The 57671-nt window shown below is 37.3% G+C and carries 40 protein-coding genes and 1 pseudogene (1 of these 41 running past the window's edge); 4 read left to right on the top strand and 37 right to left on the bottom strand.

Annotated elements, in window-relative coordinates:
• From CSW08_RS13960 to CSW08_RS13950, 3 genes are all read right to left on the bottom strand, one after another.
• Positions 1–711 carry the 5' portion of a DUF4831 family protein gene (locus CSW08_RS13960; protein ID WP_106660488.1) on the bottom strand. Its footprint begins 666 nt before the window's first position, so the window shows 711 of its 1377 coding nt (coding positions 1–711); it begins with the start codon at positions 709–711; its stop codon lies beyond the left edge, outside the window.
• Between the two features lie 370 nt (positions 712–1081).
• Positions 1082–2095, bottom strand: coding sequence for an endonuclease/exonuclease/phosphatase family protein (locus CSW08_RS13955; protein WP_106660487.1), 1014 nt, complete (start codon positions 2093–2095; stop codon positions 1082–1084).
• An 846-nt stretch (positions 2096–2941) separates the two neighbouring features.
• Positions 2942–3472 (bottom strand): hypothetical protein, encoded by a 531-nt coding sequence (locus tag CSW08_RS13950; RefSeq protein ID WP_106660486.1) that lies wholly within the window; start codon positions 3470–3472, stop codon positions 2942–2944.
• Positions 3473–3517: 45 nt separating this feature from the next.
• Here CSW08_RS13950 and CSW08_RS13945 point away from each other — a divergent pair, with 45 nt between their 5' ends.
• Together CSW08_RS13945 and CSW08_RS13940 are read left to right on the top strand one after the other, a co-directional pair.
• Entirely contained in the window at positions 3518–3730 is a 213-nt protein-coding gene (locus CSW08_RS13945) for a hypothetical protein (RefSeq protein ID WP_106660485.1), read from the top strand.
• 18 nt (positions 3731–3748) lie between these two features.
• Positions 3749–6118 carry a P-loop ATPase, Sll1717 family gene (locus tag CSW08_RS13940; RefSeq protein WP_106660484.1) on the top strand — a complete coding sequence of 790 codons (2370 nt, stop codon included), beginning with the start codon at positions 3749–3751 and terminating at the stop codon, positions 6116–6118.
• Between the two features lie 162 nt (positions 6119–6280).
• Here the strand turns inward: CSW08_RS13940 and CSW08_RS13935 are convergent, their stop codons facing one another.
• The 3 genes from CSW08_RS13935 to dinB all read right to left on the bottom strand — a co-directional run bounded on the left by CSW08_RS13935 (position 6281) and on the right by dinB (position 11189).
• Complete coding sequence (locus CSW08_RS13935; protein ID WP_157831497.1) at positions 6281–6841, bottom strand: hypothetical protein; 561 nt, start codon at positions 6839–6841, stop codon at positions 6281–6283.
• A 176-nt stretch (positions 6842–7017) separates the two neighbouring features.
• Complete coding sequence (locus CSW08_RS13930) at positions 7018–9975, bottom strand: DNA polymerase III subunit alpha (RefSeq protein ID WP_106660482.1); 2958 nt, start codon at positions 9973–9975, stop codon at positions 7018–7020.
• Entirely contained in the window at positions 9975–11189 is a 1215-nt protein-coding gene (dinB, locus tag CSW08_RS13925; protein WP_106660481.1) for a DNA polymerase IV, read from the bottom strand. The genes CSW08_RS13930 and dinB overlap by 1 nt, the downstream gene beginning before the upstream one ends.
• Positions 11190–11241: 52 nt before the next feature.
• Between dinB and CSW08_RS13920 the strand changes: the two genes are divergently transcribed.
• Both CSW08_RS13920 and CSW08_RS13915 read left to right on the top strand, forming a co-directional pair.
• On the top strand, positions 11242–12012 hold the full coding sequence (locus tag CSW08_RS13920; RefSeq protein WP_106660480.1) for an XRE family transcriptional regulator: 771 nt from the start codon (positions 11242–11244) through the stop codon (positions 12010–12012).
• Positions 12009–13388: an exonuclease domain-containing protein gene (locus CSW08_RS13915; protein WP_106660479.1), complete on the top strand. Its 1380-nt coding sequence runs from the start codon at positions 12009–12011 to the stop codon at positions 13386–13388. Before CSW08_RS13920 ends, CSW08_RS13915 begins: the two co-directional genes overlap by 4 nt.
• Positions 13389–13432: 44 nt before the next feature.
• On the opposite strand, the gene CSW08_RS13910 is transcribed toward CSW08_RS13915, so the two are convergent.
• From CSW08_RS13910 to CSW08_RS13760, 31 genes and pseudogenes are all read right to left on the bottom strand, one after another.
• Positions 13433–14878, bottom strand: coding sequence for a glyceraldehyde-3-phosphate dehydrogenase (locus CSW08_RS13910; protein ID WP_106660478.1), 1446 nt, complete (start codon positions 14876–14878; stop codon positions 13433–13435).
• Between the two features lie 71 nt (positions 14879–14949).
• Positions 14950–16467: an aminotransferase class V-fold PLP-dependent enzyme gene (locus tag CSW08_RS13905; protein WP_106660477.1), complete on the bottom strand. Its 1518-nt coding sequence runs from the start codon at positions 16465–16467 to the stop codon at positions 14950–14952.
• Positions 16468–16650: 183 nt separating this feature from the next.
• Positions 16651–18078 (bottom strand): type IV secretory system conjugative DNA transfer family protein, encoded by a 1428-nt coding sequence (locus CSW08_RS13900; RefSeq protein ID WP_106660476.1) that lies wholly within the window; start codon positions 18076–18078, stop codon positions 16651–16653.
• Between the two features lie 2 nt (positions 18079–18080).
• Positions 18081–19115 (bottom strand): MobB family relaxase, encoded by a 1035-nt coding sequence (mobB, locus tag CSW08_RS13895; protein ID WP_106660475.1) that lies wholly within the window; start codon positions 19113–19115, stop codon positions 18081–18083.
• Positions 19078–19662, bottom strand: a complete 585-nt coding sequence (locus tag CSW08_RS13890; RefSeq protein ID WP_106660474.1) for a BfmA/BtgA family mobilization protein — start codon at positions 19660–19662, stop codon at positions 19078–19080. The genes mobB and CSW08_RS13890 overlap by 38 nt, the downstream gene beginning before the upstream one ends.
• Before the next feature lie 955 nt (positions 19663–20617).
• Positions 20618–20815, bottom strand: coding sequence for a hypothetical protein (locus tag CSW08_RS13885; protein ID WP_106660473.1), 198 nt, complete (start codon positions 20813–20815; stop codon positions 20618–20620).
• Between the two features lie 114 nt (positions 20816–20929).
• Positions 20930–21310 (bottom strand): DUF6876 family protein, encoded by a 381-nt coding sequence (locus tag CSW08_RS13880; RefSeq protein WP_106660612.1) that lies wholly within the window; start codon positions 21308–21310, stop codon positions 20930–20932.
• Between the two features lie 78 nt (positions 21311–21388).
• Complete coding sequence (locus CSW08_RS13875; protein WP_106660472.1) at positions 21389–21727, bottom strand: single-stranded DNA-binding protein; 339 nt, start codon at positions 21725–21727, stop codon at positions 21389–21391.
• Between the two features lie 1404 nt (positions 21728–23131).
• The gene (locus tag CSW08_RS13865; RefSeq protein WP_157831496.1) at positions 23132–23380 is read right to left on the bottom strand and encodes a hypothetical protein; all 249 of its coding nucleotides are present in this window, start codon (positions 23378–23380) and stop codon (positions 23132–23134) included.
• A 13-nt stretch (positions 23381–23393) separates the two neighbouring features.
• On the bottom strand, positions 23394–23723 hold the full coding sequence (locus CSW08_RS13860; protein WP_106660469.1) for a hypothetical protein: 330 nt from the start codon (positions 23721–23723) through the stop codon (positions 23394–23396).
• Positions 23724–23742: 19 nt separating this feature from the next.
• On the bottom strand, positions 23743–25671 hold the full coding sequence (gene nagB, locus CSW08_RS13855) for a glucosamine-6-phosphate deaminase (protein ID WP_106660468.1): 1929 nt from the start codon (positions 25669–25671) through the stop codon (positions 23743–23745).
• 11 nt (positions 25672–25682) lie between these two features.
• A complete protein-coding gene (locus tag CSW08_RS13850) occupies positions 25683–26672 on the bottom strand; it encodes a Gfo/Idh/MocA family protein (RefSeq protein WP_106660467.1) in 990 nt (329 codons plus the stop codon).
• A 63-nt stretch (positions 26673–26735) separates the two neighbouring features.
• Positions 26736–28064, bottom strand: a complete 1329-nt coding sequence (locus CSW08_RS13845; RefSeq protein WP_106660466.1) for a sugar MFS transporter — start codon at positions 28062–28064, stop codon at positions 26736–26738.
• A 186-nt stretch (positions 28065–28250) separates the two neighbouring features.
• Positions 28251–30119 carry a hypothetical protein gene (locus tag CSW08_RS13840; protein WP_157831495.1) on the bottom strand — a complete coding sequence of 623 codons (1869 nt, stop codon included), beginning with the start codon at positions 30117–30119 and terminating at the stop codon, positions 28251–28253.
• Positions 30120–30279: 160 nt separating this feature from the next.
• Positions 30280–30449, bottom strand: a pseudogene (locus CSW08_RS18400) (GMC family oxidoreductase); the annotation flags it as partial.
• A gap of 8 nt (positions 30450–30457) precedes the next feature.
• The gene (locus CSW08_RS13835; RefSeq protein ID WP_106660464.1) at positions 30458–31060 is read right to left on the bottom strand and encodes a 3-keto-disaccharide hydrolase; all 603 of its coding nucleotides are present in this window, start codon (positions 31058–31060) and stop codon (positions 30458–30460) included.
• Positions 31061–31127: 67 nt separating this feature from the next.
• A complete protein-coding gene (locus tag CSW08_RS13830) occupies positions 31128–31331 on the bottom strand; it encodes a hypothetical protein (protein ID WP_106660463.1) in 204 nt (67 codons plus the stop codon).
• Between the two features lie 63 nt (positions 31332–31394).
• A complete protein-coding gene (locus tag CSW08_RS13825) occupies positions 31395–32579 on the bottom strand; it encodes a Gfo/Idh/MocA family protein (protein ID WP_106660462.1) in 1185 nt (394 codons plus the stop codon).
• A 222-nt stretch (positions 32580–32801) separates the two neighbouring features.
• Positions 32802–34118, bottom strand: a complete 1317-nt coding sequence (locus CSW08_RS13820) for an alpha-L-fucosidase (RefSeq protein WP_106660461.1) — start codon at positions 34116–34118, stop codon at positions 32802–32804.
• A 334-nt stretch (positions 34119–34452) separates the two neighbouring features.
• The gene (locus tag CSW08_RS13815) at positions 34453–36753 is read right to left on the bottom strand and encodes a GH92 family glycosyl hydrolase (protein WP_203226903.1); all 2301 of its coding nucleotides are present in this window, start codon (positions 36751–36753) and stop codon (positions 34453–34455) included.
• A gap of 7 nt (positions 36754–36760) precedes the next feature.
• Positions 36761–38101, bottom strand: coding sequence for a Gfo/Idh/MocA family protein (locus tag CSW08_RS13810; protein ID WP_106660459.1), 1341 nt, complete (start codon positions 38099–38101; stop codon positions 36761–36763).
• Positions 38102–38111: 10 nt separating this feature from the next.
• Entirely contained in the window at positions 38112–39482 is a 1371-nt protein-coding gene (locus CSW08_RS13805) for a 3-keto-disaccharide hydrolase (protein WP_238987273.1), read from the bottom strand.
• Between the two features lie 144 nt (positions 39483–39626).
• On the bottom strand, positions 39627–40946 hold the full coding sequence (locus tag CSW08_RS13800; protein WP_203226902.1) for a sialate O-acetylesterase: 1320 nt from the start codon (positions 40944–40946) through the stop codon (positions 39627–39629).
• A gap of 96 nt (positions 40947–41042) precedes the next feature.
• Complete coding sequence (locus tag CSW08_RS13795; RefSeq protein WP_106660458.1) at positions 41043–43436, bottom strand: glycoside hydrolase family 3 N-terminal domain-containing protein; 2394 nt, start codon at positions 43434–43436, stop codon at positions 41043–41045.
• 135 nt (positions 43437–43571) lie between these two features.
• On the bottom strand, positions 43572–45536 hold the full coding sequence (locus CSW08_RS13790) for a beta-N-acetylhexosaminidase (RefSeq protein ID WP_262496563.1): 1965 nt from the start codon (positions 45534–45536) through the stop codon (positions 43572–43574).
• Between the two features lie 57 nt (positions 45537–45593).
• Positions 45594–46700 (bottom strand): glycoside hydrolase family protein, encoded by a 1107-nt coding sequence (locus tag CSW08_RS13785; RefSeq protein ID WP_106660456.1) that lies wholly within the window; start codon positions 46698–46700, stop codon positions 45594–45596.
• A 185-nt stretch (positions 46701–46885) separates the two neighbouring features.
• Positions 46886–49225, bottom strand: a complete 2340-nt coding sequence (locus tag CSW08_RS13780; RefSeq protein ID WP_203226901.1) for a glycoside hydrolase family 95 protein — start codon at positions 49223–49225, stop codon at positions 46886–46888.
• A gap of 319 nt (positions 49226–49544) precedes the next feature.
• Complete coding sequence (locus CSW08_RS13775) at positions 49545–51002, bottom strand: glycoside hydrolase family protein (RefSeq protein WP_157831494.1); 1458 nt, start codon at positions 51000–51002, stop codon at positions 49545–49547.
• 292 nt (positions 51003–51294) lie between these two features.
• On the bottom strand, positions 51295–52941 hold the full coding sequence (locus CSW08_RS13770; RefSeq protein WP_106660453.1) for a RagB/SusD family nutrient uptake outer membrane protein: 1647 nt from the start codon (positions 52939–52941) through the stop codon (positions 51295–51297).
• Between the two features lie 32 nt (positions 52942–52973).
• Positions 52974–56276 carry a SusC/RagA family TonB-linked outer membrane protein gene (locus CSW08_RS13765; RefSeq protein ID WP_106660452.1) on the bottom strand — a complete coding sequence of 1101 codons (3303 nt, stop codon included), beginning with the start codon at positions 56274–56276 and terminating at the stop codon, positions 52974–52976.
• Positions 56277–56427: 151 nt separating this feature from the next.
• Positions 56428–57671, bottom strand: a 1244-nt coding sequence (locus tag CSW08_RS13760; RefSeq protein WP_106660150.1) for a FecR family protein, incomplete at its 5' end; no start/stop codon positions are given.

The raw sequence follows: 57671 nt of genomic DNA, 5'->3' as shown, positions 1-57671 counted from the left end.
TAATTTATCAAGTTCTGAAACCTGATATTTTATTACTTCTAAACTAGATGCATATCGCGAAGAAGATATAAGTGCTTCTCTTTTGTCAATTAATTGTATTAATTTAATAAGGCTTGACGAGGCACCTAGTTTATCCCTACTCGCAATAATTGAACCAGCAATAGAGCCAATAGTTTTTATCCCAGAAGTAATAACATTAATCGTTTTATTTTCTACAGAGACTTCAGCTCCTTTAATGAGCCCTTGTTCTGATAAACTAAAAGTCATATTACTATTCTTGTTCCATTTCTTTCTTGGGTTGATTAGATAAACTTCATTTAAATCAGGGATGGCTTTGGTTGTTATACTATAATCAGCAATTTTATAAGACCTATCTGTTTTATATATTTCAAAGCCAATATCTTGAAGTGCCCTTCTACATGCTGCATCACATTTGTCAGTGCTAGTAGGGGCCTTTAACATCGTCTTTGTAACACTAACGTCTATTATAAGGATCGTCTTTGGAAGGGCATAAAAAACACCGTCTCTAGTTACTTTTTCCGGCTTAGCAATATCCACTTTCTGAATTTTAATTGACTGCGCATACGAAAAAGTCATTGAATTTAACCACAATATATGAAACAATATAATTGTCATACTTTTCTTTTTCCGAATAAGATTTAATCCGATATATTCCATTCTTTTTTCAATTAGATAAATTTCTTTTTTCATAGACACTATATTTAAAATTATAATAAGTTTATATTCGCAGTTAATTAATACTTAAAAAAAATCCATTGGATGACCTCAGTAGTTTTAATTCTATGTAAAAAAACATTTTACCAGTAATTCAAAAACCAAAGTCAATAAACTAGTTAGGTTATGTTTTTCTAAACTTATTTTAATTCAGAAATCAATTGGTAATCATTAGATAGTTTGAAGTAAGGTAAATATATAAAAATTAACAGGAAATCTATTACTTTGAATTAAAAATAATCAAATGGTAACAAATTTAACTATTTGATAACAAATTGAATACCATATTTTTCAAATCTAAAAAAAGTGAATCTTCCTAACATTCATAAGTTCATTGGTTGAAATTTTAGTTATATACTTTGCTTATCAAAACAGAAACTGGCTTATGGTCACTGGTATGCGCATATTTGGGATTACTGGCGTTGATAAGATCATGGATTTCATGTTCCACGTAACCTGCATGGCTTTCAATGATGATGGGCAAGGAGCCATCTACCAAACTTTGTGTAAACAGAATATGGTCAAGTAGGATGTGTGGATCCCTATCCGGGTCTATAAAATCCTGAAAACGCACGGACCATCGTAAATGATTCTCAAAATCAAATAATGCATGGTTCAGAAACCGTTCCGCTTCAAAGACATCCCCTTGCAGGTTTGACAACAGATCAAAAAAGATATATTGACTTTCAAAGAATTCCTTCCCGGGCCCATCGTTTAAATCTCCTAAGACTATAATCGCAGGATTTGGTACTTGCCCGAATTTAGTATTGATGTATGCTCTCACATTAGCGACTTCAGTGGTCATTTTAATACGAGCCTTAATGGCATCCTTAATGAAGGTATTGCGCTTTTCACCACCGGCATCCCAACTGCTTTGGCCACTTTGCACAAACTTACTTTTGGTGTGGAGCCCTATGAACTCCAATCGGGTTTGCTGCCACTCTAGAATCAAGACTTGGGGATGCCTATAGTGCTTGTGCTGGGTGGTCTCGAAATCACCCCAATAATTAACGTCCCAGCTGGCACTTGAAAATTCATCATAGACTTGGGTAGGCAAAAGGGATGCACTATCCTTTAACTCGGATTTCACCAAAAACCAAATCCACTGCCTTCCCTGAATTTTATAATCATTACCAATCGCTTTTACCGCCACATATTTACCTTCCAGAACATCCAAGCAAAATGCATCGATTTTGGTTTCTCCCTTAAGACCCTCCAACATGCACAGCACATCGGCATCCATGTCGAGGATTTCCTTTTTAATGGCATCTATTCGCTTTTGTTTTTTACTGTCTATGCTGTCAAAAAGCTTATCCAGCCATTCCACGTTCCATGTCGTTACTTTGAGTGTATTTCCCATGACTTTATTACATTTTATGATAATAAAAATTGATATATTCGATTAAGTGGTTGGTTCTATATCCGGGAATATATGTTTCCAAAATACTGAAAAGGTAGTAGGGTATCAGAAACTTGAAAAAGTCCGGTAGCGGTATATTCTTGACACTAATGGATTCAGAACATGATGATTTTCTTAGGGTTTTGCAATAGAACAACCTTAACCCTTTGTCTTCTGGAAAAGCATCTTCATGTAAATTATAATAAAAGTTGTCAAGACTATGTTTTTCGAGCATTAAGACTATAGCGAAATCACGTCCTGATATTTGTTTAGGTTGATTGAACATACTAACAAAGCAAATTTTGGTCAAAAACCATTAAAAGTTTGATAATGTCATAGCTTTAGGGAGTGCTTTCTCACTTAAGAGAGAATCTAAATATAATAAAAAAATTAACATATTGTAATATTTTTATTATTATCGTTTGGTTATCTTTTTTACAAAACCATATTTTAGGACCCTACAAGATTTCAGTTTCAAATTTAATACGCACTTGATTTGTGTGTCTACCTTGATGTCACTTTTCAAACAACGTTCCAATATCCCGATAAATCCCTTCATGGTGCCATCTTAACTCATCATCTGAATATATCCAGTTGCTCTCAGGCAGGGTCCTTTTAATCTCCTGCAATCTAAACTGCACAATGCATTTTTTTAGTTGAAATGTTAAAAAGGTCTCGTATAACGACAAGTGGCCGAGTTATGGATGCGGATTTGTTGGCTAACAATTTTGTTTGTTATAGAAACTAATTTAGTTCTTTTCTCTGAAACCCGCCATGTGCGTTATACGTCTTTGTTGGAATAGTTTTTTATTTTTTCTTATAAATATCTGTAAATTTATAATTATTGCTTGGACTCCATAAAATCATTAAATGAGCTCCTTCTCTTTGTTCCACTCCCTCCATTATTAAATTTCCTGAAGAGGTTAGTCCAATTTCATATTTCCGAATTTCATAATCTCCAAAAATCCAAGGAATTCCGTGTGATCTAAAGTTCTTGTTTTTTAAAAGTAAAAAACCATCCTTTTGTAATTTATATTTCACAATTTTGGATTCGATTTCTTGTTGGTTTTTTATAAATGAAAATCGAATTTCTTTACTATTTAGAACTTCTATTTTTATGTCAGAAATTGTATCTTTTAGTTTTGTTGATGTCAACCTTCCAGAAAGAGTGAGGTGTTTATGTTTTTCAGAATTTTCAGCAAAATTGCTATATATTCCATTTATTTCCGCAATATTTTTTTCCGTTAATTGTTGGAAGTTTTCAGACTCAATTTTTGGAAATGATGCACAATTTATTAATAGAAGATAAATTCCAATTATTGTCAATTTTTTTATCATTTCGTTTAATAGTTACACTGTTTTTAAATTATAGCCAACGTGTTCATGAATGGAACTTTGCGTGTTTGGGAGCGAGGATTTTCCGAAGGACACGAGCCTAGCGAACTGGCGCAAGCAAAATCGGAAGCCAGCAAACAAGCAACCAACTTTGTGTTAGCTAAAACTAGCAATTTTTTATACACGGCTTTGTTGGCAGTAGTATTTTCTTTACGCTACTATAATATTGAAGTAAATTGGTTCATTTTTTTGTACTTTTAAAAGCTAAATTATTTATTTATGTCTGAAAGAGGATTTTTCGCTTATGGTAGTCAATATTCATCCTGTGGTGAATGCATTGAAGAAGCTATTCAACAAATTAATAGCACAGGTGAAGTTGTTATAAGTTCATGGGTAAGTTTGAGAAATTCAGGTCGTTTTATTATCAATGAAGTATTAGATGAAATTGATAGATGCGATTTTTTCTGCTGTGATTTAACAGGTCTAAATGATAATGTATTGTTTGAATTAGGTTACGCATTAGCAAGGAAAAAACCAGTTTTCATAATTAATGATGTTTCATATGAAGATTCTAATAAAAAGTATAAAGAATTAAATTTATTAACTACACTTGGATATACAAAATACTCTAAAACACATGATATTGTAGATGGCTTCTTTAGAGAAAAACCATATGATCCTATGGGTAATATTTGGTCAGATTTAACAAAGACAATTACGCGTGAAAAAGATGCTAAAGCTATTTTAGTTTTAAATAGCCAGACAGAAACAAATTATAATCTTGAAATTATAAATCAAGTAGATTACTTTAAACTACCAAAAATTGTAGATGACGCAAGTGAAAATGTTAATTTGCCTTTAAGCTGGTACATACAGAAGTTGTTTTCTGTACCTGCTGTTTTAATACAATTTTCTTCCCAAACAAGGTCTGGCTATGAATTGCATAATTCAAAGTGTGCATTAATAGCAGGAATGTCTGTTGGTTTAGGTTTAGAGGTTCAATTGATGGCCGAAAAACCGTATAATTCACCATTAGACTTTCGAGATTTATTAAAGAAATTTAATAATAGAGCTGAATGCGCAGAAATTGTTAAGGACTATTTGACTAATCTACAGAAAGAAATTGCTTCGCTTTTAATTAATGAAAGAGATAGAATTGATAGTAGAAAAAAATTAAGTGAACTTCAAAATTTGGATTTTGGTGAAGCAATTGCTGAACATGAAAGTAATAAACTTTATCAATATTATGTAGATACTTCTCACAGACAACAATTAATTAAAAATGAATATAATATTGTTGTTGGTAGAAAAGGTACAGGAAAGACGGCGACTTTATATTATTTGTTTGAAGATTTGATACAAGATAAAAGAAACAATGTAGTGTTAATAAAGCCAATAAACTTTGAAGTTGATGGTTTGGTTTCTTTAATGGAAGAATCTAATAGTGAATTTGAAAAAGGTTTTTTGGTAGAAACTGTTTGGAAATTTTTAATTTATTCACAAATCGCAAAATCTTTATATGATAAGATTCAAGTGAAGCCTTTGTTTGCTCTTACAGATTTTGAACATAAATACATTGAATTTATTGAATCTAATAAAAGTGTCTTTTTAACTGATTTTTCTACTAGATTGGAGGAACAAATAAAGAAATTAAAAGATAATGAAATCAGTAAAATAGGAGCAGGAAATAATAATGAATTTAGGATGAAAGTTTCAGAAATAATGCATGATGGTATCATAAATGAAATGAAAGATTTTTTCGGAACTTTGATACCAAAAAATCATAAATTAATTGTTTTAATTGATAACCTTGATAAATCATGGAAAAAAGATAAAAGATTAAACATATTGAGTAAATATATTTTAGGTTTATTAGGTGTTTCTGGTAGGATTTTTAAAGAGCTTTCATTTATAAAGTCTATACAGACTAGTATATCTTTTCATCTTACAATATTTTTAAGAAGTGACATTTTTAAACATATTCAATCAATAGCACGTGAACCAGACAAAATGGAAGTTACAAGGTTAATGTGGGAAGATTCAGAAATATTATTTAGAATAATTGAAGAAAGATTTGTAGAATTGAGTAATAACAAATACGAGAGTTCTGAGCTTTTTTCTAGATTTTTTGTGCCTGAGGTTAACGGAATTTCAACAAAGCAGTTTATTGCTAATTCTATTTTTCCAAGACCACGAGATCTAATATATTTTTGTAAAAGCTGTAAAGATACCGCAGTTTCTAGAGGTCATGAAGTAATTACTGAGGATGATGTTTTATCAGCATATAAAGATTATTCAAGTTGGATTTTTAAGTCTTTACTTGTAGAAAATAATATTTCAATTAAGCGAATGGAGGATTTTCTATTTGAAATGGTAGGAGGAAATAATATTATTGATGAAAAAATTATAAATGAGTATATGGTTAATTCAGAGATTCCAATTATTGATGATCGCGATTTAGAAAAATTTATCGATAATTTGGTTGATTTAACAATATTAGGTAGGGAAGTTCGAGTAAATGAGTTTGAATTTGAATATGATGTTGAAAAATTTAAAAAATTAAAAGCAATGTCAAAAAAGTTGAATTCAAAACGGTATAAGATTCACAATGCATTACTTCCATTTTTAGAATGTGAAGTAATTCTTTAATTTGTAGTTATTGAGCTATTACTGGCAACGTGTTCGTGTATGGAAAGTTGCGTGTTTGTGGGCGAGGATTTTCCGAAGGAAAATCGGAAGCCAGCAAACATGCAACCAACTTTGTATTAGCTAAAACTAGCAATTTTTTATACACGGTGTTGTAAAACGTTTTTAATTATCAATTTCTAGTTTTTCTATAATGTCATTAAACTCTTTTTCTATATCAAAATTAGCTAAAGTTCCATGTGGTGGCGGAATGTTTTTATATTCTGTTGGTGTCAATGTATAAACTTCAATTTCATCAATTCCGTTTTTTGAAAGTAAAGGTTCTAGCGAATTAAATAGTAAATCATTGAACTTCTTGTCGTAAATTCCTTTATCAAGTCTTGATGAGTAGCTGTATTTTTGTCCGTTAACTTTCTTTATGTCCAAAGTGTCTATGTCAAGAGCAAAAAAGAGAATTTTTTCGTCTGTTTTATTTAGAAATTCCGTTGTGATTGAGTCTTTAATTTTGCTTATTGATTTTAATAGTGAATTGTTAAATTCAAATTCAGAGTCCGAATAGGTTAGTTTTTTGAATTTTGAGCTAGGGTCAGAAAAAGTGAGATTGGTAATTGATTCATAAATAATCTCATTTCTTTGATAATTCCGATATCCTTTATAACCCAAATATGATAATCCAATTATCACAATTAGTAAAGCAAAATATCGTATGTATTTTCTGTTTCTCAAAATGTTTTACAACAATAGGATATAGACAATTGTCTATATCCACACTATGTCACTAAGATAGTAAATCTTACGAATTGTAGTTATTTCACCACAATCAATTTTATTAATTTTTTAAATACGTAATATATAATCAGAATTATTGGTAATCCAATTTGACTTTAAAAGGTTCTTTTAAACTATTGACTTCTAGGATCTTGTTTTAAGGAAACTTTTTTAGACCAGATAATATCCAAACTACAAAAATCAAACTCTTCGGTAATCTTTCCATAACAGGCATAAACTCCCATGCCGTGAATGGGATAGATGTCGACGACTTTTGTAAAATGAACAGTATCAAAATAATTTCCTTGCTGATCAACAAAGGTGCAAAACCTTAATAGCTTACCATTAGACGCCTTATGGAATCTGGTATTTACTAAAACGCCATATAGCAATACATTTTGATTAATGTATTTATGCATGTCACTTGCCCTTAAGTTTTCTTGAAAGGTTTCATCCACTAAATCAAAGTAGCCACATAATGGAAACCCAAGCAGTTCTATCTGGTCATAAGCCTCCTCAATATATGTTGTAGTTAATGAGGGTAAATTGAACTGCCTATGTTTGGGCTTAAATAATCGTGCCTGTGCTGTACCCTGTTTGCTTAGGTTCAATTTAAAAATAGCTTCCCAAAGCAACTCAGTTTTTGACCGTTGTGTAAACCTAAAAGCATCTATTCGGATCAATATGGTGATCTGTTCGATGCTAATAACAACCCTATCAATAAAATCATCCAAAGATTTAAACGCGCCATTAAAATTCCGATCTGTTAGGAATCGCTTGATGGTCAGGGATTCCAAACTTTTCAAATAACCAAACCCTAAATAAATGTCTGTGCATTTTAGTATGTTTTCGTACTCACTATGGTTGATACACGGCGGGTGTACGATACCACCACACATTTTGGCTTCATGTATATAATGTTCTGCACTGTAAAACCCACCACCATTATTTAAGACAGCCACCATAAATTCCAATGGGAAATAGCATTTTAGGTATAAACTTTGGTAACTCTCAACGGCATAGGATGCCGAATGCCCCTTGGCAAACGCATAACCAGCAAAACTTTTTATTTGGTTCCAAACCTCAAAAGTTAAGTCATCAGCATAACCTTTCTCTTTACAGTTTTTAATGAATTTTTCTTCAACAGCCATAAACTCCTCCCTCGACCGAAACTTACCGCTCATACCTCGGCGCAACACATCGGCTTCACCCAATGTCAATCCCGCAAATTGATTGGCCACTTTAAGCACATCTTCTTGATATACCATGATCCCATAGGTTTCGGGCATGATTTCCAAAAGTATGGGGTTGGCATCCTTTCGTTTTTCAGGATTGCGCTGTCTGATAATGAATTCCTTTTTCATACCAGAATCAGATACGCCTGGCCTTATAATGGAACTAGCAGCCACTAATCCCAAATAATCCTGTGTTTGAAGCTTTTGCATCAATCCACGCATAGCAGGGGATTCCACATAATATGCACCAATGGCTTTTCCTCTTTTCAATAAATCATTTATTTTGGGGTCTTTTTTGAAGGTCTCAACTTGTGTAATATCTATCGGGGGCAATTCCGGTCTGTTATATTGAATGATTTCGATGGCTTCCTTGATTTTTGCCAAGCCCCTCTGGCCTAGAATATCAAACTTAAACACCCCCACATCTTCTGCAATGATCATATCAAATTGAATGGTTGGGAAACCCTTTGGCGGCAAATCTGTGGCGGAATAGTAATGAATGGGCTTATCCAAAATCAGCACACCACAGGAATGAACACTCAAATGGTTTGGAAAGCCCCGAATGAGCTGACCATATTTTAAAACCAACGTAGACATCTCGTCCAAACTTTCTGGTGTGTAATGACCATCACTCAACTTATCAATTTCTTCTTTTGGCAATCCAAACACCTTGCCCAATTCCCTCACCACACCTCTGTATTTAAAGGTGTTATAGGTTGCCAACAACGCCACATGTTTAAATCTATTAAAAATGTATTGGGTGATATCCTCTCTATCTTTCCAAGAAAAATCAATATCAAAATCCGGTGGCGATGCCCGAAATGGATTTATAAAACGCTCAAAATACAAATCCAGTTCAATTGGGTCAACATCCGTGATACCAATGATGTACGCAACAATACTGTTAGCGCCACTACCACGTCCCACATGGATGTATCCCTTCCGTTTGGAATAGGAAATAATATCATGATTAATCAAAAAATAGGACACAAAGTCCATTGTCCGAATAGTGCTTAACTCGGTCTGTAAACGCTCTTTAACCTTGTCGTTTAGATCGGCATATCTGTTATGTAAATTATCTTCACAGAGTTTTACGAGCAATTCATAATCAGCTTCTGGGGATTCTAAATACACCTTTTGGTTTTGTGTTACCCTGTCCTTTCCAAAGCTAAAATCAATGGAACACAGATTTAATATGTTTTGAGTATTGGCAATTATTTGTGGATACTGAACGTAGGCTTTTTCTAAATCTTCAAGCGATAACATCTTATCCGTTATTTTACATTCTTCCGATATTTGAAGCTTACTCAATAAGGTGTTATTATCAATGGCTCTCAATAAACGGTGAGCATTAAAGTCTTTTTTGTTCCTAATGGTTACTTGTTGTTGGATAACCAACTTTTCCGTATAAGATTTATAAACTGAAAAAGGCAACTTTTTTAGTTCCTCTACTGAAACACCAATAAACTCATAATCCTTAAATTGTTTCTTTTCGTTTTGTAGCACCTTTTCAAAAGGATAAATAACAAGTACATCCTTAAAGTTGGGAGCGTCATTAGGAATGATTTTCTTTTGATGTGAATGTTCGGATAAAAACACGTTCAACTCATGGAAACCATCATTATTTTTTGCAATGCCCACAAATTGCTGTGAAGCACCATTCCTAAAGTCAATGCCGATAATGGGTTTTATATGAAATTCTTTGGCTTTCCGAATGAAATTCAAACAAGCAGACGTATTGTTGATATCGGTCAGTGCCAATGTTGAAATATTGTTTTTTATAGCAAGCTCAAGGAGGTCTACCTCTGAAAATGTTCCAAAGCGCAGGGAATAATAGGTATGGCAATTGAGATACATTATTGTTTTCTATGTGCCAAAATAATTGGCGGTTCCCCATTAAACGGGTTATGGAAACGCCCTATGGTTTTTGCACCCATTGATGATGCTTTTTGAATACTTAATTCACCATAGCGACTGCGTATGGTATCCATTGCATTGTAAAGGCTTAGCATTTCCTCGGTATCATCAAATAAATTAATTTGATAGTTTCCAGTCACTAAATCACTAAACTTAACACCAACCAACCGGATCAATAATCGCCGTTGGTACAGATTATCAAATAGCTCCAATATTTTAGGAATCAACACATGGTCGGCACTTGTGTAAGGGATTTTCAGTTGTTTGGAATAGGTATTGAAATCTGAATATCTAATTTTCACACTGATACAAGATGCCAGTTTATCACCCCTACGTAATTGATAAGCCAAGTTTTCCGCCATCGCAAAAACTGTGGTACGCAATTTAACCATGTCTGTGGTATCCTTACTAAAGGTGCGTTCCGTTGAAATGGATTTTCGTTCATGGAAGGGTATGAGCGGGGGATCATCCAAACCATTGGCACGTTTCCAAATAGTCCTGCCATAGACACCTAAAACGCTGGTCATCATTTCCACAGGCATTTGTTGCACTACGCTCACTTTATCAATCCCTAAATTTCTTAGGATTTGATAGGTTTTATCACCAACAGAAGGGATTTTTCTAATCGACAATGGGGCTAAAAACGATTTTTCAAAACCCGGATCTATACGTAATTGGTTATTAGGTTTTGCTTCGCCAGTAGCCACTTTAGAAACAATCTTGTTGGACGATAGACCAAACGAAATGGGTAGACCTGTCTCTTTAATTATTTTTGCTCGCATTTCAGAGGCATATTTATAGCTCCCAAAAAATTTATCCATGCCACTTAAATCAGCATAAAATTCATCGACACTGGCTTTTTCAAAAATGGGCACGTTTTCCTTGATGATGTCGGTGACTTGTTGTGAATACTTAGTGTATATGGATGCATTGCCACGAATAACGACCGCTTCTGGACACAAGCGTTTTGCCAATCGCATGGGCATCCCAGAATGAACGCCAAAACGCCGTGTTTCATAGCTACAGGCAGCAACAACACCTCGGTCACCAGTACCACCAACCAATAACGGACGCTTTTGTAAGCGACTGTCAATCAATCGTTCACAAGACACAAAAAAGGTATCCAAATCAAGGTGTAATATGTTTTTGCTCATGTAGCAAAATTAGCTACATTATATAGCAATTATTGCTTATATTTGTAGCATTATGAAAATGATTTCAAAAAACCTTCGACATTTACGTCATTTAAAAGGGCTCACACAAGAGACCCTTGCTGATGATCTTCAGGTAACACGTTCACGTATCAGCTCCTACGAAGAAGAACGTTCAGCGCCCACTATTGAGATGTTGATTAAAATCTCTGATTATTTTAAATTACCCATTGATATTTTGTTGAGAAATGACCTTACAAAAGCAACGGACTCCTCTTTTATAGACATTGGAAACCAACGCATATTGTTTCCGATCACTGTGGACAATGACAATAATAACTTAATTGAGGTCGTTCCCATAAAAGCCTCCGCAGGCTATTTGGCTGGCTACGATGACCCCGAATATATAGAACAATTGGAAAAAATAAAACTACCATTTTTGCCAACAGGCAAACACAGAGCGTTTCCCATAAAGGGAGATTCCATGTTGCCCATGAAAAGTGGTTCCTATGTGGTGGGTCGGTTTGTGGAAGATAGAAGCGATATAAAAAGTGGCAAAACCTATGTCCTTATTACCCTGAATGATGGGATGGTTTATAAACGGGTCATCAATAATATTGAATTGAATAATTCACTGCTATTGATATCAGACAATAAAGTATACCACGACTACAGCATCCCCATTGATGAAGTCCTAGAATTATGGGAATTCACATGTAGTATCAATACCCAAGAATACAGTGAACAGGAACTAAAAATAAGCAGCATCATCCATATGTTTAATGATTTGGGGGTTGAATTGAAAGCTTTAGAGAAACTGCAATAATGTACACGATTGTTGATATTGAGACTACGGGGCAAGGCAATAAAATCACTGAGATATCCATTTTCAAATATGATGGCAGCAGGGTTATTGATGAATTCACGTCCTTAGTAAACCCTGAAAGTTACATACCCGATTACATCACAGCTCTCACAGGCATTGATAATCTCATGGTGGCCAATTCACCCACTTTTTCAGAAATAGCACAAAACATTATAGCAATTACACAGGGTACTATATTTGTAGCCCACAGTGTGAATTTTGATTACAATGTGATCCGTAATGAGTTCAAAGCCATAGGGATTGATTTCACCAGAAGGAAACTGTGTACCGTACGACTCTCCCGAAAATTGATTCCGGGACACACCTCCTATAGCTTAGGCAAAATTTGCCATGCCCTTGATATAGACATCAACGGCAGACATAGGGCAAGAGGGGATGCGGAAGCCACGGTCATCCTTTTTGAAAGGTTATTACACACCGAAGATTCTGAAACCGTATTCAATGACTTTCTTAAAAAATCCTCTAAGGAAGCTACCTTACCACCACATTTACCGAGTGCTGTATTTAACGCCATCCCAAACGAAGCAGGTATTTACTATTTTAAGAATAAAAAAGGGAAAGTCATTTATGTGGGCAAGGCAAAGGATTTAAAGAAACGGGTATTGGGCCATTTTTACATTAAATCGGAAAAGGAACTTAATCTTTGCAGAGAAACGGCACACATCGATTTTGAATTATCAGGTAGTGAGCTTATCGCACTGCTTATGGAAGATACAGCCATAAAACACTACTTTCCCGAGTATAATCAAGCATCCAAAAGAACACCAAAAGCCTATGCTATTTTTAGGTTTGAGGATAGACATGGTATCATACATTTAGCATATAATACATTAAAGGCATCACCCAACCCATTACTTACTTTTTATAACATTACGGATTGCAGGCAATTTTTGGAACGTCTTTGCATCCAATTTGAATTATGCCCCAAGTATTGCCATTTGCAAGAAGGTGTCGCCCAATGTTCCCATTATTTCATTACATCCTGTAAAGGTATTTGTGTTGAAAATGAACCTGTCGATGACTACAATATCCGAGTTCAAAATGCCATAAAACATACTATTGAAAACTCTAGGGATGTTATCATCAAGGAAAAAGGAAGACATCCAGAAGAAGAAGCTTTTGTCCTCATTAAAAACAGTGTTTATTTAGGTTATGGATTTATTGATAGCTCTGAACAAATTACAACCCATGAAGCTTTAGAGGCTTATTTAGTACCTCAAAAGAATAATGTGGATGTGCAGAAGATTTTGCGGAGCTATTTGTTTAACAGTTCCCATAAACCAACTATTGTTGATTTTTACCCAAACCCGTTCTAATATTTCGATAGATCCATTCAAAATTCAATTGAGAGACAACCACGTTAATAATACGTAAAGCGTCTCACTTTGGCAATATATTTCGCCAGTCTTATTACTTGGTGGCTATAACCATATTCATTATCGTACCACACGTACAAAATAGCATGTTTTCCATCTTTCCTTACTATGGTAGCCTTACTGTCATATATGGAAGGAGCGGAACAACCTACGATATCACTGGATACCAGCTCATCACTCAATTCATATTTTATCTGTTCCACAAGAGCGCCATCCAATGCCGCTTTCTTTATGGTAGCATTCATGGTCTCCAAAGTGGTTGCCTTTTTTAGCTCTAAGTTCAAAATGGCCAGTGAGCCATTTGGTACGGGCACGCGGATGGCATTGGAGGTTAATTTTCCCGTTAGGCTTGGCAACACTTTTGAGGCTGCCTCGCCAGCTCCTGTTTCGGTAATCACCATATTTAAGGCTGCAGCCCGACCCCTACGGTATTTGGAATGAAAATTATCAACCAAATTCTGGTCATTGGTATAGGCATGAATTGTTTCCACATGGCCATTTTCGATACCATAGACATCTTCCACAACCTTTAAAATAGGCGTTATGGCATTAGTGGTACAAGAAGCAGCCGAAAAGACATTGATTTTATTTACGTCATTCCCAAGATGGTTAATACCGTAAACGATATTGGGAATGCCCTTCCCTGGTGCCGTCAACACTACTTTATCGACTCCAATGGCATTGAAATGCCTTTCCAAGGTCTCTTTATCCCGAAACACCCCCGTATTATCTATCACCAAGGCCTTTTCTATACCATACTTGGTATAATCGATATCCTCTGGAGACTTGGACGTAATCATCTGTACGGTCGTGCCGTTAATGATGAGGGCTTTGTTTTTTGTATCAGCGATCACGGTTCCCATAAACTGTCCATGGATGGAATCATTTCGCAACAATGCAGCCCTTTTTTCTAAAATATTGGCATCTAGGGCATCACGGGTCACAATGGCACGAAGCCGTAATTGGGTACCCCCTCCGATATTAGCCATAAGGATCCGAGCCACCAAACGACCGATCCGACCAAAACCATACAGTACCACATCCCTCGGTTTGATAGGTTCCATTGGGTTACCTGTCCCAAATTTGTCAATTAAAAACCCTAGAGGATTACTTGCCTTGGTGTTTTCCAAATTAAATTCATACGCTAGTTTGCCTATGTCCAGTTTAGCCGGTGGCAACCCATAGACAACAATCGCTTTGGCTATTTCCAATGAATCATAAATGGACAGTGGTTTTTCCAGAAATTTTTTGGCATACTCGTGCAAACCTAAAATCTGACTGGAATTTTTGTCCATCAACTGGTTTCTGAAAAAGACCAGTTCCACGGATTTATCATAATAAAGATCATTAACGATTTTGATGAATTCAATGGTAGCCTTCATTCTGTTGGTATGTACCAATAATTGTTTTTCGTACGGATGCGTATTCATTCTTATTTTGATTAATATTCAGATGTTCCTTCAATGGGTATAGGTTGCTTTACAAAATTATGCGACCCGCCTTATACTAAATCAAACCAAGTTTTGGTGATATGTTCCTGCTCATGGTCTGGTTTCAAATTTATATAATCATTTTTGAGGGTATCATACACATAGTCCTTACCCCAAACCACATGATTGGCTGCTACAGCCTCTATGGCATCACAGATGGCATCTATTTCAAGGTTTGTCATGGTTGGGTGGATGGACATCCGCACCCAACCCGGTCTATCGATCAAGCATCCGTCCATAATCTTTTTCTCGATGGCCTTGGACAAAGGCTCATCTAGCCGTAACAGGTAATGTCCATAAGTACCGGCACAGGAGCAACCTCCCCTAGTTTGGATGCCAAAACGATCGTTCAATAGTTTTACGATAAGGTTATAATGGCACCCCATGACATGGAAAGAGAAGATTCCCAGGCGCTCGGTATGTTCCCCTGCCAAAATGTGGAGATTTGGTATGTTTTTGAGTCTATCGAACACCTTGGAATTGATGTCTTTTTCCCGTTTGAGTATGTTATTCACCCCCATTTGTTCCTTGAGCCGTATGGACAGTGCGATCCGTATGGCCTGTAAAAACCCTGGTGTACCGCCATCCTCCCGGGTTTCAATATCATCTATATAGTCGCGACCGCCCCAAGGATTGGTATAGGACACGGTGCCACCACCTGGAATATCGGGCACCAGATTCCTGTAAAGTTTTTTATTAAAGATAAGGACACCTGAAGTGCCAGGACCACCCAAAAATTTGTGTGGGGAAAACGTGATAGCATCCAAATAGGCCTCTGGATCTTCAGGGTGCATATCTATAGCCACATAAGGTGCCGAACAGGCAAAGTCCACAAAGCAAAGGGCATGGTGGGCATGGGCAATTTTGGCCACTTGGTGGTAATCCGTTTTTATGCCCGTTACATTGGAGCACGCCGTAATGGCCACTATCTTTAATGGATGGGATTTATGGGATTCCAATAGGGTGTCGAGGGATTTCATCCCGATCAGTCCATCCTCAGCATGGGGTATGATCTTTACAATGGCAATGGTTTCCAGCCAGGATGTATGGTTGGAATGGTGTTCCATATGCGATATGAATACCATTGGTTTTAAATGATCCGGGATTTGGGTGAAGGGCATGAGCTGCTCCGATATCTTTAGACCCAAAAGCCGTTGTAATTTATTAATGGCACCGGTCATCCCCGTCCCTACCGTTAACAGTACATCATCATGGTTTGCATGGACATGGGTTTTGATTATTGCTCTTGCGCAATGGTAGGCTTGGGTCATGGACGCTCCAGTTATAGAGGTTTCCGTATGGGTATTGGCCACAAAAGGACCGATGGTATCCATTAGTTTTTCCTCTATGGGTCTATACAGCCTACCACTCGCTGTCCAGTCCGCATAAATAATCCTTTTTTTACCATAGGGAGATATGAATTCTTGATCAATCCCGATAATTTGATCCCTGAACTGCTTAAAATAAGCTTCCAAATCAGATAGTTCCGTATTGGATTCCACGATGTTCTCTATACTATTGCTGCCCATATACTTTTACTACTGTATATCCATTCTTTGGTTTGTATTAGGTAAAACTATTTTATAGCTATTAAGAATTTTATTTTTCAAAAATAATCAAAATAGAACGATAAAATTATCAAATATTTAAAAAAAATACAATATCACTAGCTAAAATGTAATTCAACATGATTTAACTTTAGAAAAGACCCTTTAAAATAACCCCTTAATATCCCGATAAATCCCTTCATGATGCCATCTCAACTCATCATCGGTATACATCCAGTTGCTCTCGGGTCTGGTCTTTTCTATTTTTTGCAATCTAAACTGAACCTTCCGATCCTTACCATCCGCAAAAGCCACAAACTCACCTTGCCTCAATCTAAAGAATATCCCGGCACGTCTTTTTGACACTTCCTTCTCTCCTTTGGTAATGCGACTTTCCAAAGTCAAGCCACTGCTCCTACTGATGCTTTTGGTGGGTATTTTAATGATTTCAAAAAACTGTTCATAGTATTTTGCGGTATCCGGGTCATTGACCTTTCCAAAAAACTGATAGGACAGATTACTTAAAATAGCCTTACTGGCCTTGTCACCATAGAGCATATCATTCTGGATTTTATCCTGCATCACATACATGGTAGCAATATCATAACTTCTGAGCGTTGCCGGAATGCGGTGCATGTTGGGCAGTTTTATGGTCGGTGCCTCTTCCATAAGCACAAAGGCAGATTGTTGGTTTCTAAAACTCATTTGTTTGATGACGGTATGCATGATGGTGGCTATGATGGGCGCATAAGCCGATTCGTATTTTGGATTATTGACAATGGAGATGACCGACGGATTATCAATGCTATTAATATTCAAGGGAACACTATCTACCGATAGCACCATGAATAGCTTTTGGGAGCTAATTTTCTTAAAGGCATTGGCCAGGGTACTTTTAACCCCGGCGGTCTGCTTTTCGGATTCGATGCCATTAATAAAGGCACTCGCCATACTTTTTGCGGTCAGATTGGAACTTAGGAATGCCACCAACTTTTTGGTGGACATGCTCTGGAAAGTGGCAATGACATGGGGCAATGTGCAGTAATTGGGATAGTCGGTCCTAAGTTTCCATATCAGCCCAGCCAACAGACCTTCCACGGCATCGTTAAAAAATCGTGACGTGGCGTTGTTCTGTTCCCCTTGTTCCAATAAATTTTCCACAAGTACCCGTGACAGCTCGTTGACGCTCTCCTCATTGGGCAAATAGCGTGGTGCAATGGGATTGACCTTGTGGTGGATGCTATCAAATGCGATGGTATAAAATTTCACCTGTGTGTTGTCCTTGAATAAGGGATAGGCGATTTCAGTCAGTTCAAAATCCTTATAGTCATGGATGATACCACAGAAATGATGCCTGCTTAAGTGTTGCAAGAGGTTATAGACCACACTTTCCGTTTTTCCACTGCCAGCCGATCCTATGATGGAAACGCCCCGTTTCAGGTTATCCAGTTTTAAGCTCCCATTTTTAAGCTTAAAATGCACCTGGTACTTTTTATGGATGGTGTTTTGATCCTGCATCAAAACCACATACAAGAGCATCCCCACGAAAAGCATGCCCATGAATACATACACTATGTTAAAACCACTGACCATAATTATATCCCTATGGAACCCGATTCGATGGCCTTGCCAAGACCATGCTTGATTTGCTTGATGGCTTTGAGTACCAATTGCACCTTATTCGTTGGAATGTTCATAAGCGGTGAGTGCAGTCCAGATTTACCTAGTAGTTTCAGGGCGACAGCCTTTTCATTGGTCGGCAGTCCAAGAATGTTGATATAATACTGTTTGGGTTGTTTGACCAAAGTCTTTCTGGCTTGATAGGTTTCCACATAATTACGCTTATAGGCAAATAATGTATCGAAGGTGGTTTCAGAGTTTTTAATGAAGGTGTCCCTGTCGAAGCCACGCTTTACGGTTTTGCCGTTCATCACCACTTCAGAGGCCTTGTATTTGCTTCCCGGGGACAAGCTATATTGGTTGGATTGGTCCTTTCGACTGACGATGATATGGATATGCGATTGAGATCCCTCCTTGGCCATGCCCTGAGTAATCATGTTGCCATTCAATTGATAGGGTGCTTCCAGTTTCAGTTGCTTGATCTGTTGCTCCTTCGTTTGGATGTCCCCTACCAATGTGCCATTTTTGATCTGTTGTATCTCATGGCGCAACGCCACAATTTTTCCATGGTAAGGCGCGTTTTCCCGAATGGCCTTATCCGTGCCCTTATAGATGCGTTCATGTTCAATCTTGGCATAGTATTTAATATCATCCACATTGATTGGCCTGCCTTGGATGTCCCGATTAAAAGATTCCGCATAGACTTTCATGACGTCACGCGTATATTGCTTTAAAGCCTCTGAATGGTTGCTTAGGTGATTCAGCTCCTGTTGGCTTGGGTTTAGGGTGATGGAATAGAATTTGGGCTCGGTTTTTTTAAGCTTGGCGGTATTGTTATCAATATCCCGAATGACTTCCTTACTGGAAATTTGGTCGCCATGTTGGTTAAAAAAAGGCTCTAGGTCCTCCATGGATTTGTCTTCATTTTCCTTTTCGAGATAGGCAACAAAATCCGCAACGCTCTGATTAAAGTTATCGCCCAGTTTCTGTGGGGTTATGGTGATGTACATGTTCTAATTTTTGTTTTAAGATTTCAAGGGATTCCTTGGTGATGTTCAAGCGGTAATGCCCGATTCCGAAATTATTCCGAACGAACTTAACCTTTTTAAGCAGTCCCTTGGTCTCCTGTTTTAAGTCATTATAGGCCTCCTGTGTTTTGTAATAGGCATTTTTATAATGGTCGCGTTCCTCATTGTCGGTAAGCAGCTTGGGCATTCCAAAATCAAAAACCTCATCATCATCCTTCTCCATTTGGGACATCTGTTCAAATAGGGTTTGCAAAATGGCCGTGGTCGGTTTGTGGTGCATTTTCTCAATGTTCTTTATTATGGCAATGACGGCATTGGAGCGTTTTATGATTTGTCCCTTTAAGGAGGCAATGGTCTCGCCAAGATGATCTTCGGGTGATACGCCATTATTCTCAAAAAATTCTACCATAAGGCGCAGGGCCATGGACTGCGATTTTGCAATGCTTTTGCAGTAGTTCCTGAATTTTTTGGCTACGGATGTTTTGATTTTGATGGTCTCAAACCGCTCCCTTTCATATCCCTGGTCCATTTTTTAGTAAAAAATTTGTTGATTTTATTGGGCTGCGGTGCTTTTTTAGTAAAAAACCCCTTTGCCCCTTATATTTCCAATCCCTTCAATCCCTTTGTTTATAAGGGATTGCGTGAAAAATCGATTCATGTAACGCCGCGTAGCGTGTTACCCTCTTGCTTTTCCTTTTTGTCCCGTCAGGGACAAAAATGTATCACACGACCTGTCTTAAAAAGCTGGTCGCCCTTGTTCTGTATACCATTGGATTGTACGGGCTATGGGAACGTCAAATCAAAATCGGATGCCGTACAAAAAATGCTTCCATGTAACCAAATAAATATATTGACAATATTGCCAACATGAAAACGTGTGTTGTTGCCAAATGGACTGGTTTGGCATCAAATTGTATGGAAATGCTATTTCGGGGATTTCAGAGCGTCAGATACTCTCGGAATGACAAAAAAAAAGACTCTTTTTCAAGAGCCTTTTTAAGTTGGGGTTCCAAGGGTCAAGTTTCGGATATTGATTGTTCCTTCGAGTATTCATACCTGAAAATCCATAGGTTGATCACCAGTGAGAAGGATTTTTCCACGCCCGGTTTTTTGGTAACACTTTTGTTTTGGTGCTTTCCTGCCTGGATTTCGAGTAATTTTTTTACCGTTGTTTTCATAGGACATGGTTTTATGTTATTAATTATTTGTCGGCGCCTCCGTCCTTCCCAAAAATTTCAGCTCAAAAGGAAACGGAATAAAAAGTGAGGCACGAACGGCTTTATGCCGTAGTCTTTTGATGGGAATATTTTTGAAGGACTATCTTGCGGTCAAATAAGTGATGGGTTTTCCTCGGGCTATGGATGTAGTTTACAAAAAGTCAAGTCCCTATTGATTTTTTCGGGGTTCGATCCTCCGAAAAAATCACGATTCGCCAAAAAAAAAGACCCTTTGCTGGCAAGGGTCTTTCTAGGTGTCCGTAGTGTTCAGATATTGAAAATATACTTGTAATTGTATAAGTTCCGTATCGCTTCTTCTTCCAACAGGGTTTGGTAATTTACAAAGTGTTCCCTGGCATAGTTCTTAAGTTCCTTACCAAACCGCTTTTCCACATCCTTTTTGGACATGGAAAGCAAACGCTCTTGGGTCTCGTTGTCGAGGTTGTTATAATTCAAATAGACCATCGTTTTAAATTTTGGATTGCTTACAGGTCGTATAGGCCTGGGTCAAAACCATCGGGATAATCCCCAAGGTCTTGCCCATCTTCCAACTGGATTTCAAATTCCGTCCTTTCCATATCAATATTCACTGGGAAGCATGAGCGTATTATTCACAAAGTACATCCGTAATTCATCCAGTGGAAAATCCGTTACGTTATAACGGTGCGTTTCCAAAATGGTTTCATTGCCATCCGTATAATTGATGATGGCCTCACAGCCCTTTTGCTGCCTTTCCGATTCCGATAGACGCTTAAAATCGATGGTTATAAAATAGCTTTTATCCATAAGGCTCTTGGCGATTACCGAGGCATCAGTTACCAGCCAAAAACAGCCTGCTCTTTCTGCCAAATAGTGGATACCGTCCGTGAACCGTGTCCGTATCAATGGCAATTGGAAAAATTGGGTCGTGCCACAAAATTGTTGCAGGCTATCCTGTAATGCTTTATTTTTGTCGTTCATTGTTTCCATTTTTAAAGTAATGTGAAATAGTTAAAAAAGAGGGTGTTAGGTAAAAGGGAACACCCTCTTCATTTTAAATTATTCGGCACTTCCCAAAAGGAGCAGTTCACCCACTACCACTTCGGTAACATAGCGTTTTATGCCGTCCTTGTCCTCGTAACTTCTGGAGGTCAATTTGCCCTCAATGGCTATCTCCTTGCCCTTGGTTACGTAGGTCTCGATAATGTCAGAGGTCTTGCCCCATGCCACGAGGTTGTGCCAATCGGTGTTGGTCTGTTTTTCCCCCTTGTTGTCCTTGTAGGATTCATTGGTTGCCAATGACAGGCGGGCAACTTTCTTCCCGCTCTCCAAAACGGTAATGGTTGGCTCCTGTCCAACGTTCCCGATTAACTGTACTTTGTTTCTTAGTGTACTCATAAATAAAAAATTTAAAGCCTGCCTTGTCGGCAGACAGGGTTCATACTATGCCCCCTTTTGTTCTAAAATGGTTTGCATTTTAAGGGGTGCGTTGTTCGATTTCCTCAAGCGCAGCACCATGGATGGCGTGGGTTTTGTCAAGACTTTTGGAAAACAAATCAGGAGTGTCTGCGACGTAGCAAAATCCTTGGATTTTCAAGGAAGTAGATACCTTATTTTTTTTCAAAACCCCGCAAGGTCTTGACAAGTTCCACTAGGACATTAGCAATGCTTTTAAACGCATTTGCGACCTGAGTGTACAGGCAGTTAAGCGACGGGAGCAAATGGGTTTATATTAGCAGTGCTTATGCCCTGCCTGTTTTTCGATGCCCCGAAAAATAAGACAGGGCGCCATACATTATAAACCCCTTAAAATGTGCAGGGCAAAGCTTCCGTTTTTAAGAATTATCGAGCAAAGGCCCAAGAAGGATTTGCCGTTAATTCTGTTAAGAAAACGGAAGCTTTGCCCTTCCGATTACAAGCGGACTTAATTCACGGTTTTGGCTTGGGAACGGAGCCCTTCGGCTACGCTCAGGACAGGCTATACTTCCCAGAGCAGCGGTAAGGGGTAGCGAAGTGGAAAGCCAAAACGGGGGATTGTGTCCAAGACTTTTTTAGGAAAGCTCTTTGCCCGAAATGAAGCTTTTCGCGAAATGTAGTGGCAATGTGCTGAACGGTTTATAAATCGGGTTATACTATTGGAGTAGTATTTAAAGCGGACTTGACCTTAAAGATGGAGATTGGAATGGAGTTTGAACGCTTCCCGAATTTTCTCGGGAACAAGTGGGCAAGTGGAATGGAAATCGGAATCTTTGAGGTTGTGTCCAAGATCCTTTCCCGAAGCGCTTTTCCCGAAATGGAGCTTGTCGGAATGCAGGGGAATGGGCTGAGGGCACTATTTAAACTACCACTTTCTGAACGGCATATAGCGTGAGGGGTAGAAGCGGCATCCTTTTGTGGCCCCTTAGATCCACAAAAGATATAGCGGATGACCCGGTCCGCTTACATTTTTGCGGAGGCTGTTGTGCGTGGGCAGAATGCGGGCGGTGACACGCCAAATAAAACTAAATGCTGTAAATCGGAGGTGTTCAGCGATATTTTATTAGCAATGATATAGACGCAAATTATTTTTCATTCTGCCCATCTACCTTTTGATAGACCCGTAACGCAGGGCATCCATTATGATTAAAAAAGAAAGCCCACTCTTGCGAGCAGGCTTTCACATTTGAAGGCATTAATTTCATTAAAGTTCAAATTGTACAATCTGTTCCTCAATCACTGATTTACGTACTTCCAAAGTGGAATCTGCTCCTTGTGGCGTATTGGCTTCCGATAAATAATTAAACTAAATCCAGAGGTGGTGTTTTACCAAAATGAATAAGTAAAATTTATATTAACCGAATATTTGATATTGCTGCTATTAACATCATAAGGTTTGGTAATACCATCACGATGTCTAAAAACAAAAACACCATTAGTAGCATAATTATACATGTTAGCGCCTATAAAATTGCTCCAATTTTTGGTCGTGCTAAATTGTGTCCAAACCTCTAAACCTAAGATCCTGATTTTACCTACGTTGGTATACGCACTATTTAAATTACTATCAAGCATGACCCCATTATTTTCATAGCAACACATGATTATAAATACGCTCCAATTGATTCATCATCCTTTGGCATCCTTTTCTTGATTTCCCTTCCACTTTTATTTCTATGACTTTCTTATTATTTTCATCATTAAAACTCTTAATAAGAAACCATCCATTGGGAAAATACACTTTCAGAATGTCTGATTCATCTTTAAGGTATAAATCAAATTCTCCACTAACCCAATTAACCATCCTATCATAAACACCATGGTTTTTAATAATTTCCACTTTTTTAAGGCGGAAATGAAATATTGGATCATCAAAAGTTTCTATATTCTTATCTAATTTATTTTTTAATGAATCCATTTTACCTTGGTTTTAAATATTAGTAATGCCACCTCACAAAAGCCTCCATAGCAGCATAGTGTGACAAGCCTAATTCATGGTACAAATTGGCAGTTTCATTGTTTCTGTCTTCAGCACGTTGCCAAAATTCCCTACTATCACTACCTTGAAATACCACTCCGTCTTTTTGCGATTGATGCTTGAAAATACCTTTTCGTTTTTCCAATACTTGGTCGGGCCCCATAGGTACGGCCATTTCAATTTCATCAATGCCCCATTCTTGCCATGCGCCTCTGTATAACCAAACCCAGCAATCGTTCATGAATTTTTTAGGTTTTAATTGTTTTACGGCTTCAAAAATAGCGTCCAAGCATACTTTATGGGTGCCATGAGGGTCAGCTAAATCGCCAGCGGCATATATTTGGTGCGGTTTGATTTTCTCGATTAAATCTGAAGTTATTTTTACATCAGCTACACCTATAGGATTCTTTTTTATGGCACCTGTTTCATAAAATGGCAATTCCATAAAATGTATCTGTTCATCTGGAATACCGATAAAATGGCAGGTTGCACGTGCTTCTCCTTTTCGTATCAATCCCTTTATATGTCTAACCTCTGGTGTATCAATTTCACTGGATTTTTTGTTCTTTAAAAATTCAGCTGCTTTTTTATAAATAGTTTCTGCTTCTGCACTTTCTATTCCAAACTTATCATTGTAATCACATACAAAACTGGCAAAACGCAGTGCTTCATCATCTGCAACAGCAATGTTTCCAGAAGTTTGATAACCGACATGCACTTCGTGCCCCTGTTCATGCAAACGTTTAAAAGTACCGCCCATACTGATAATATCATCATCGGGATGTGGACTAAATATGATCACACGTTTTTTTGCGGGTTCTGCACGTTCCGGTCGTTTGCTATCGTCGGCATTTGGTTTGCCTCCAGGCCAACCTGTAATGGTATTTTGAAGCTTGTTGAATATTTTTATATTGATGTCGTAGGCAGGTCCAGAATCAGCCAATAAATCGCTCATACCGTTTTCTATATAATCGGCATCGGTAAGCATTAAAATCGGCTTTTTTAAATAAAGTGCTAAGGACAAAACCGCTTTTCTTATAAGTTTATCCGTCCAAACAATTTTTTCAACTAGCCAAGGTGTATTGATGCGGGTAAGTTTTGAAGCCGCTGCTTGATCTAATACAAAGGTGGCATTGTTATGCTCTTGCAGATAGGATGCGGGCACTAAATTGGTTACCGTATCTTCAACCGAAGCTTTTATGATATTGGATTTTCCTTCTCCCCAAGCCAATAAGATGACTCTTTTGGCTTCCATAATCTTTTTCACTCCCAAAGTAATAGCCGTTCTTGGGGTATTCTCCAGTCCAGAAAAATCACCACTTGCCGCCACTCTTGTTATATGGTCTAAAGCCACCAAACGGGTTCTAGAATTTTGAAGTGATCCAGATTCATTAAATCCTATGTGTCCATTGCCTCCAATACCCAGTATCTGTAAATCCATACCGCCCAGGGCTTCTATTTTAGCTTCGTAGCCATCGCAATACCCAGCAATGGCTTCTTTTGATAATAATCCATCGGGAATATTGTAGTTTTCTGGTAAAATATCTATATGATTGAACAATTGTTCTTTCATAAAGCGCACATAGCTATTTACAGAATCTGGTTCCATGGGGTAATATTCATCTAGATTAAAGGATACTACATTTTTAAAACTTAATCCTTCTTCCTTATGTAAGCGAACTAGTTCCGCATATAATCCTTTAGGCGAAGACCCTGTTGCTAAACCTAATATACAAGGTTGTTTTTGTGCCTGTTTTACCCTAATTAAATTTGCAATTTCTTTTGCAACAGCTTTTGATGCCATAGTAGAGTTTTCAAAAACGATGGTACCTATGTTTTCAAATCTTTTCTCGAATCCTGTGGCTTTGTCTATACTACTCTTTAACATGGTTATAATCTTTAATGTTTGTTTTTAATGTTCTTTCCTAAAATATTATCTAACACCCATGAAGTATGCAATGCAGTACTTCCTGTTGATGGGTGTTTGGATTCTTGAAACAAATGGTTTTTTATGTTTTTAACATGGAATAATTGAATGTTTTCAGGATTTTCAATATTGACACTTTCTTTAATACTTCCATAATCCAATACAATCGGTACTTCTTCAAAAACGGAGAAGCTTATTTTTCCGTTATCTCCATAAATTTGAACAAGGTCTTCTCTTTTTTCAGTTCCAAAATTCCAGCTACCTGAACCTGTTACTCCAGATGTATGAATCCAACTTCCTGTGATGGCATCCATAGCCGCATATAAACCTTGCTGATTAATCGCTATTCCATTAGCTTCTTTAATGCCTCCCAATAAATGAATGAATAAATCCATGCCATGAGATGCTAAATCATCAAAATAACCTCCGTAAGCAATATTAATATCAGTACGCCAATTATATTCTTTTGACAAATCGATTGTATTTGCTGGCTTGCTTAGATGCCAATATACATGTCTTACAGTTCCTATTTTATTTTTTTTAAGCCATGATTTAACCTGTTCAAACCTTGGAAGTGACCTTCTATAATAGGCAACAAATAATGGAATATTTTTTTCTTCAAATGCGTTGTTAATCAGTATACACTCGTCATAACTTGGTGCCATAGGTTTTTCAATACAACAAATTTTACCAACAGCCGCTACCTTAAGGGCATAATACATATGGGAATCTGGTGGAGTTGCAATATACACTGCATCCACTTCAGTGTCGTTAATCAAATCATCTGCGTTATCATAAAATTTAGGTACACCATGTCTTAAAGCATAATCTTCAGCTTTAGTAACATCACGACGCATCACGGCATGTAATTTAAATCCTTCTACTTTTTGATAAGCAGGCCCACTCTTGACCTCAGTCACACTTCCACATCCAATAATTCCCCATTTAAATATTTTTCCCATCCTTTTCCCAAAACTATAATTTCAATATTTTTAAAAATTTTATAAAATTTATTACTTCATTAATTATTTTTTTGACCAACTTTTGTATTTATGGCCCCAAATGGCAAAAAACAGAATCAAAGCATAGCATGGTATTAAAATCCAATAACTAATTGTAGCAGATGATGCTAATGCTTCAGATTCATTCATACCATTTTTTAAAAGTTCTACTTTATTAGCATCTACTATTCTACCATATAAAGGCGGAATGATGGCTCCACCCGAAATAGCCATAATGAGCAAAGCAGAAGCTGTTTTAGTAAACTTGCCCAAACCCGCTAGCGTCAATGGCCAAATGGCAGGCCACACCAAAGCATTGGCAACCCCTAAAGCAGCCACGAACAATACAGAAGTAAAGCCTGTGGTATTTAAAACACAAATGCTGAATATAATACCTAAAATAGCACTAGTTATTAAAGCTGTTTTTTGTTTAAGATATTTTGGAATTAAAAACACACCCAAAGCATAGGTTGCCACCATAGCCATTAACGTATAGGTTGTAAAGAACTTGGCTTCTTCACCAGTAAACCCTAAGGATATACCATAGGCAATAATAGTATCCCCTGCAATAACCTCTGCTCCAACATACACAAACAACGCCAAAACGCCCAACCATAAATGTGGAAACTGAAAAATACTGGTTTTTGTGCTTTTCCCTACAGCTGTCACTTCTGGTTCTTCGGCTTCTACGTGAGGCAACGGCGCTTTTCTTATCAATACCCCTAAAAGAAATAGAACAATTGCCATAACCAAATAGGGCAGAAAAACACTATCAGCCATCGTATCCAACAGGATTCCTTTTTCCTCAATGGTAGCCGTTCCCAATTTTTCTTTGACCTCGTCTATTCCTGACAATAACAAGGCTCCAAAAATCAAAGACCCTAATGCACCTGCCGTTTTATTCGCTATCCCCATAATGGCAATTCGCTTTGCTCCACTTTCAATAGGGCCTAAAATGGTAATATATGGATTGGCTGCTGTTTGTAGCAAAGTCATTCCAACACCTTGAATAAAAATACCGGTTAAAAACACCCAATACGTTCTGGCTTCTGCTGCTGGAATAAATACTAAAGCGCCAATAGCCATTATTATTAATCCTAAAGACATCCCCCTTTTATACCCTATTTTATTTAAAATATAAGAAGCCGGCAATGCCATAACCACAAAAGAGATGTAAGATGCCGAAGCAACTAAATAGGATTGAGCATCGGTAAGCTCATTAATAGTCTTCATAAAGGGGATTAATGCTCCATTAATCCATGTTACAAAACCGAAAATAAAAAATAAGCATGCAATAATAATTATGGGAATTGTGTACTTTGCTTGAGTTGATAATTTTTGTGAATCTGACATATAGTTGAGTTTAAATATTAAATAACATCTACTTTTATTAAAAACATATTTCCATTATTTGTTGAATTTCATCATGTTTCCCTTCAAAACTTTTAACCAATTTGAATTGATTTTTTACACGATCTAAATGATGTTCTTGATAATTTATTTTATAGTAATTATGGCTCAACTTCATTTTTTTTACATTTAATATTCTCTTACCAAATTTTCAAAGTCAAGAAAAAGTGATTTGCCGTTCATATTGATTTTTAAAGTTTCCGCTTTCCTTTCAGATTTAACATAGGGTGAATCAAAATGATGATAGTTTGTGTTTATATTCTTTCCATTCACATTAAAATTAGAATTATATTTTAATTCATATTTATTACCATTAGAATAATAATATAATTCAAGATTATTCTCTTCAAATTGTATTTTATTGTTTCTAATACGGTTTACAAAGTCCTCAAAAGAACCATCTTGTGTTTTTGAACCTGCTTCTGTAATCCAAAATGTAATTCTCCCTTTTTGGATTATGTCATCCTTTGTGCCCTCTCTGTATTTAAATCCATTTGTTCCTATTAATGCACAATAGGCTTCTCCCTTTTTTCCAAAAACATAGTTACCAGCCAACAAAATGGTATCAAATTTCTCTTCGGGAAAATATGCGTGGGTGTAGTTCAATAATTCTTTTTCCATCATTCCCTTTTTGCTAGGAATATTATATATCGAAAGATTTACATTTTTTTCTTGAACGGAATGAGGAAGATGGCCATATCCTACCCAGTAATTAGGTGAATGTATTTTAACATCTTTTTCAACTGCTGGATGACAATGATAAATTGCAAAATGATTGCCTATATTCATACCAGAGATATGATGCTGGTCTGCGTAGTCACCTACTTGGTAGTTTTGTACGGTATATAATGAATAGTCCTTTGTTTTATACGTATAGGTATTACCCTTTTGAATAGCTGTGCCATTATATTGAGGGTTAATTAGCTTCACAACGAATGGTTCAAGATGTAAAAATCTTAAAATGGAGAAATCAAGCACCTTAAACTCACTCAAAAAATCATTGGAAAACATACGGTTTGAGCGTATATGTGACAGTGAATTTCGTACTACACTTGGATTTACAAAAGCCTCCATACCCCATTGCATCATTAGGCTACGTGTATCTTTTTCATAATAGCCTTCCACCTGCAGTTCTGAAATATCAAGACCATTACTTTGTTTAATGACTACATTAGAACTATCGAGTGCAATCTCTTTTATTACCGGTGGCAATTCATATTTATCTGTAAGCATTAACCCATACATCATACCTGCGCCAATTTCCTTTCCATTGCCCCAATAATATTCAGTTAATCCTCTAAGTGATCTAGGGCCTTTACGGTTACCTTCATAGGCTCTACCACTAACAGAAACAAACATATTTTTATAGCTTTGTGTTGCTACATCATAAAAGAGCAAGTCTAATATCATTTTACTCTTCTCCGTGATTTCTTTATCCTCAGCAAAGTCTATCAGATTTATTAACGCAGCAATATCCTCTTTGTAATATACTTCCGAATAAAACTCAGTAAAACCATAATTCCATCGCATCATTAACCAATCAAGTATGCGAACTTTAGCTTTTTCCTTATGTTCACGACCTGTTAATCCACTATTGGGAAAAATAGTATTTGCATATTTTTTTCCAATCAAATATTCGGCTGATGCAAACAGAATCTGGTGGTTTTCACTCCAATAGCACATTGAGTTTTCTCCAGGCTCATCTAACCAATAACGAAAATTAAAGAGTATATCTTCTGTCTTTTTCTTATAAGCAGGGGGTATTTTGTTCTCAAATTCATAGATTATTCTAATAAGATTCACCAACCTGAAATCAGCACAGTCATATTCACTTTCAATATACTCTAATGTACCATTAAGTCGCTCCCAGTCAACATTCGTATCTCCATTAACTAAATCCCAATAGATTTCGGATTCATTAGTTTTAATGGTCTGTTTAGGTTCGACTGGATAGGTTTCATATTGTGAAATACGAATAAAATCCACTCCAATTATCACTAATAAGACAATGATAATGGACAATAATATCTTATATCTCATCTTAGTCTTATGTTGCATATCGTTTGATAAGTATCATTTTTGTCTGAATATTTATATAATTCAATAACTGTATTGTTTTTCTTGTTTAGCATCTACTTTAGGACTCATCTCTATTCTAAAAATCCCAAGGATCCATATTCATTGTTGGATAGTTTCAATATGCTTCACCATCCGACCGCGCTCCAAGACTAAAGTCTTCAACCCTCTCTCTCAAAGTTCCTTCGCTGCACAACCTTCAGATATTGCTGTGCCGATAACAATTGTGTCATACAGTTCGTTCTTCTTCATTAATAAAACTATTTTATTTCTTTAATCTTAATATCCTTCCATCTCACTTTTATTCCACCTCCTGAATGAATTTGTAAAGCGATAGAACCAACTCCTTTTCCAATTTTCTCATCAGAAATCGCAACCATTTCTTCACCGTTTAACCAAGAAGTCAATTCATTACCAACCACTCTAATTTTCATGGAATTCCATTCTCCTTCTTTTAATACCTCTTCTTTTTCAGCAGTTGGTTTAATCAGCCATCCTCTACCGTAAGATTCGTAAACACCACCAGTGTGCTTTCCTTTTGGAGCCACTTCTACTTGCCAACCAGAAACTTTAGTTCCTTCAACTGTTGAACGAATAAAAACACCGCTATTACCATTAGCTTCTTGCTTAAATTTTAAGGTTAAAACGTAATCTTTATAATGTTTGTCTGTTGCCAAATAACCATATTCCTTATCTGGGCCACTTTCACAAACCATTAAGCCATCTTCAACATACCATTTTTCAGTACCATAGTTTGTCCAACCATCTAAATTCTTTCCATTGAACAACGATTTTTTCTGGGCATGCAATTGAAATCCGAAACTGAAAACCATTACTAAACCTGTTAAAACTATTCTTCTCATTTTATTATACTTTTTTATTAATTCTGTCTTGTCCTAACCTGGTTTGTCTATAATGCCAGTTACATCATTATTCAAGCACTTCGTTTTCAGGTGAATCTTCTGGTTTCCATTGACATGCCAGTTTTTCCCCATCAATCTTTTGATAGTTTACCCCTAACCGATTCAGTCTCTTTTCATTACTAACTATCATATGGATGTGCGATTGTGAACCTTCTTTTGCCATTCCCTGAATGATCATCTGTCCATTTATTTTATTCAAGCGCAACGACATTATTTTAATATATATATATTAGCAAGCCTTCTATGTTTTGCTTTTAAAATATGATGTTTTTTATCAATAAAAAACAGGGCTGCTAATAATTTTATTACCATACATAGCATCCAGTCCCATCTGCACACAAATAGCAGTATTGGCACCAGTTGTAACATTGGAGATTGGTGTTTTATTTAAATTAATGTTATCCCTAAAATCAATTAAGGCTTGTTCGCTAGGTTCTTTATGTACTATTTCAATGGGAATTCCCATACCTTGTTCCCATTTTATTGTCGCTCCAGAAACGCCATCTAAAGTTCCCATTTCTTTTTTATTGTCCCCTTCTGGGTAAAACCATGCCTTAGCATAATCTAGTATAATAGTCCCCTTATCACCAATTACCTTTATTTTATAGCCATCTTTAGCATTGTTTGTCAGGCAAGTAAATGTTGCTTTTACGCCACTTGGATAATTGTAAATCAAGTGAATATTGTCATAAGTTTCTCGTCCATCTTTCCAATAATCAATACCACCAGTTCCCATAACTTGATTTGGCATTTCATCTAATACCCAGTTTGCAAAATCTATTTGATGCGAACAAAGTTCGGCCAGCAAACCTCCTGAAAACTCACGATACATTCGCCAATTAATAGCTCTTTCCTGCTCTGGTTTTGGAACTGGACGTCTCCAATTTCCATTGCGGTTCCATTGGCATTCAAAAGCGGTTATTTTTCCTATTTTCCCATTTTTAATAAGATCAACCACATGGGAATATAATCTGGAACTATGATATTGATGACCTGTTTGAAATATAGTGCTGGATTGGTTTGCCTTTTCTACAAGATTTTGAATACCTTCATAGCCCTTTGCCATTGTTTTTTCACAATAAACATGTTTACCAGCATCTAGCGCATCTATAGCTATTTGTGAATGCGTGCTAAATGGTGTAGATACCAGTATGGCATCAATATCTTTATTATCTAATAATTTACGATAATCATTGTAGCCTTTTGCTTTACTGTTTATTGCTTTTAAGCCATTATCCAATCTAAAAGGTATAACATCAGAACAAGCAATTGCTTTAAGGTTTTTAATTCTATTGATATTTGATATCATTCCTGTACCCCTGTCACCTGTACCAATAACACCTATGTTTAAAGTTTCGTTGGCATTTTTGAAATCAAGCATATTACCCATAGCCAATGCAGATGTACCTATAGCCGCTGAAGCTATAGACCCTTTTATTATAAATTCCCTTCTTTTCATGTATTGTTATGATTTAAGTCTTTTTTTAAATTTGATGGATAATTATTACTATTATATGATATGTGATAAATAGTAGTAAAAGTGTAAATGTTTTAACATGACAATCGTGTTTTAATAATTAATGTCTGTTCTTACAATACTCTCCTTCTTCATTTTTATATGGTGACCGGTAATTTTATGATTTATGCACTATTAAATCCCCTTATTTAATATTTTCCATCCTTAAAAATCAATATTTTCTAACTTCACTACAATTGGATTGGGCCATTTACGGTCATTATAAATTCTTTGTGCCCTCATAACCGAAATCCCAATACCATCATCAGTGTTCTTCACAATGGGTTTCGGATCTACATTGGGATTGTATTCAAGAACTAAACTATTATGTCCTAAAACTGAAATCTTGGTATTCTCGTTTGCTTTTAAAGATTTTAGGTTGAATATCTTTCGTTCACCTAAAACCCAGTCTTCTTCTTCAAGAAAGACATAAACGGTGTTCTCGTTCCGTTTTTTCATGAACCAGATATTTGACGCATTCGTCACCTTGAAAGGAACCGTATCCTCAAAGGCTTCTTGGTTTATAAACATCCACAATGAGATTTCATTCAGTTTTCCTTTTTGTTCCTGAGGAAACCTTCCTAGCTCGTCAGGCCCAAAGTTCAACAAGAAATTTCCTCCTTTAGCCCTGATCTCTATTAACTTTCGAATCACATCATTGGCCGATTTGTAATTTTCATTCGTTGGCCTGTATTGCCATTGGTCTCCAAATGTATAACATGCCTCCCACGGAGATGGAATTGCTGTATTTGGCGTTTCTTGTTCGGGGGTTTCAATGGCGCCTCTGGTCACTACAACATCTGGATCAATCTCCCAGCACATTTTGGCCAATTCTGTCTTTGCATATTGTTCCATGCCATCAAAAAATAAGATATCGATCTTTCCATAATTTGACATCAACTCCTTCACTTGTTCCTTAGCATAACTATTCAGCGCCTCATTCCTCGACGCAAGTGCCTCTGGTCTTTCCCTTGAAATCAGAGTGCCCTGTTTGTACAAAAAGTAAAAATCATCAGGAGAATAGTATAATCCTATTGCCAATCCTTCTTCCCTAAAAGCATCCACCACTTGTTTTGTGATGTCCTTTCCGTAGGGCGTATTCATGATGCTGAAATCTGTGGTCTTCGTTTCGTACATACAAAATCCATTGTGGTGTTTGGTTGTGAATACCACATATTTCATCCCTGCCAAACGAGCTGCTCTTGCCCATTCACGAGCATCAAATAAACTTGGGTTGAAGGTTTTAGGAAGCTCATTGACATAGCGATCTAGATAGTCATCTGAAGCCCCGACCATACTATGGCTAATCACCATACCTAATTGCACATCAAAGCTCCAATGTATAAACATACCAAGGCCTAGATTCGTAAACCATTCCTCACGCTCTGGTTTATTCAGGTTCAATGGTTTCTCTTGTGCTTCTAGAAGAAAAAAGCCAAAAAGAAACAGAACTAGTAATAATTGCTCTTTTAAGTTTTTCATTGTACTTTATTATTTTTTTTAATTATTGTTAATAATAGGGTCATGCCAAATATCAATCCCGTAAAGAGGTTGATTCGGTTTTATGTAATCGAATACTTAAAAACTGTCTTTTTTGAAATATTGAATTCGCCATATTAATATTCTACATTTAGTACTAAAATTTGTCTTTTTATAAAATTTCCCTCTAAGGAATCGGCCATGAATAACCTTTTTTGGATTGAAACCACATGATTCCATAACATTTCCATATACATTAGCGACCTTATATTTGTGAATTCAATTGGACAAAAGATATAATCTTATGAAAAATGCTATTGATGTAGTGCTCATTCTTTTATTTAGGTTTTGATGACATTTCCAATTTAAGAGTGCCACCTCCTACCAATTGTTCATGGTCCAATGTGTAACTCTTCATCCCATTATTATTGAAGTTTGCAGATTTTATATAGCAGTTTTCTTCCCCGTTGTTTTCAACTTCTATAACAATTCTTTTTCCTTCATAATAATCTTTGTTCAATTCAATTTCTATTCGATTAAAACTCGAGCCCGTAATTTGATAAACCGGGTTCAATTCCGTACCCGTCATTTGAAACAATCCTATTTTCATTAAAACAGCAAGTGACCCCATCAATCCCTGATCTTCATCTCCATTATAGCCACGATCAGTGGACAACTCCTCATATACGGTCTTGACGACTTGACTTACCCAATACTGTGTAAGATCAGGTCTTCCCAAATGTTGAAAGATAAAAGCTGTTTGTATAGAAGGCTGATTTCCATAGTTTATGGGTATACGTGAGTATTCTGGATGGTGCTCTTGGTCAATTGAAGTACCTATGGTAAAACCTAATTTTTTGGCTTCTTCAAATTGATGGTTGAGTTTTGCTATTGCTTTGTCATTACCACCCATAAGTTGAGCGAGACCCTCTAAATCGTGCGGTACAAACCAAGTGTTCTGAGCACCGTTTGCTTCGGAAAACCCAGCTCCATGCTTGTATGGATCATAGGGCTCAAGCCATTCGCCCATTTGGTTTTTGGGACGAACCCAGCCAGTAGTTGGGTCAAATACATTTTTATAATTTTTCGATCGGGTCATAAAGTAGTCATAGTCTTCTTGTTTCCCAAGCGCTTTGGCAAATTGTGCAAGACACCAATCCTGGTAGGCATACTCCAAAGTAAGGGATGGGCCGTTCTGATGATAGCCAAATTTCCCTTCTGGAATCGGATAGGGCACATAACCTTGCCCTATGTAGTAATTCAATCCGCCTCCCAATTTAGTCTTGTGTTCATAACCCGCCTTGTCCATAATTCCCCCGGGCATATGGTTTTTCTTTAGAGCTTCATAGGCCATCTCAAAATCAAATCCACGGATACCTTTCTGATAAGCACCAATTATAAACGGCGTACTGCTTGCCCCAGTCATCACATAAGTATAATTTCCTCCAGAAGGGCCTCTAGGCACCATGCCTCCATCCTTATAATATTGGAGAAGGGACTTAACAAAAGCCTCGGCTATTTCTGGATAAACCAGTTGCCAAAGCGTGTTAATTGTCCATTGAGCTCCCCAAAATGAATCGGAATTATAATGATCAAACAATGGCTTTCCATTCTTGGACAGAGGAAGTTGTTTAATCTTAAAGGTATCGGTTGTATTGTCTGGGTAATAGCCGTTGGCATCACTAATGGTTCGGCGACCTTGTAACGCATGCCAGAGATCCGTATAAAATCTTTGTACTTGTTCGTGTGAACCTCCTTTCACTTTTATCCTACCTAACAGTTGATTCCATTCAGAGCGGGATTCTTCCACAATTTGGTCAAAATCCCAGTGTGGCAATTCCTGATCCAGGTTAAACTTTGCATTTTTCAAGGAAGTGTATGAGAGCGCCACCTTCATCTTCACTTGTCCTTTGCTTTCGTTAAGCTTTACTAAGAATTTTCCACCACCTTTTAAAGTTGATATTTCCCTAATATCTCTATCAAAAACTATTCTAAAAAATACTTTAGTAGATTTGGGCCTTCTCCTGGTCGGTGCATTGGTAAGTTCTCCCTCTAAAACCCGAGGTTCAATTTGCGTTAACGATCCTTCAACTATTTTTGATGGCCCCAATTGACCACTTAGATTGATTAGAATGGCCCCGTTATCAGAATTATAATGGTATCTATGGAATCCAACTCTTTTTGTACTGGTCAGCTCTACATCGATATCATACCTATCAAGATAAAGTTTGTGGTAACCCGGTGAAACCTTTTCTTTAGCGTGATCAAAGGAAGAATAATAATCTTTATACAAACTTTTCTCATCAATTTTCTTCAAATCGATAGGCATAACCGAAATTCCGGAAAGTTGCCATGCATGAATATGACTAAACCCCTTAATCGTATCAACCTTATAGCGATATCCGCTGCCCCAAGCGCCATCAATTTCCGTATCCGGACTTAGGTTCACCATTCCAAAAGGACGACAGGCGGAAGAGAAGAAAAACCATCTTGAATTTTCCGAATCCAATTGCGGGTATACATAATCCACATAAGCTAAATTTTTCTTGGTGTCATCGGTACTTTGACAGCTTACATTTAGCATTAAAAAACAGCATGATACAAACAAATAGAATTTCCAATTGAGAAGCGGTTTCATTTTCTATTTATAATATTGGTTCCCAACCTGGTTCATAAGTTCTTTTCCAAAGTCCCATGGCTTCCCTATCAAATATTCTTCCTGTATTTCCATCCACATTAAAGCCTTTTTTGATTCGAGAGGATATATTGGCATAGTGCGTCAACATTTGGGAAATAGCGCCCTCTTCAATAGGTGATCTCAAAGCTTCTTTTGACCTGATTGCATTGAAGAAATTCACGGCGTGATTCGTTGACATATCTCCTCCGCCTCCCAATGCGAGACCCTCTTCATTGCCACCTTTACTTTCCTTAATCAATTCCCCTTTAAGATTGTAAACTTCGTAGCCTCCTCGGTCTATCATTACCGAACCTTTAGAGCCATAGATAATGGTACCACGACCGCGACCACTATATTTGGAATAACGGTTACGACTACAACCATCCCATTGAATGATCTTATTATCGGGAAACCTATAAGTTGCTTCCATGGTATCATACATTTCCCATCCATCATCCAGAAAATAATTTTTATCAGCAATCACATCTACATATTCTGGATATTTTACATCCAATGCCCATCTGGCTATATCCAGTTCATGTGTTGCATTATTACCCATTTCGGCGGTCCCATAATCCCATCCATACCAATGCCAATTATAGTCCCATAAATCGTGGAGGTACGATTTTCTTGGAGCTGGTCCTTGAAAAAGGTCCCAGTCTAAGCCCTCAGGTATTGCAGCTTCTACAGGATGTGGAATCTCCCCTCTACCATTAGCATAGAAAGCTATTGCTTTATAGGTATTGCCTATAATACCATTATGGATTTTATTAATGATATCAATACTTTGAATGGCAGACCTTTGCTGGTTTCCCATTTGCACCACCTTGTTATATTTCTTTTGAAATGCGACCACAATTTCATTCTCATGAGGGTTATGGCTACATGGCTTTTCAAGATACACGTGTTTCCCGGCCTTCATAGCCATACAAGCTCCTGGTGTGTGCCAATGGTCTGGCGTGGCCATAAAAATCGCATCGATATCCTTGTCCTCTAATATTTTTCTAATATCTTTTTCCTGTTTGGGATTATATGTTAAATTTTCGGCCACTCTTTTCACTGCCTTTTCTAATTGGCTATCCCGAACATCGCATAGGTAGTCTAGGCGTACATTAGTTCGCTTGTCTGCGATGGAAGGGATATATGCTCCATATCGTCTTCCCAAACCCTGAATGGCAACATGAATCCGATCATTTGCCCCTAATATATTATTATAACTTTTAGCAGTCATGGCATTGATACTGCTGGGTAGTCCCAAACCAATAGCAGCTACCGTTGTTTTTTTTATAAAATCTCTTCGCCCTCCCATAAATTTATATTTAAAATATTGGTTTAATTTTGATGTTCTTAAAACTTACTCTATCCCCATGATCCTGCAACAATATGTGGCCTCTATCTCCCTCCCCGAAGTTGGGCCATTTAGCATACTTGCTTTCAGAGACCAATTTGCGATATGCTTCGCTCTTACGCTCGTATTCCAAAACTTTTGTGCCATTGAGCCAATGCTCGACATGGTTATCCTTTGAAATGATGTGGGCAGTATTCCATTCCCCAATCGGGTTGATAGGTTTATTAATATCTGCTTGGATTAGATCATACAAAGATGCCACTGTACGGCTACCTTCCTGACTACCCAGTTTTGCATCCGGATGCCTTTCATCGTCCAATATTTGATATTCAAGACCAATTGAGGAACCAGATCCCTTATTAAGGTCAGTATCCACATAATATTTGATACCACTATTGGCTCCCTCTGTTAATTTAAAATCAACTTGTAATTCAAAATCACCATACAGATCAGTAGTTACAATATCGCCGCCTGCCGCAGATTCTTCGCCACCGGAGGAAAGAACAGTCAACACACCGTCTTTGATTTCCCATCCTTTATCAGGAAAATTATCCAGTTGGGCGCCACGCCATCCCAAGGTACTTTTGCCATCCCATAACATTTTCCACCCGTTTTTTTCTTCATTTATGGTAAGCTGATTTTTGGTCACTACAGGTGCCAAGGGCATTTTTTTACTATACTTTGAAAGGCTATCGGTCAAAATTTTGATGTTTTTCCAAGCAATCTCCGTTCCTTCCTTCTTTTCTTTGCCGATTCCATGTACTTGAAGGGCAATAAAACCACTTGCTGTTTTATCATCAATCAAATGGGCAGCAGGTACTCCATTAATCCAAGTTTTTATGGTATCACCGATTGCTTCGATACGATAATGGTTCCAATCGTTTTGTTTAAAGGCTTTTTGGGCCGCTGGATTATTGTCTAAATTAACAAGCCAACCTCTTCGTGCTTCATCATAGATTCCAGCACTCCATGCACGTTTCGATGGGTCTATCTCGATTTGATAGCCATGCACCCTTCCATCCCGATAATTGGGAAAGCTATTGCTTCTTATTTGGATTCCCGAATTCATCGTTGAATCCACTTTGTAATCCAGTTCCAAAATAAAATCATCGTACATCTTATTTGTTGTCAAAAAGGAATTGGGCGTATCATGGATAGTAGATCCCACGATGGCACCCTCATTTACTTTATAAATGGCTTTCCCACCCTTTTGATTCCATCCGTTGAGAGTTCCATCGGTCAAATTGACCCATGGTGTATTGTCTTTTGGGGCTTCAGCACATGCCCAACACTGTAGAAGGACCAAAGCCCCTAGTTTAAGTTTGTTCATTTTATTTATCATTAGTTAGAAATTATATTTTATAATTTGATTATAAGTCAAAAAGACCAAATAGCATAAGACCCTTCTTATTGGATAATAGTATATACAACTTTACTTTAAACTATAATGTCCCCATTTCTTCAATTTAATAGGCTTTTTTTTAAATCACCATTTATCTGTTCTAAAAGAGGATGCCGGTATACCATGTATATTATATAGGTCACCATCTACAAAATTTTTGAACCCATATCTTGCCGCTACCGGTTCTGCCACTTCCTCGGAAACAAGTATGATTCCCTTTCCTTTGATTCGTGCCTTGGCGGGATAAAATATTTGATTTTTCCCAGCCACTTCGAACAACTTCAATTCCTTCCCGAAAGAGGTTAGGTTTTCACTGAAATTGAGCTCTACGGTTGAACCTTCAATTTTCATATCCAAATATTCCGGACTTCTTGCCGAAATTCCCTCAATACCATATGTTTCCTTCAAAGCAAAATAGGCAAGTCTCTCTCCCGCTGCTCTTTTATTTGCCGGATGAATATTCCGTTCTTCCCCAACATCCAGTAATGAAACCATTCCAGAATTAGGAATTTCTTTGGAAGCTTTCAACTGAGCCTCCCTTAAAAAGGCCGAATTCACTTTATTATCATACTCGTAGGGTGCTATCTGACAGTAATAGAAGGGAAAGTTACCAATACCCCATTTTTCACGCCAGTTCTGAACCAGTTTCACCATCATTTCATCGTAGATTTCAGGATTCTCACGGTTGGACTCCCCTTGATACCATATAACACCCTTTATATTGAAATTAAGCATTGGGTTTATCATCGCATTGAATAACGTAGAAGGCGAACTCTCCCAATGTTCAGGGGCAAATGTTTTTATGGTGCCTTCGTCTAACCATCGCTGAATCTGGGTCCCTCCCCAATTAGAAGAAATCAATCCAACCGGAACATCTAAAATTTCCTGCAGAAGATTTCCAAAGAAATAGCCAGTTGCACTAAAGTCAGGAGCGGTTGATCTGTTACAAACTTTCCAATCTCCCTTAAAGTTATCTTCAGGCTCTTCACTCTTTGCTCTTTCTACTGTAAAAAATCGTATGGACGGATTATTCGATTTTAATATGGCTTCATTGGCTCCTAAGATTGGGTCATTCCCAGCTCCACGTAAGGTCCGCTCCATGTTAGACTGACCTGAACATAGCCATACCTCTCCAATCAGAACATTATCCAATACCAACTCCTGACCATCGGACATTTTAATTATGTAAGGCCCACCAGCTTCTGGTGTGCTTACTTTAATCTTCCAGTTACCCTCTTTATCGGAGGTAGTTTCATAAGATCGATTATTCCATGAAGTAGAGACCGTGACTTTGCTTTTGGTCTTTGCCGTTCCCCAAACAGATACTTCACTGTTTCGTTGAAGTACCATATTGCTACCGAAAATAGCTGGTAGTTTTATTTCAGCATATACTGCTGTATTCATTGAAATACAACTAATAAACAAGAAGCATTTTACTGTCATTTTTTTTAGTGATACGACTTTCCTTTCCATTAGATTCATCTTAAACTGATTTATTTTTTACAATAATTTAAAGCTTCCCTTTGCACGTATATCTGCTGAGCTAGACCCTATGAGTACCTCAAATTCCCCTGGTTCGACCGTCCAGTTCATATCTCTGTCAAGCAGTTGTAAATCTTCTGGTTTTAAGGTGAAATGCACTGTTTTGGTCTCGCCCGGATTTAAGGTAATGCGCTCAAAACCTCTTAACTGGATCTCATACACGATTACACTGCTTACCAAATCCTTGAAATAGAGCTGCACGACCTCATCACCCTTCACTTTTCCAGTATTGGTCACATCTACGGATACTTCGATCTGCTGTTGGGTCTTAGCTGTCTCCGGGGTAATTTTTAAGTTCTTGTATGCGAACTGAGTATAACTCAATCCGTAACCAAATGGATAAAGTTCCCCTACTACGGATGTCTTGCCAGTGCCGTTAGGACCTGATGAAGACTGACCAACCTGTGAACTTGGTTTGTATGGAAAATTCAACTCCAATTGACCAACGGATCTCGGAAAGGTGATGGGCAATTTTCCTCCCGGATTGTAATCGCCGAATAAGGTCTGAGCAATGGCATTTGGACCTTCAGTATTTGGAAACCAAGCTTCCACAATGGCAGGAATGTATTGGTTTTCCCAATTGATTGTCAACGGTCTTCCATTTATTAGGACAAGGACTATGGGTTTACCTGTCGCTTTAAGAGCTTGTAGCAATTGAAACTGTCTTCCCGGCAGCCCCAGACTAGTTCTGGATCGGCTTTCGCCACAGCGTTCTTCATCCTCGCCCATTACGGCTATGATCATATCCGACTTCTGAGCCTTCGCAACGGCATCATCGATCATCTGCTGCTCCTGATCCGAAAGTGGGATGGGAATGATTTCACTCTCGGGCCATGCTTCATCCACTACTTCACACCCCAGCGAGAAGTCAACATTGGCTTTGGTTCCAATATAGTTTTGAATGCCCTCTAGTACACTTTTTACTTCCAAATTTTGGGGGCCGTATCGACTCACATAAACAGACTTGTCAACAGCCAAAGGACCTGTTACCAAAATATTGTCCAGCTTATTGAGATTGAGTGGTAAAATATTATTCTCGTTCTTAAGAAGAACTAATGACTCTTTTGCCATTTGCAGCACAAAGTCTTTAGTATCATTGGCCACAATCTTGTCTGCCGCATTGGTATCTTTTACATAGGGCTCATCAAAAAGTCCTAATTCAAATTTCACCCTTAAAACATCTCTAACATTACGATCAAGAGTTGCCATGGAAAGTTCTCCATTATTAACCAGTTCCCTTAACGGTAGAATGTAATCCTGTGGTGGGGTAAAGTGCGTACGGACATTCAAACCAGCTTCTGCTACCTGTCGCACTCCTTCTTTATAATCCTCGGCCACATGGTGTTTTCTATGAAGAAACTCAACGGCCTCGCTATCAGAAACCACATACCCTGTGAAACCGTACTCTTTACGAAGAAGCTCAGTTAGGAAATAGTAGCTCCCACTCACCGGAATTCCATCCCAGTCGTTGTAACTACTCATCACGCCTTTCGGATGTGCTTCGCCAATCACTCTTTTGAAAGGATACAAATGCATCTGATGGAGTTCCCTTGGAGCCACATGTGGATCCGTTCGAACCCTACCGTCCCTTCCTCCCTTTGGAACACTATAAACCACATAATGCTTCAGGGTAGAGGCCACTCCCTTGGACTGAATACCTTTTACCATTTGGATGCCGAGTTCGGAAACAAGGAAAGGATCCTCACCATAACACTCGACTACCCTGCCCCATCTTGGGTCTCTCGCCAGATCCAAGATTGGTGCATAGATATTCGTATAACCTAAGGCCTTACCTTCCCTACCAACAATTTCACCGGCTTGTCTCACTAAGTTCTTGTTCCAAGTACTACCAATGGCTATGGGTGATGGAAGCGGAGTTGCTTTTTCATGGTTCAAACCATGAATACCTTCATTAGTGAAATCTACAGGTATGCCCAATCTTGTTTCTTCAATAAACCATTTCTGAATGGTGTTGATGGCTTCCGCATGTTTGCTATACGGATAGGAATACTGTGTAGGTTTAAGACCATTAAGTTGCTCGTCTATATTAGCAATCCCGTCTTTCCATACCTCATTTTTCCAGCCTGGAGTGGGCAATTCATCTTTCAAAACCCTCTTATAGCCATAAAGCGTAGCACATTGAGCCGTTTTCTCATTGACGTTCATTTGACGCAATAAGTCCTCGACTCTGGCATTAATTTCAGCTTTAGGGTCTTCGAAAATGTCTTTCTGACCATTCTTATTAAAATCAATCCAGCCTTTTTGGTAAATCTTTTTGTTTTGGGCTATGGCACTAAATGAAATGCCGACAAATATTAGAAATAAAACTTTTGTTAGTTTCTGATGTTTCATACGATATTTAGATTATTCTTCTTATCTCTCCTATTGTTATATTGATGATGCACACCTGATAATCTGCAACGTTAGGATCATCGGGATACCAAAAAATTGGTTTTATCTAATAAGATTTGACTTGCTCATATATGTTTATTTGTAAGTGAACCAAACCGAACCCAGACCATCGAGTGATTCTCCCTGTAATTTTTCATCCCTAAGTAATTTAATTCGAAGTGTCTGTTTCATATTTGGATCAACACTTTCAACATTCACAATATTTACAGGCGATGTATCTCTCCAACCCAAAGATTGTTGACTATTACAAAAAGCAATTACTTTGTTGTTCTGAACGATTTCAAACCCCTCTGTGTTTAAGCCTTGCTTACCTCCTTCATAAACAAAAGCAACTTCCCATTTACCTGGTTTGTCTATAATGCCAGTTATATCATATTCAAGCACTTCGTTTTCAGGTGTATCTTCTGGTTTCCATTGACATGCCAGTTTTTCCCCATCAATCTTTTGATAGTTTACTCCTAACAGATCCAGTCTCTTTTCATTTTCCCTGAGTCTTGATTTAAATTCGCCATAGCTGCGATAACTCATATCCGTCCAACCCACTTCAGCCAACGCTAACATTCTTGGCCAAGTCATGTAATCAACCTCTCTCTGATTACTTACACTTTCAGTCCACAATGGGCATTCTACACCAATGATATTCTCTCTATTAAAAAAATGCTTCCAATACTTATCTGGGACAACCGTATTATAAATTCTTTCAATATTACGTTGTCCATTAGGATAATCTAAATAGAAGGTTGTCCCCGAAGACAATATAATCTTATGCCCTTTTTCTGCTGCTCTAAAACCTGGATATGCTGACCGCCAGCTCTGAATAATAGCACCTTCAATATTCTCTATATGTTCATTTTCAATGATTTCATCCCAACCAATCATTATTTTATCGTGCTGTTTTACTAGTGTTTTCACTCGGCCTATAAATTCATCCTGCAATGCATATATTTTTTCACGGTCTGCCTTGTCTGAAGAATTCTTAGTGACCCCAGCTTTAGAAGTACATCTCGGACATTTCATCCAATTACTCTTCTGAGCTTCATCACCACCTATATGGATATAAGGGCTTGGAAATATTCCCACAATCTCCTTAAGTACATCATTAACAAATTCATAGACCTTTTCATTGGATGGACACATATTATCTGCACTGATTCCAGCTTTTGTCATAACAGCAACTGGATTACCATGACAAGAAAGTTCAGGATAAGCAGCAACAGCTGCCAGTGAATGACCTGGCATATCAATTTCGGGTATGATCATGACCTCTCGTTCTTTTGCATATTCAACAATTTCTTTTAGGTCTTTTTGGGTATAAAATCCACCTTGCTTTTTGCCATTATCCAGTATGTTCCATGCTCCTATTTCTGTTAATTTAGGATACTTTTTAATTTCCACACGCCAACCCTGATCATCAGTAAGATGTAAATGGAAACGATTAATTTTATAAAGTGCTAATAAATCAATCTGTCTTAGAATCGTCTCTTTAGAGAAGAAATGACGACTCACATCCAGCATATAACCACGCCAAGATAAAGCAGGAGCATCCTTAATTTCTACACAAGGTATTGACCAAATAACATTTTCTTGTTCTTTATCAGAAAACACTTCTACGGGCATTAACTGCAAAAAGCTTTGAACAGCATAGAATAAGCCTTTCCTGCTTTGAGCCTTCAAAAAAATGTTTTTGGGGCTTACTACGAGTTCATAGTCTTCTGCATCAGTTTTTATGGTTTTTCCTTCCGTTGTTATTAGTATATGACCTTCCCGGTTTTTGTTAACGGGCAAAGAACTAACCTTAAGGTTTTTTCCTATTGTTACTGTTAGATAATCAGAAAGGTAAAGAGCAACACTTTTTGCCTCCTCACCATCATATAAAATAATGGTATTCGAAGATATAAGGAAATTACCATCCATGGCTTTAATATGATTTGGCCGTGGGATGATATCATATTTAAAACTTTTTCCACCTGTGTCAGAAATATCAACACTAGTAACTCTTTCAACTTGTCCAAAGGCTAAACCAAAGGATACTAATAACATACAAACTACACTAAATCTAAAAATCATATTTTTTTTATTTTAATTAACATTAACAACCTACCTCTTTAAAGGTCTTACCATATTAAATATTTCGTCTTCTGGATTGTGGCATGCAAAAAACACATGAGTAGGCTTACCATCTTGTACCAATACCTGAGGTCTTTCAAGTTTTTTCATCTTAACACGCGTTCCATCTGACAAGCTTATTGTTTTGCTATAAGCTGAAGGTTCATCAGCTGTTTTCCAAGTAATACCATCGTTGGATGAAGCCATAAATCCAGCTCCTGCTTCACCTGTTATGGCCGCATTCATACACTTAGCTAACATTCGATATTTTTCTCCATCATACCATATATATGGATCCTCAACACTTGAATCAACAGGGGTGAATTTTATTCTGTTATCCTTACCCCCTCTTTTGTACTCCCCCAGATAATGATCTGCTTTAACTACTCCAAACTGTAATGTTCTGTTATCGTTACGTTCAGGATAAGGCACTGGTGCGCTTTTATAAACTAAAAGAACGCTTCCATCTTCATGAATAAATGGTGCAGGATTACTGGTGATTGCGGCATCCCAATTACCAGGTCGAGGTGAAAGAATAGGTTCATCCCTCCGTTCAAAAGGGCCTATTGGAGAGTCGGATATTGCAATACCAATACGCTTATTGTTCCACGCCTTTTCGTAGTCTTCCCTAGATGGAATCGAATCAACAGGTTTATAAAAATCATACGTAACTCCAATATAATACAGTACGTATTTTCCATCATGGTACTGAATGCTAGGATTGTGGGTCATCATTCCATCCCAATGTTCTTTTCCTCTTGAAGGTAAAACAACTGATTTAAATTCATAAGGTCCTTCTGGCCGATCCGATACGGCCACAACAACCTCGGAATTTGTTACCCATGCCCTCATGGAAAGTGTTGAAGGCCACCTACTGGCATACATATAATATTTGCCATCGGCTCCCTTAATTACAGAACCACCCCACACAATGTATCCATCCATTCTAAATGCGCCTTCTTTAGGGGAAACATCCCAATTCCCATAAAAGGGATTGTCATTTTTTTGGGCTATACAAGCACAAGAAAAAAATAAAGATGTTACTATACCTAGAAAAAGCAACATAAATAATCTAAAATGTTTTGAATAAATTTTCATAAAAATCAATATATTTTGGTTCAAACCTTTGGGGTCAGTATCAATGATAATCTGGCCATTTCCCTATGATACGACACCATCTTTTTCTCCTTTTTATAATAATATCATAAATAATGAAATTCTTGTTTTATTTACTTTTCATTTTCTTACAAGCCATGTAATTGTAATGTATAAGTATATCTTGATTAATTAAACTTAATGGATGTCGTTTCATTCTTTGCCAGTGAGATAGCTTTACTCTTCTCTCCTGCCACTAAAGTCACCTCTCCTCCTACTGGTGAATAGATGCTTGCCTCTACAATTTTTCCGTTTTGCCATTTCATATTCACCTCAAAGTTTCCTCGTGCTTTCAGCCCTTTTACCTCTCCATCCTTCCAGGCCGTTGGCAACGCCGGTAACAAAAAAATCTTACCAGGTACATGAGACTGGATAAGCATCTCTGCGACACCTGAGGTACCTCCAAAATTTCCATCAATTTGAAAAATCTTTGAAGAATCTAAATTTGTAAAATTTAAGCTCAATTGATTTCCTATAAGTGCCTTTAAATGTTCGTATGATTGATTCCCATTACCCAATCGCGCGTAAAAATTAATAATCCAAGCCCTGCTCCATCCGGTCTGTCCCCCTCCTTTAGACAGGCGTTTCTCTATTGTTTTCTCTGCTGCTTTAAATAGATTGGGTGTTTGTTCCGAAATTTGAGAAGATGGATAAAGTCCATATAAATGGGAAATATGTCGATGTCCAATTTCAACTTCTTCATAATCTTCGTACCATTCCTGAATGGTTCCGTCCGCACCTATTTTTGTCTTTGGCAACTTTTTTAAGGCCTCCTTAATTTTTGGTGACAGTTGGCTAATCCCTAATTCATCCTCAGCCTCTAAACATGCCTGAAATACATCTCGAATAATCTGAATATCCATGGTAGCAGCAGTAGTATTTAATTGCTTATTTCCCGTTTTGGGATTGATGTACATATTTTCAGGAGAGTAGGATGGTGCGGTAACGAGCTCTCCTTTGCCATTTTCCTTCACAAAGTCAAGAATAAATTGAGTCGCCCCTTTAATCATGGGATATGCTCTATCCTTTAAATATTTTTCATCTTTTGTAAATTGATAATGTCTCCAAACCGTTAGGGACATCCACGCACCAGCTAAGGGATAGCAGTATCCATTGGCAATCTGGGAAGTAATTGTAGATCCGTTTGGGGTAACCCTACCAAATGGATTGGTTGCGTGATGCACCATCCAACCATCTGAACCAATATACTTTTGGGCCGTTTCCTTACCTCTCTCAGTCAATCCTTCCATGTAGTTAGTAAGAGGGATTAATGATTCTGAAAGGTTGCATACCTCTGCTGGCCAGTAATTCATCTGAAGGTTTATATTTAAGTGGTAATCTGATTCCCAAGGTGCCCACATATCCTGGTTCCAAATGCCCTGAAGATTTGCTGGCAAGACTGCCCGTTGCATACCGCTAGCCATCATCAGATATCGCCCATACTGGAAAAACAAACGAGCTAGCCCAACGTCTTCTTTTCCCTCTTGAAGTCTGGCAACTCGTTCGTTTGTTGGCAGGCTATCCAATGACGGTCCATTAATATTTAGATAAACCCTATTAAATATTTTTTGGTGCGCCGCAACGTGATTACTTTTTAGATCCCCATATGGAATTTTAACAACAGACTGTAGTTTTTGATATGAATTTTTCTTTGCATCAATACCGCGATCGAAGTCCATCTTCCCAAGATTGTAATCGGTAGCTGCACTTACTATCAAGGTAAATTCAGTCGCATCTTCAATTGTCAACTCATTTCCATTAAAAGATACGTTTCCATCTGTAGATGAGAAAGCAACATGACTATTAAACTTCATATGATATCCTCCCTGACCAGATCCTCCTGGATTATCATCATACCCATTTGGGTCATCAAAGATTTGACCGTTTATTTCCAAGATATTATTTTCCAAAATGTGCTTGGTAATGTCATCTTCCCGATTGAAGCGCACCTTGCATGAGGTTTTAATGTCGTTCAGACTTTTGAAGTGATACACAATGACATCATAATCTGCTGAAATGAACGATTCTCTTAAATAACGATTTCCATCAATAGTGTATTTAGTGCTAGAAACCCCTTTTTCTAAATCCAGATTTCTCTTGTACTCATCTGTTTTTGATGCATGGTCAAACTGAAGATATAAATCTCCAAGCGGTTGATAAGAGCGTATCGAAGTGGGTGAAATCGCCAAATTTTCTCTTGCATAGTCAAACGCTACTCTATACTTTCCTTCAAGATTTAATTCCTGAAATCTAGTATAATGCTTTCCTATATTATCAGGATATGGGTTCTCTGGCATTCCGGCCCAAAGACTTTCTTCGTTGAGTTGAAGATGATCTTCTTTTACGCCACCAAAAACCATTGCGCCTAATCTACCATTACCTAAAGGCAAAGCTTCAAACCATTCCGATGCTGGTACGTTGTACCAAAGCTCATTCTTTGGAGTAGCTTCATCTACCCGACACGCCATCAAGAAGAGGCAAAAGGCAAGCACGCCCAGATTAATCCTTATTGAATTATTTAATTTCATTCTTTTCATTTAGATATTTTTCAAATAAATCGTACAAGTCATCAAGTTGAACTACCACTTCAGAATCCCTCAGAATCATTATGCCATTCCTTTTCCTGCTCCATATCTTGGAACGATACTACTGGTTTTCTTCAAACGATATCTTCTTTTTTCTCATGCCTTTTGGTGTCTATACCTCATGAACAGGCATAAGTATTGATCCAATACCATAATCATCTTAGATGTATTTTTAATTCTTATTGATTTTTCATATAAGGACCTACATACCCATAAAATCGGAATCAATAGTGAATTTCCCTTCTCCTTTTTTAATGACTGCCCTAAACTTGTCGGATAAGATAATATTGTTCGATGTCTTGAGGATGATTTCTTTTCCAGGAATCGTATTTTCAAGAAAGTTCATTTCACCTTCCTTGTTCAATATGTTTCCATAAAAGTTAATCTGTGTTTTTCCGTAATCAGGCACATACCCTTTCTTACCGCGAAATAATATTCCCGAGTTTCTCAAGCTACAATTGGTGATGGTAAAAACATCAACAGGCGTACTCACATTTACAAAGGGAAGTTCCCCATCATGCATAACCCTAACATTATCAAACAATAATTTTTCTTGTTGAGGAATATCGGCTCCTGGATAATAAGATCGACTCCAACTGCTGTTATCAAAATGGATAGAAAATGAAGATCGGGGTTTTTCCAGAAAAATATTTCTAAAAACCACATTTCTAACCCCTGCGGTGTACTGCACATCGTTCTGCATCATCACCCATTTGATGCCGTCCAGCACTACTGTTCCTTCTTCGTGTGTAGGCCTGGTTTTTGTTGTCCAAGTGCCTTTAATCGGATTACCATCGTCCCCAAGTCCATCAACTCTGTAAATACGTCCATTAGATACTACAGCATCTGCATTTTGTAGTTCCATTCCCTTTTCCCAGTCAATCCATCCACCTGCTAGAATTCGACAGAAAAAACCAATTATTTGCTGATTTTCCAAGTTTAAATCATGACAGTTCTCTATGACACCATTCTCTATCCATCCCACTTCCGGATTAGAATTGGCATAATCATGGGCATTCAGTGCCAGCGCATCGTCCAGGGTTTTGAAGGTAGCGTTGGAAATTCTAAAGCGATTGCCCCTGCCCAGATGGATTCCGTCTTTCTCACCTTCCAAGATTGTATCCTCTATTACCAGATCCTCGAAGGTGCATACATGAATACTGAATTGAACTCCCTTAATATCATTACACCTAAATCCTTCAATCCTTAAATCCTTGACATAAAAAAATGCAAGCTGTCCGCGCAATCCGAACACTTCATTGTAACGTTTTACCACATTATTTACGCTAATGTGCAATCCCTTCACCGTAATATGCTCATCCCACGTACGTGTTAGGGCTCCTTTATTAAGTAGGACATGTGTAAAAAGACCTACTTCATCAACTTTCTGCAGAATGACACCATTTCCAAAATCGAGAGTAGTATTGCTGCCAATATAGGTAGTTCCAGCCACTTTATAGATTCCGGGTTTACTCACTATAATCGTTCCTTTCTGGTCAACCGCTTTTTGCAACGCCTTTACATTTTCCATTCCTGTGGCATTAGGAGAAAAACCAAATTCTGCCGCATCCGTGAAGCCTCTTTCTTTTGCTTGTAAGGGCATTATTGTTATAAACAATAAGCCTAGTAATATAAATTTATGTATTACTTTGATTCCCATTTTATTATTTTTAATTTCATATTTGTCATCTTGTTTTCTATTTTTTTATATAACTAAATTATATACCCTAATTTTCTCAAATTCTGTTTGAGCTCACGATAAAAAAAAGGCAAGTTATTTGAGATATAGATAAGAGATTATAATAAAGTCAATTAATTAATTGACACTAGCTGAGTTTTGTTTTCTAATGTTGCTTCATTTTTAATTGAGGATTATTATCAAAATAATGCCACCCCAACACTCGTGTGATGGCACTATTCATAACTAAATCAACTCAATTAACTCAATGAACTCAATATCCAGGATTCTGTGTCAATTCAGCTCCTGTATTTAGATCTATTTCACGTTGGGGAATTGGCCAGAGATTATTATAATCTGCAATTGTGGTACCCGACCATTTGTTGAGGTCGCGTGTTCTTTCATACATAAGGCCTAGCCTCATAAGAGTCAATGTTCTCAATTCTTCCATTGTTAATTCCCTTGCGCGCTCATCCAATATGAAATTAATATCTACATCGCTACCTGATATGGGGTTTGCATTGGCTCTTTCCCTTACCTTATTAATATCTGCAGCTGCCAGTCCCAATTCTCCAGCACCCAAATATGCCTCAGCACGTAATAAATATGTTTCAGCTAAACGCATTACGTAATAATCCCGCCAAATTCTACCCGTATTAAAAACACCTCCTGGATGATTATTAGGAGTCGTGTTTTTCATAAAATAAGGGAACCAGTAACGTGGAGCCTCTTTCTCAACTGTTGAAAGCAATGCTGGTGTGCCAAAATACGCTGATGATGGATTATTATAAATAAAATCTCCTCTTTCAAATCGGCGGATGTTGTTGGAAGAATTCCTCATATCATTATCATAATTTCCATCATTATCAATATCCCAAATATCATAAGCTACATAATCTGTGAGTGTACACCAACCAACAGGTCTACCATATTCATCACCTACTTCAAATCCGCTTTTACCAGCAGGATCCTTTAATGACCAGTATCTACATCCCCAGGCTCTTTCCATTGTAAATCCGCTAGCTCCCGTTTCTATACCCCCACCAGGTGTTTCATATTCTATCTGCATGGCCCATATGGTCTCTTTATTTCCGCTCGATCTGTTTTGATTACCTCTTCTAAATAAATCCCAATACACATCACCTGTTTCGACTGACCTTGTCCCAAAACGACTGGTCATCAATTCGTAATTAGGATTATCAATGACTGCAGATGCCGCAGCAATGGCATTCGGCCATTGTTCTATGGCAATATATGCCTCTGCCAAAAGATGATATGCAGCAGCTTTTGTAATTCTTCCGGACTGTTGTTCAGTCTCTCTGAGATTTTCAGTTGCCGATAATAAATCAGCAATTATAAATGCATAAACATTTTCCTTTGATGCTCTAACTAGATCATTAGCGTTAGATTCCACCTCATAATCAATAATAGGAACGCCACCGAACAGTTGTACCAATATTCTATAAGCATAGGCTCTAAAAAATTTTGCTTCTGCTACTAACTCGTCTTTCTGAGTATCAGATTCCCAAAGGATTGCCGGGTTTTCAGCTCGAGTAATTATCACATTAGCATTCTTTATATTCTTATACATTAATTCCCAAAAATATGCCGAAAGGCCATCTGTTGAACTAATTGCTTCGTAGTTCATTCGGGCTCCACTAACAAAATTTTCTCCAAAACCTGCAAAATCTGCACCTAACCCCAACAAGACGTGAGGGTTTGTGCCATCAGCTCCAGTGAATATATCTCTCACATTCTTATGAAGATTTGCTACTGCAGCTTCGAATCCAACAGGTTCAAGGAAAGCATTACTTGAAGTCAGAAAATCTTTTGGTTCTTCTTCAAGAAACTTATCACTACAACTTACTAGCATGCTTGTTAGCAGCATACCAATTATCATTTTTGTATATATTGTTTTCATTGTTTTAATTTTTAGGTTTGTATTTTAGTAAACTAGAGTCCAATCTCCAATCCTAGTATCACTGTACTAATTATGGGTGTACTACCCAAACTGCTTCCTAATTCTGGATCGTATCCCGTCCAGTTAGTCCAAGTTGCTAAATTTTTTCCACTTGCATACACACGAAGCTTACTTAACCCCCACTGTTGTATAAAGTTAGTACTAGAAAAATCATAAGCTATAGTTACGTCTTGAAGACGAACAAAGCTTCTATCTTGATCATACCTATGATTAATTCTTGGCCTATAGTCAATTCTTGGGAACTCATTTGTAGGATTCGTAGGTGTCCAATATGGTATATTGACCATGTTGGCTCTACCTGGAAAGTAGTAGTTGGGGTTAAGCACTCCATTATTACGCAAATACCAATTATTGCCCCCTTGAATTGAATTTATAAAGAACGATAAAGTGAATTGTTTATAACTTAATGAATTAGTAATACCAAACCTATAGTTAGGGTTTTCATTGCCATAAATAACTCTATCATCTGGGGTTATACCATCTACACCATCAGTATCCAAGAGCCTAAAGTCTCCTTCTCGATAACGTCTTGGTAGCTCATCCCCTACTTGATATACACCGTCTAACTTATAATTATAAATTGACCCTAGTGATTCACCAATAAACCATCCTTCTGAAATGTCATCATCTTCTTGTCCATCACCATCTGCATCCTCTCCATACAAGGAAACTATCTTATTTCTATTCAAAGAAAATGAAACTTCGGTTTCCCATTTAAAATCCCCTGAATCTACATTCACTGAACTCAATAATATTTCAACTCCTTTATTTTGAACTTCACCGATATTGGTCCATTTCGTTGTATAGCCAGTATATGACGGTAAAGATCTTTGTACAAGTAAATCAACAGTTTTTGAATTATAAAAATCCAAATCACCTGAAAGTCTTCCATCAAACAGTTCAAAATTGAATCCTAAATTTAGAGATTTTGTAGTTTCCCATTTCAGATCATTATTTGCTATCGTCGTAATTTCATAACCATTCTCTGTGTTGCCCCCATCTCCAAATACATATTGAGTGGCCCCAACACGAGCAAGACTACTATATGCACCCAACCCTTGATTTCCGTTTTGACCATAGGATAATCTTAGTTTAAGAAATGATATCCAATCAGCAGATTTCATAAAATTTTCTTCGGAAAGTACCCACGCTAATGATGAGGAGAAGAAATTTGCATACTTATGGTTTGCTGCAAAACCAGAGAACCCATCGCGCCTAAAAGTATTTGTTATTAGATATTTGTTATCATACCCATAGTTAACACGAGCCATAAACCCTTCACTGGCCTGTTCAGTAAATCCTGAACTGACCGTTTGGGTTCCTCCCAATTGTACGGCATTGTATCCTAATATTTTAGTACCAAAATTGGTAGCTCTAATGTTGGATGTTTCAGAGTCCTGACTATCTCGAGTGTATACCAATGTAGCTCCGACCTTATGAATATTATTAAAATTGTTTTCATAGTTAAGAATATTATTCATCAGCCAACTATTCCTAAATTCATTAGACTTGGTTGCCAATCCATTTACTTCCTGAGCCCTTCTATCCCTATTAAAACTCGCCTGTCTATTCCAAGTTAAATTTTTAGAATAGCTATGCTTAAAGGTCAATCCCTTTACAGGGAGTTTAATATCTACATCCAATACGGTAAATAAATTATCTTGAATATCTAGGTTATCATTAAGCAAAGGCAGTAAGGGGTTTGCGATTAATTGATCCGTTTGAGGAAAATTTTCGTATTGGCTCGGATTATCAACCTGATAAATCGTGCCATACGGACTAGATAATATGCTTGTGCCAAAATCAGCCGCATCTCCAGAATAATCTCTGTTAGAATAAGAAGAGTTAAGACCTATAGTTAGCCATTCTGTAACATCTGTAGAAAAATTGGCTCTAAGCGTCGATCTTTTAAAATCATCTCCTATAATGATGCCATCTTGCTTGGTTAAAGTTCCCGACATATAATATTTTGTGCGCTCAGTTCTTCCCGAAATACCAAGTTCGTAATTTTGAATAGTTGCAGTTCTTAAAAGTATATCATACCAATCAACTTCACGTCCATTTAAATAATTATCTACTTCATTGGGTTCCAAATAATCAGCTACCTTAGTAGGGTCGGCTTCTTGTCCAGTGGCCTCTCTAAAATCCAATATTTTTTGCACATATTGATCACCGTCCATTATATCAAGAAGGTGCCCAGCTTGCTGAATTCCACCATATGTATTGAACGTGATACTTGGCTTTCCAATCTCCCCTGTACCGCTTTTCGTGGTAATTAGAACTACTCCATTGGCGGCTCGAGAACCATAAACGGCAGCGGCACTCGCATCTTTAAGAAAATCAACACTTTTAATATCAACGGCACTAAAATCAAGAAGTGAACCTGAATAAATGATACCATCGACTACAAGCAGCGGATTATTGCTACCGGAAAGTGAATTTTGACCCCTTATAGACAATCGAGGTTCTTCACCAGCAGCACTTACCGCTCCAATATTAATACCGGGAGCTTTTCCCTGCATAGCTTGCAGGATACTTGTGTTAGCTGTTAAATTGGCATCTTCAAAATCTATAGACACAACGGAACCTGTAACATCTTTCTTTGTGGAAGTACCATAGCCAACAAGCACTACCTCATCCAATCCCTCAGCACTTTCTTTAAGAGAAATATCCAACTGAGATTGTCCTTCTATGGCTATTTCTTTTGTTACAAAGCCAATATAGGAAATTATCAAAATAGCATTTTTATCTGTTAGCTTAATTGTAAAGTTACCATCAAAATCGGTTTGCGTTCCGTTAATGGTTCCTTTTTCAATTACGTTTGCTCCTGATAATGGCTGTCCTGACTGATCTTTTACCGTACCGGAAACATTGTATTCTTGTACCTTTTCCTCTAAAGTTTTAGGAGGGATTTCTTTTATTATTATGGCATTGTTAGCATTTAAGGTAATTTCCAAATTTCCGTGCGACAAGCTTCGCTTTAGTAATTCGTTTGTTCTTATTACCCCTTTTTTTACTTGTACTTTGGGAAAGTCCTCAAAAATTCCTTTCTCATAAAAGAACTTGTAGTCTGTTTGTTCCATTATGAGATAAAAAACTTCATTCACTGTTAATAGTTTATCTTCTGCAATTTTAACCTTAGAGTTTTGAGAAACAATATCGTTAGGAGATAAAGCGAAAAAAGCTGTACAAAAAAAGAAAACCATTATTCTCATAATATTCATTAATAACTGCTTTCTAAACGGAAAGGCAGGATTAGTTAAACTTATTTCCATAAATTTGTGTTTTATTGGTTAATTAAAAATTTTAGTTATTCAGTAATCTCAAGGGGATAGAGTTATAAACTTTTGCGGGTTAAACTTTATCCTTCTTTTTTTTAAAAGTTTTTTTTATTTCATTGGCTATAAATATTAGTTGGTTTAGTTTTTATTTTAAAATTATTATCTTATTTCCTTTTATTTCATAATTATTAATTGTTGAAGATTTCATAATTGATAATATTTCTTCAATATTTTGGTCCTTATCCAATGACCCTATGAATTCCAAAGATTCCAGCTCTGTGTTCTCAAAAATGATATCTACATCATACCATCTGGACAAAACTTTCATTATTTCTTTTAATGGTTTACTTCTAAAACTAAAAACGCCATCTTTCCAAGATATTTGCTCATACACATCTACTTCCTTAATTTGAATGGTACCATTCCTTACATCAAAATTTGATTGTTGATTTGGTTTCAAATTTTGAATTGTCTTGCCATTACCTACAGCTACTTTACCTTCAACCAACGTTGTATAAACATTGGTTTCGTCCTTGTAAGCTTTTATATTAAATTCAGTCCCTAAAACTTCCACTTCTTGGGCATTATTGATTACTTTGAATGTTGAACCTCCATGCACTGTACTTGGTGAGACATCGAAATAAGCCTCTCCGTAAACAAGCTCTACTTCCCTAGTCTGTCCTTTAACAAAATTTACCGGGTACTTTAACTGGGTTTCTGAATTTAGCCAAACTTCTGTCCCGTCAGACAAAACAATATTAAATTGGCCACCTCGAGGAATGGTTAGGTAATTATATACAACTTTAGCAACATTTCCTTCTCCAGATTTATAAACGATTTTCTCCCCATTGCTATTAGCTTTTTGAGTTTGGACCGTACTGCCTTTTTCCAATACCAAAACGGACCCATCTTCTAAGGTCAATGTAGCTTTATCGGTACCTGGCACTATATTACTGTCTACTATGGTTGATGGTTTTACTTGGGGTGAATTATTTATATCATCTTGAAATAAATAAGCTGTTGCAAGAATTCCAATTAAAACCGCAGCTGCAACATACCTTAAGATTGGAAATATTCTTTTTATTGACGGCTGCTTCTTTTTATTTGTTTCTAATATATTATTATAGATACGATTAGCGGCGGCTTCTTCCATGTCTGGATAAGCCTCTAGCAGTTTTGAGACCTCTTCAATAGTTGGTACACCCGAAAAATCCTTGGATTTCTGGAAATATGCCACAATCTGTTGCACTTCTTCTTCGGAACATTCCCTCCTTATATATTTATTAAATAATTCTTTGATTTCAATTGATTCCATTATTATTATATCGCTGTTGATATATATAATACCCTTGAGACCAAATAGAATACTATTCAAATTGCATTTTTTTT

This window comes from Confluentibacter flavum, from assembly GCF_002843175.1.
Classification (GTDB): domain Bacteria; phylum Bacteroidota; class Bacteroidia; order Flavobacteriales; family Flavobacteriaceae; genus Confluentibacter; species Confluentibacter flavum.
Note: the sequence above shows the minus strand (reverse complement) of the source record. Positions and strands in the feature narration are given on the sequence as shown.

What these genes read in the sequence shown, in the direction of transcription:
- nagB (WP_106660468.1), bottom strand. Translation starts at nt 25,671, where the DNA reads ATGTTAAAGAGTAGTATAGACAAAGCCACAGGATTCGAGAAAAGATTT.
- CSW08_RS13875 (WP_106660472.1), bottom strand. Translation starts at nt 21,727, where the DNA reads ATGAGTACACTAAGAAACAAAGTACAGTTAATCGGGAACGTTGGACAG.
- CSW08_RS13785 (WP_106660456.1), bottom strand. Translation starts at nt 46,700, where the DNA reads ATGAAAATTTATTCAAAACATTTTAGATTATTTATGTTGCTTTTTCTA.
- CSW08_RS13955 (WP_106660487.1), bottom strand. Translation starts at nt 2,095, where the DNA reads ATGGGAAATACACTCAAAGTAACGACATGGAACGTGGAATGGCTGGAT.
- CSW08_RS13860 (WP_106660469.1), bottom strand. Translation starts at nt 23,723, where the DNA reads ATGGATTCATTAAAAAATAAATTAGATAAGAATATAGAAACTTTTGAT.
- CSW08_RS13945 (WP_106660485.1), top strand. Translation starts at nt 3,518, where the DNA reads ATGAATGGAACTTTGCGTGTTTGGGAGCGAGGATTTTCCGAAGGACAC.
- CSW08_RS13880 (WP_106660612.1), bottom strand. Translation starts at nt 21,310, where the DNA reads ATGAACGACAAAAATAAAGCATTACAGGATAGCCTGCAACAATTTTGT.
- CSW08_RS13780 (WP_203226901.1), bottom strand. Translation starts at nt 49,225, where the DNA reads ATGGCGTGTCGGGTAGATGAAGCTACTCCAAAGAATGAGCTTTGGTAC.
- CSW08_RS13765 (WP_106660452.1), bottom strand. Translation starts at nt 56,276, where the DNA reads ATGGAAATAAGTTTAACTAATCCTGCCTTTCCGTTTAGAAAGCAGTTA.
- CSW08_RS13900 (WP_106660476.1), bottom strand. Translation starts at nt 18,078, where the DNA reads ATGGTCAGTGGTTTTAACATAGTGTATGTATTCATGGGCATGCTTTTC.
- CSW08_RS13940 (WP_106660484.1), top strand. Translation starts at nt 3,749, where the DNA reads ATGTCTGAAAGAGGATTTTTCGCTTATGGTAGTCAATATTCATCCTGT.
- CSW08_RS13930 (WP_106660482.1), bottom strand. Translation starts at nt 9,975, where the DNA reads ATGTATCTCAATTGCCATACCTATTATTCCCTGCGCTTTGGAACATTT.
- mobB (WP_106660475.1), bottom strand. Translation starts at nt 19,115, where the DNA reads ATGTACATCACCATAACCCCACAGAAACTGGGCGATAACTTTAATCAG.
- dinB (WP_106660481.1), bottom strand. Translation starts at nt 11,189, where the DNA reads ATGAGCAAAAACATATTACACCTTGATTTGGATACCTTTTTTGTGTCT.
- CSW08_RS13805 (WP_238987273.1), bottom strand. Translation starts at nt 39,482, where the DNA reads ATGATAAATAAAATGAACAAACTTAAACTAGGGGCTTTGGTCCTTCTA.
- CSW08_RS13920 (WP_106660480.1), top strand. Translation starts at nt 11,242, where the DNA reads ATGAAAATGATTTCAAAAAACCTTCGACATTTACGTCATTTAAAAGGG.
- CSW08_RS13835 (WP_106660464.1), bottom strand. Translation starts at nt 31,060, where the DNA reads ATGAGAAGAATAGTTTTAACAGGTTTAGTAATGGTTTTCAGTTTCGGA.
- CSW08_RS13865 (WP_157831496.1), bottom strand. Translation starts at nt 23,380, where the DNA reads ATGCTTGATAGTAATTTAAATAGTGCGTATACCAACGTAGGTAAAATC.
- CSW08_RS13810 (WP_106660459.1), bottom strand. Translation starts at nt 38,101, where the DNA reads ATGGGAGGGCGAAGAGATTTTATAAAAAAAACAACGGTAGCTGCTATT.
- CSW08_RS13850 (WP_106660467.1), bottom strand. Translation starts at nt 26,672, where the DNA reads ATGGGAAAAATATTTAAATGGGGAATTATTGGATGTGGAAGTGTGACT.
- CSW08_RS13950 (WP_106660486.1), bottom strand. Translation starts at nt 3,472, where the DNA reads ATGATAAAAAAATTGACAATAATTGGAATTTATCTTCTATTAATAAAT.
- CSW08_RS13910 (WP_106660478.1), bottom strand. Translation starts at nt 14,878, where the DNA reads ATGAATACGCATCCGTACGAAAAACAATTATTGGTACATACCAACAGA.
- CSW08_RS13770 (WP_106660453.1), bottom strand. Translation starts at nt 52,941, where the DNA reads ATGAAAACAATATATACAAAAATGATAATTGGTATGCTGCTAACAAGC.
- CSW08_RS13825 (WP_106660462.1), bottom strand. Translation starts at nt 32,579, where the DNA reads ATGAAAAGAAGGGAATTTATAATAAAAGGGTCTATAGCTTCAGCGGCT.
- CSW08_RS13795 (WP_106660458.1), bottom strand. Translation starts at nt 43,436, where the DNA reads ATGAAACATCAGAAACTAACAAAAGTTTTATTTCTAATATTTGTCGGC.
- CSW08_RS13775 (WP_157831494.1), bottom strand. Translation starts at nt 51,002, where the DNA reads ATGGGAATCAAAGTAATACATAAATTTATATTACTAGGCTTATTGTTT.
- CSW08_RS13905 (WP_106660477.1), bottom strand. Translation starts at nt 16,467, where the DNA reads ATGGGCAGCAATAGTATAGAGAACATCGTGGAATCCAATACGGAACTA.
- CSW08_RS13890 (WP_106660474.1), bottom strand. Translation starts at nt 19,662, where the DNA reads ATGGACCAGGGATATGAAAGGGAGCGGTTTGAGACCATCAAAATCAAA.
- CSW08_RS13820 (WP_106660461.1), bottom strand. Translation starts at nt 34,118, where the DNA reads ATGAAAAACTTAAAAGAGCAATTATTACTAGTTCTGTTTCTTTTTGGC.
- CSW08_RS13885 (WP_106660473.1), bottom strand. Translation starts at nt 20,815, where the DNA reads ATGGTCTATTTGAATTATAACAACCTCGACAACGAGACCCAAGAGCGT.
- CSW08_RS13815 (WP_203226903.1), bottom strand. Translation starts at nt 36,753, where the DNA reads ATGAAACCGCTTCTCAATTGGAAATTCTATTTGTTTGTATCATGCTGT.
- CSW08_RS13790 (WP_262496563.1), bottom strand. Translation starts at nt 45,536, where the DNA reads ATGTTATTAGTATCCTTTGGTTTAGCCTTTGGACAAGTTGAAAGAGTT.
- CSW08_RS13830 (WP_106660463.1), bottom strand. Translation starts at nt 31,331, where the DNA reads ATGTCGTTGCGCTTGAATAAAATAAATGGACAGATGATCATTCAGGGA.
- CSW08_RS13800 (WP_203226902.1), bottom strand. Translation starts at nt 40,946, where the DNA reads ATGAATACAGCAGTATATGCTGAAATAAAACTACCAGCTATTTTCGGT.
- CSW08_RS13845 (WP_106660466.1), bottom strand. Translation starts at nt 28,064, where the DNA reads ATGTCAGATTCACAAAAATTATCAACTCAAGCAAAGTACACAATTCCC.